This is a genomic window from Acidisoma sp. 7E03 (assembly GCF_054665075.1).
This window is the reverse complement of sequence record NZ_BAAFHE010000005.1, coordinates 280,900-337,158: the sequence shown is the minus strand read 5'-3', so window position 1 is coordinate 337,158 and position 56,259 is coordinate 280,900. Positions and strand designations below refer to the sequence as shown.

Below are 56,259 nucleotides of genomic sequence, written 5' to 3'. Positions count from 1 at the left end.
GTGGTGGTCGTGGAAATGACGCTGCCACTGCCGTTCAAAAGCTGCACTGTCACGCCAGACAGACCGGTATCGGCGTTGTTTTCCAGTCCGTCATCGTTGCTGTCGGCGAAGACCGTGCCGCTGAAGGATGCCGGGACATAGACGCCCGCATCCTGGTTCACCACGGAGGTAGCGGCACCGAGCACGATGGGCGATGCACTCATGCCATTGGTGCCGATCGTCGTATTCGTGAGGCTGGCCGAGGAACCAACGGGCGAGAAGGCCGTGCCCTTCGGCGCAGCCACGCCGACGGCATAAGTGCCCGCCGGCAGGTTGGAGAAGCTGTAGCTGCCACTTGCTGTCGTGGTCGCGGTCAGCTGGGTGGGAACGTAGACCTTGGTGGCCGGAACATAGGAGTAGAGCGTCACGACCACGCCCGAAAGGAAGGTGTCTCCCGTGCCGATGCTGCCATCGCCGTTCTGGTCGAGGAAGATGTTACCGCTGATCGATCCGGACATTGCCTGCCACCCCTATGACGGAGAGTGTGGTCCCGCTCCGTCCCGCGATGCTCTGTATCTCCACCCTTTGGCGACCGTTAGCCGCGTTTGGGGCGGTTCAAATCCATTTCCCTCGAACTTAAGGCGTAGCCAGGAAGAAGCGGCACGCTTCATATTGGAAGCGGTGAAACAAATCCGTGAGCGAAAGCCCGGAAACGGGCGGATTTCCTAAGAAAGATCCATCTCGATCCGCCGATCCCTCCCCTCCTGACCATAAGATAGCGTCGCTGCAGGTCAGGCTTGCGGAGGACGCGGGCGACGGTGTCACTCCCATCACGGGCGGGTGCCTGTTCGCGCCGCGTGGCCAGAGGGAGGGCAGCGGTAGTCCGCACAGGCCTCGCCTTGATCAGCACTTCGTTCCGCTTCAAGACTTGAGGGAGGTGCGCGGGCCAGGACGTCCCGGCCATATCGGCTCCAGCTCAAAGCCAAGGAACCCAGCCTTGAACATCGACATGGCACGAAGCCTGGAGCCGCCTCTCGCGAGCTTGGTGCTTGCAACCCTGGTTCTAGTGGTTGCAGCGACCGTCGCCCGGCTGAGGCCGCGCTGGCCCCTCTGGTTTCAGATGATCTGGCGCCTCGCGATCTTCGCCGCCCTCACCTTTCTTGTGCAACGGCTGCTCGGCTCCCCGCTGCATCCCCGGTTCAATCTGCCCCCGACCGGCACTACCTTCTGGGAGCATGTCATTGAAGGCGGGTGGTGGCTGCTCGCCGCGGGCGTCGCCATCAGCCTCGTGCGCCTTCTCGTCGTGTTGGAGCACAGGCCGCGCGAGACGCAGATCATGTCCGATCTCATCGCCGGCGCCATTCTCATCGCCACGCTTCTCGCGATCGTCAATTTCGTGCTCGGCGTGCCCATTGCCGGGCTGCTGGCGACCTCCGGCGTCATCGCCATCGTTCTCGGCCTCGCCTCGCAGAACACGCTTGCCGATGTTTTCTCCGGCATCGCCGTCGGCATCGAGCGGCCTTACAAGGCGGGCGACCTGCTCTGGATCGAGGGCGATATCGAGGGTCACGTCACGCAGGTCACCTGGCGCTCCACCCATATCGCCACCGGCCACGGCAACATTGCAATTGTCCCGAACAGCGTCGTAGCCAAGGCGCGATTGGTGAACCGCAGCCTCCCGGTTCCGACACGGAGCGACGCCGTCGAGGTCAAGCTGGACCCCGCCGTCTCGCCCGAGCGCTGCATGGAGGTGCTGTTGACCGCAGCGCGCTCCGCTCAACTGCCGTTGGCGGACCCCGCGCCCGCCGTTCTCTGCACGGGTCTCGCGGGAGATGGGGTGGGATACAGCGTGCGATACGCCGTCGCTTCGAGCGACGTTCTGGGTCATGCCCGCACCGAAATGCTGACGCAGATCCATCGCCACCTGCGCTATGCCGCCATATCGCTCGCAGTGCCACCCGGAACCGCGGCCCCAACCAACGCGCGCGTGCCGTCGCCTGCGGATATTCTCGCCCAGTCCGATCTCTTCGGCACCCTGCCCGAGGAGGGCCGCAACTGCCTCGCCGCGCAGTTCCATCCGGCCTGGCTCGACGCACAGCAGACGCTGTTCGAAGAAGGCGGGACACCCCAATATCTGTTTCTCATCGCGAGCGGCGTGGTCGAAATTTCCCGCGAGACGCCGCGTGGGCGCCACGTCGTCCGGCGCATGAGCCCGGGCGAAAGTCTCGGCGCCATCGGCCTCATCACCCAGACGCCCTATGCCGCCTCGGCAACCGCTCTGACACCCGTCAAGGTCTTCCGGTTGGATCGCGGCGCCATCGTCGCGGCGATCGCGACCGTGCCGGATCTCGCCGTGGGGCTAGAGGAACTCGCGCATCGTAGCCAGGTCGCACTCGCGCGGGATGCTGCCGCGGATGCCTTCGTCGAGCCAGAGCATCCGGATGAATTGCGAACCCGGCTTCGCAACGTGCTGCGCCTCTTGTCCCGGTAGTGTTTCGTTCTCACCCCCAAGGCCACGGGGCGGCGGCGCGGATGCAATCCGGCGCGCCGCCAGATGGGACCAAGCGTCGCCGATCAGACCTTGCGCAGGTCGAGGTCGGCCGTTTCCATGTCATGCGCAAGGCCGAGCAACGTCTGCGGCATGCGGTATTTCAACACGACGAACCACGCGACGCCCACCAGCATGTAGACCGCGAAGGCATAGGGGAAATAATTGTAGGGCGCTGCCGGGACGGGATAGACGCTGCCGATCAGCGACAGGATCATGAGAAGCGTCCCAAGCGCCCCCATGACATAGTCGGAAGGCTTGGCCTCGCCCAGCTTCTTCAGAAGAGCCGGGGCCGCCACCGAACATGCCATATAGACCAGGATGAAGCCGAAGCTCGCGATCGTGCCGAAGAAGCCGAGCAGATCCGTGTAGCTGTGGGCGGAGAAGATGGCGCAGACGACGAAGTTCAGCGCGCATCCCAGCGTGACGGCGATGTGCGGCGTCCTGTGGCTGTCATGGACCAGGCCCATGCTCCGATGCACGAGCTGATAGCGCCCGAGCGAGTAGAGCATACGGCTGAAGGCGTTGATCGAGGCGAGCGCACAGGCGAAGCAGGAAATGGCGGCGCCGACATAGATCACGAAGGTCAGCACCGCGCTTTTGCCGGAGACGAGGTCGTTCATCGGGCCGGAACTCGCGCCGAGCTTCGCCGTATTGTCCCCGAAACCCTGGGTGATGACGTAGGTCGTGATGATGAAGAAAATGCCCGCGATGATCGGGGTCAGGATCACGGCGCGGGGAATGATGCGATGGGGGTTGCGCGTCTCTTTACCGAGGGTCGCCGCGCTTTCGAAGCCGACATAGGAGAAGATGCCGAAGACGATGGCCTGTGCGACCGAACCGAAGGACGCGCCCGCCAGCGTATTCTGCTTCACGTCCATCGAAAATCCATGCGCTTGCCAGGAGATGAAGCAGACGACGAGGATGATCGTCATCGAAATGGCTTCGATGGTGAGGCCGATACGGGAGGAAATCCGGATGTCGCGGACTGCGAGCAGCCATACGCCGAGGGAGATGACGGCGAAGAGCACGGCGCGCGGCAGGGTCGCGATGCCGAACGCCGTCAAAAGATCCTGCAGGAAGAGTGCGGTGGCCGCCGTTAGCGCCATGGCGGTGAAGAGATAGGCCGCCAGCATCGCCCATCCGGACAGGATGCCCCAGGAGGGACCGAGCCCCCGCGACACATAGAGGAAAAAGGACCCTGCGGCCGAGATCTTGCTGGCGAGCTTGCCGATGTTCACTCCAATGATGACGAGCGAGATGGTTGCCAGCACATAGACGAGCCAGGACGCGGACCCAGCAATCCCTGCCACGACCGCGACGGCGATGGCCGGTGTCAGCGTGGGGGAGACATTGGCCACCGACTGACCGAGGGCTTCGAAAAACGAAAGGCTATCCTTGCGCAGTTCTGACATGGACCCCGATTCCGCAAATGGAACACCGGCGCATCGCGGGCCGGCTTTCCTGTAAGGTAACTATTTTTCCTCAAGCGGACAATTTGAAATGCTCGCCGACCGGGCAAAAAGCATCAAGCGCAGGCGGTTTTTGCCTGCGCTTTGGTCGATGACCATGGCGATTGCTTATCTTTGCAGCACGCAGCGGCCTCCCGCACGCACCCTCGGCTAGCGGAGCAGCTCCGCCGTCTCCACGCAGCGCACGAGGGGCGCTGCCCCTGCGAGAACGCCGAGCGTCTGGGCATGGGCTTCGGGCGTACCCCCCGCGCAGGCATCCACGACCAGCCGTACCGACCGCCCGTCGTCGACAGCGGCAAGCACGGTCGCAAGCACGCAGCACTCGGTGGCAACTCCGCAGATCGCCAGCGAGGCGCTCGGCCCCACTCGTGCCGCCATCGCCGCATCCCACTTGCCGAAGGTCGGCCGGCTTTCCACGATGGCGCCCTCCGGGACCGGCAGCTTGAGGTCCCAAGCCGGATCATGCGCGGGCAGCAGCAGGCTGGGCCAGGTCTCGAAATATCCCACCCAGGCGCCTGTGGGGGGCATTGGCGCCACATAGCGCGTGAGGATGACGCGCCGGCCATAAGCTGCGACCAGCCGTTCCACCTGCGGCAGCGCGCGATAGAAATCGGCGGACGCCCAGGGGCTGGGCGGGTCGGCAAAGGCCCGCTGCATATCGATCACCAGCAGCCATTCGGTCTCCGGCACCATGGACTAGTCCTCCCCCAGATCACGGAGCGCCGGCAGGCGCGCCTGCCCCTCCTCCACCATGCGCATCGCGGGGATCAGTCCGCCCCATGTGTAGAAACGGTCGGCATCCACACTGTCATCTCCAGCCGCATCGGCGCGATGATAGTTTTCACGGCAGATGCGCGACGTTTCCCAGGCTGGTGCAAAGAGCGCCCAGGCGCGGGCGGCGATCTCCGACGCAAGCGCATCCAAGCCCTGGCGTCTTAGACCTTCCCATACGAGAAAGAGATGCGGGGGCCAGATACGCCCGCGCCAATAGACATTGTCCGCACTCGCCGGATCGTCATGCGCGGAGGAGGGCAGCGGCCGGGCGCCCCCGAACTTGGCGGGATCTTGAAAATATGTGTCGATGAGGGCTTGCACCTGTTCGGGCGAAGCCGCCCCCGCAAGGAGCGGATAGAAGCAGGTGACAGAGAGCGAGGGCGCGAAAGCGCCGGATGAATGACGCCCGGCAAAGACACGACGCTGCGGGTCCCACAACCGCTCGGCTATCCGGGCGTTCAGCCTGCGCGCCGTCTGCCGCAACTCTGCTGCCGCCCTATCATCACCCAAGACCTGCATGATCCGGGCAAGACATTGCGCATCGAGCGAAACCAGGGCGTTCAATCCTGGCTCCGCCAGGTCAAGCCTATGCGTTGCGGGGTCGAAGGCCGCGTCATCGAAGATCGGCGCATTGTCCATGAAGCTCTCGTCCATCGCCGCTTGCTTGGTATGGACGAAGGCGCCAGTGCCGGTCGGGCTGCTGCCGTAGGCGAACAGCCCGTCGCCGGTTCCGCGTGCCGCGTGCCACCAACGATGCGCGCGCAGCAGCGTCGCGGCGTGTTCGGTGAGCAAGGACCGGTCACCCGTCATCTCGTACAGCCGCCACAGAACATAGGCGCCGATCGGCGATTGCGATCGGTCGATCCATTCCTCATTCGTCGTGCGCAGGCAGGCGAGGTTGCCCTCTGGCGTCTGGTACTCGAGCGCAGCTTCAAGATTGGCGCGGGCAGTTGCAAAGTCTCCGGCGAGGCCGGCCAGCAGGGCATGAAAGAACATGTCGTTCAGCCACACGCCCCAGCCGGCGAACTTGCCGGTCAGCCAGTTCCGCGTGAGCACCGTCGTCGGCCGATGGTGCGCCACATCCCAGACCGTGTTCCAACCCACGATGTCCCGCACCGCGGCGGCGGCCGCAGTCAGCCGCTCAGGCTCCGGCTCGGGCCAGTGGGCCAGCAGGTCGGCGCTTCGCTCCAGGGCCATGGCCGCATCCGTCCCGAGGGCGACGGCCACGCGGATCTCGGGATTCATCTGCGCGTTGAAGCGCAACACACCCCAACGCGCATCAGCCTCCTGGCGCGGCGGAGCATAATAGCCGCGAGCGTTCAGATCTTCGGCGAAGCTGTCGATGGACCCATAGGCGCCGCCATAGACGGCCGGTTCGGCGGACTGGACCGAGGCGAACAGCGAGCGGTGTCGTGCCAACAGCCTCGGCACCGCCGTCGGTGGCATGGGCTCGGCATGCTCCGCTTGGACCCAGGGTTCTCCCGGGCGCCATGGCGCAGGGCCGCCCTCGAGGGGCTGGAAGCCCACTTCCAGTCCCGCCCAGAAACGCAGGCCCCATTCGCCGAGGGAGAGAAAGCGAAGCGTGACCGCAACGCGGTGCGGATCGGGCTTGCGGTAACTGAGCTCCATCCGGCTTCCGGCGTGGGCGATATGGGCCCGGATGAAGCAACCGTCAGAGGCGTGCTCCAGCAGCGTAATGCCCTCACCCTGCCCGGCAAGCCGGTAGCGGCCCTCGGCGCTGCTGAACAGCGAGACGCGCAGCGAAAGCCCCGTCGGCAGATGGACGAGGCAAAGCGGGTCGCGCGCATCCCAGCTGTTCCACTGGCGCGCCACGGAGACCGTCATGCCCGGCTCTCGCCCACCGGCAGCAACTGTCCGGCACGGAAACGGAGCCACAGCGGCTGGCCGGGCTCTGTCAAACCGGCCGCGAGAATATCCGGCGACAGCGCCAGAACCTGCACCTGTTCCCCGCCGAGAGCTGCGTGCAGGGTCACGACCGGCCCCCCGAAGTCGCAGGCGGTGAGCCGCGCCTCGAGCGCATCCGCGGGCCGCACCCCTTGGGCAGACTGCACGGCGATTTCCTCCGGGCGCACCGCGAGATGGAACGCCCCGGTACTCGGCAAGGCAAGGCCGGGCGGCGCCGGGATGACGTCGCGGCCCAACCGTAGGGCTCCCGCCTCGACCGTGACAGGCAGCAGGTTGACGGCGCCCAGGAAGCCCGCGACAAATTCATCGATAGGCTGACGATAGATGGCCGCGGGCGGGCCTTCCTGGCGGATCACCCCACCTTCCAGCACCACCACGCGATCGGCGAGGTAAAGCGCCTCTTCCTGGTCATGCGTCACCATCACCGTCGTCACCTGCGTCTCGGCCTGGATGCGCTTGAGCTCCTCGCGCACCTCCTGCCGCACTTTGCGGTCCAGCGCCGAGAGCGGCTCGTCCAGCAACAGCAGCGCGGGCCGGATGACGAGGGCGCGGGCCAAAGCCACACGCTGTTGCTGGCCGCCGGACAGCGCTGCGGGCTTGCGCTGCTCGAAGCCCTGCATGCGTACCAGCCGCAGCACCTCGGCCACCCGTGCCGCGCGTTCGGGCTGCGCCACTCCGCGCATCTTCAGGCCGAAGGCGATGTTCTGCACCACCGTCATATGCGGAAACAGCGCGTAGTTCTGGAAGACCACGCCGATGTTGCGGTGCTCCGGCGCCATCATGGTGATGTCACGGCCGCCGAGCAGAACACGCCCACGGTCGCAGGCGGTAAAGCCGGCGACGAGCTTGAGCAGCGTCGTCTTGCCCGAGCCCGAGGGTCCGAGAAGGGTGTGAAAGGCCCCACCCGGCACGGCAAGGCTCACATCTCGCAGCACCGTCGTTGGCCCATAGGCCTTGCCGACCGCCTCGATGGTGAGGCTCACAGCGCGCCCCCGCCCGGCAGGCCGGCATTGCGCAAACCAAGACGGTGCAAGGCCAGGATGAGCAGGCAAGTAATGCCGACGATGAGGGTCGCCAGCGCATTGAGATCCGGCAGATAGCCGACACGGATCAGCGTGTAGATCTTGAGCGGAAGGGTCTGAACGCCGAAGGGCGCCAGGAAATACTGGATGAGGAAATTGTTGAAGGAAACCATGAAGGCCATCAGGATTCCGCTAAGGATGGACGGCAGGATCAGCGGCACGCTGATCCTCATGAAGCTTTCGATTGGGCTGGCACCGAGCGATCGCGCCGCGAGATCGAGATCGCGGTCGAGCGCATGGAGCCGCGCGGCGACGATGAAGACGACATAAGGCAAGGTCGTCGCGAGCAGGCCGAGATAGATCGAGAAGAGGCTGCGCCCGAGGCCGATCGCGTTGACGACGAGCAGCATGGCGAGTCCCAGGATGAGCCAGGGCACCGTGATCGCGGCGAGGAGTGCGAGCCGCAGGAGCGCGCTGCCGAGGCGCGAGGCGCGCCGATCGAGCCAGATCGCGGCCATGGTGCCGAAAACGCCGGCCGAGAGCGCAACCGCGGCAGAAAGCTCGACGGAGAGCCAGGCGGGTCCGAGCAGCCCGGAATCGCTGAACAGCGCCGCGTACCATTTCAGCGTACCGGAAAAGGGAAAAGTGCCGTAGGACGAGGTGTTGAAGGACAGCAGAATGATGATCGCGAGCGGCAAAAAGAGGATGGCGAGCACCAGCCACAGCGTGCCGCGCATGAAGGGGGAAAGAGAGTCCGCATCCCGCAGCCGACGCTCAGACATGGCCGCGTCTCCCGATCCACGCGGCCGCCGGACGCAGACCGGCAAGGATCCCCGTCACCACCAGCATGCCGGCGAGCAGCAGCAGTGACAATGCGGCCCCGAAGGACGGATCATCCGCGCGGGTCATCTGATCGGCAATGACATTACCGAGCAACAGGCCATGCGGGCCGCCGAGGATTTGGCTTTCCACGAAGGCGCCGCCCATGGGCACGAAGACCATGATGAGGCCGGTGACGAGCGCGGGATAGGCGAGCGGGAAGACGATGTGCAGCATGCGCCGCATCCGCCCCGCGCCGAGCGAACCCGCGGCCGCCAGCAATGAGCCGTCCACACGCTGCATGCCGGAGAAAAGAACGAAGATCATCAGGGGCAAGTTTTCGTAGACGAGCATCACGACGGTTGCCGCCTGGGTATAGAGGATGGAGGCGCCTGGAGACGCGAGCCCGATGACCCGCGCCAGCATCATCAGCGGACTGCCGGAGCCGAGGACGACGAAGATGCTGTAGATCAGCAAGAGGTAGGACGTGAGATAGGGGATGATGATCGCGAGCAGCACGAGGGTGCGTGTCCGCGCCGGCAGGCGGGAGAGCACCCAGGCCGGCCCCCAGGCGAGGGCGGCGGTGATGAGGGCGGCAATCCCTGCGGTCCATAGCGTCTTCAGCGCGAGACGAGCGTACAGCGGGCTCGTCACCATGCGGCCGTAGCTGTCGAGCGAAAGCGGTGCCCCGGCCCCGTCCGGCGCCAGGCTGAACCAGACGAGGACGAGGAGCGGGATCACCACCATCAAGGCGAGCACCAGCGCCGCCGGCAAAAGGAGCAGCGGAGAAGCGAGGCGCCCGATGATCCGCTGCCCGTGCACCTCAGGCAGCCTTCACGTCTTCCCAAAGCTGCGTCCACTTCTTCAGGGCCTTGGGGCTGATGCCGGTCTGAAGCGCAACCTTGCCCTGATAATTGAGGAGCGGACCCGCCATCAGCTTATCCGCCGCCGCCTGCGGCAGGGCCTTCACCGCGGCCATGTTCACCGGCACCGCCAGTTCCTGGTTCGGACCGGGATGCGTGATCCACTGCACAAAGTAGTCCGGGCTGGTCAGGAAGTTGATCCATGCATAGGCCAGGGCTTCGTTCGGCGTGTTCTTCACGATCGCCCAGGTGTCACCCCAGACGACGGTGCCATCATCAGGCAGAATGAAATCGAGCGGGTGGCCGTTCGTCTTCATCGTCCCGGCAAGGCCCGACCATAGGTTGCCCATGGTGATCTCGCCGGTGAGGTAGGCCTTGGTCCAGTCGTCGCCCGAAGACCAGAAGAGCTTCACGTTCTTCTTGAGGTCGAGAAGCGCGCCGCGCACCTTGGCCAGATCGGGATTTTGCGGGTCTTTCTCACCGAGATAGAGCGCGGCCGTCATCACCGCCGTCGTGGGGTCATCGAAGAAGCCAACCTTGCCTTTGTTCGCAGGATCCCACAGCACCGACCAGCTCTTGGGCGTCGTCTTCACCGCGGCGGGGTTCACGGCGAGCGAGGTCGCACCCTGCACCCACGGCACCGCATAGACCTTGCCATCCATGCGGATGGAGGGGTCGCTCGCAAAGCGCGGTTCAAGCGCGGACCAGCTAGTGACTTTGGCGGTATCCACTGGCTGGAAGAGATTCTGCTCGGCCCCGGGCATGACGTATTCGAGGTTCGGCAGCACCACGTCGATCTTGCCGACGCCACCCTGACGCAGCATCTGCAGCAGATCATCCTCGGACGTGAAGTAGACGTGCTTGACCGTCGCGCCGGTCATGTCCTGAAACATCTTGATCGTTGCTGGGTCGTCCGAGCCGTAGTTCTGCCAGGAGGCGACGGTCAGCGTCTGCCCGGTGAAAGCCGGACTGGCGGCGCGGGCGAAGGCAGGCAGCGCAGCGAAGGCGCTGGCCGCCAGCACGGAACGGCGTGTGATCGACATGCTCAGGCTTCCTCTCTGATGGTGCTTGCAAGAAATCGGTGGAGCGTCGCGCGGTCGGGCGCGGTGGCGGGGCCTGGGCGGGTGACAGAAAAGGCCGCGGCCGCATTGGCACGCGCCACGGCCTCCGCCGGCGGCAGGCCCTCGGCGAGCGCCGCGATGAGCACGCCTGCATGCGTGTCGCCGGCACCCGTCGAATCGATCATGTGAACGGCGGGCGCGGGCACGTGGCGAAGCGCGGCACCCCTGCGGTCAGAAAGCCATGCGCCCGCCACGCCATCCCGCAGGATGAGCAGTGCCGTGTCGTGCAATGCCGGGCGCAGGCGCGCAAGAGCGAGAGCAGGCTCGTCCGTGCCCGTCAGCAGCCCCGCCTCCCGGCGATTCATCGTCCATAGATCAACGCGCGGCAGCACGAGGTGACGCACTGCCTCGGGAATGTCGGCGACCAACGGCCCAGCATCGGCCACGAAGCGAATGCCGGGCGGCATCTCCGCCATCCAGGTGGCGATGGCGGCGCCGAGATCAGGGTAGGCGAGATCATAGCCGGAGGCGAAAACGGTATCCCCCGCCCGAAGGTCGAGATCCGCGAGGCGTCGGCCTCCGAGTTCGGCCTCCACCCCGGGGCTGGAGATGAAGCTCCGCTCGCCGTCCGGCTCCACCATCACGAGGCAGAAGCCGCTGTCGCGGTCGGGCACCGGTGGAAGTAGGGCGGCAATTCCTTCCTGCGCCAGGGCCGCACGGATCGCGGCCCCATAGGGACCGGTACCATGGCGGCCCGCGAAGACACAGGCCATGCCCTGCCGGGCCGCAGCCGCCAGGATGTTGAAGCCGCCGCCCGCGGAGATGCGTGCGCCGGAGCCGATGACATCACCGCCGCGCGCGGGCAGATGCGGCACGCTCAGCACGATGTCGGCAACGATGCTGCCGACGGTGAAGAGGCGTGCCCTCGGTGCCATCAGGGCGAGGCCTCCCTGCGCAAGGCCAGAAGATCGGCGGCGAGACCTTGGAGGGCGAGATCCGGATTGGCCTCCTGCAAGCAGGCAACCGCCCGCGCCGGAAAGGCGGAGGCGCCATGACAGGCGCCCATGATGGCGCCCGCCATCGCCGCCACCGTATCGCAGTCCCCACCCAGGCTCGCGGCAAGGCAGGCGACGCGCCAGGGGTCGGCGGGCAGGAGGCTGCAGACGGCCAGCGCCGCGGGCACGGCCTCGTTCGTGGCGACGCCCGTGCCGACGAGGCGATAGATGAGGTCGATCGCTTCCGTTTCGCTCTTCCCGCGCACCAGGTCCAAAGCCCATCGGCTGCGCGCCGCGACGTCGCCTCCCGCAAAATAGAAACCACGCGTCGCCCCAACCTCTGCCCCCGCGATGCCAAGCGTCAGGGCCTCCTCGACCGTTGCCCCGGCAACGCCGGCGCTGACCGCCGCCGCGATGGCCGCCGCGCCGGCGAGCGCGATCGTCGTGTTGTGGGTGACATGCGCCGACTGGAAAACGGCATCCACCAGCCCTTCCAGCGGTTCAGGCGGGAAGGCGATGCCAACAGGGGCGACGCGCATCGCGGCCCCATTGGTCGAGCCTGTCCGGCCGGTGAGTTTCGTCGACATGCCCTTGGCAACAAGGCTGAGCGCCTGACGGGTCGAAGGACCCAGCAGATCCTGCGAGCCAATCTCGATCATCCGCGTTTCCCAGGCCAGCAGAGCCCGGGCGAAGGCCTCGGGGTCGACATGCCCCCGCCCCTCCACCAGCATCCGTCCCAGGATGACCGCCTGATCGGTATCATCCGTCACGCGACCCGCCGCCATGCCGCGGCTGATGAAATTGTCGGGCGGTCCAGGCTGAAACCAGTCGAGGATGCCGTAGCGTTCGGCGATCAGGCTGCGCGGCGTATATTGCGTCGGCATGCCGAGGGCATCGCCAAGAGCCAGGCCCAGCAACGCGCCATGGGCCCGATCCTCCATGCTCATGCCGGCCCCTCCCCAAAATTCAATTGCAGGGTGAAGTGACCCGGATGCAGCAGGCTCCGGACATGTTCGATGATGCCGCCCGCACGGTCATGCACGATGCGCGTGGTCCCGAGAAACGGCGCGCCTTCCTTCTGGTTCAGCGCCTGCGCCTCTTCCGCGGAGAGATGCGCGAGTTCCACCGCCTCACTGCCACCCACCGGGCGAATGCCAAGCTGCTCCAACGTGCGGCTGAGAGAGCCGTCAACCAATCCATCGGCCAAGATCGGCTCGAAAACCGCGCGCCATGGCAGGCGACTGCGCTCAAAGGAAATCGGCTTGCCTCCGTCCGTGCGCCGCACTCGGTCGAGCGCCAGAAAATCCGGCGCCGGCAGCGCGAGGTCTGCCGCAAGGTCCGGGTCCGCGATCCGCTCGAAGCGGAGAAGCCGCGGCTCTGACGCCACGCCGTGGCGGGCCAGCGCGCGGGACCAGCCGAGCGCATCGTCGATCCGCGCGCCATCATAGCAGACGAAGGAACCGGCGCCGCTCCAGGTTTCGATCAGGCCCGCTTCCTGGAGATTCGACAGCGCCTGGCGGATGGTACTGCGACTGACCGCGAAGCTGCGCGCGAGGTCCAGCTCGCCCGGCAGGCGTTCACCCGGCCGGAAGGTGCCGGCGGCAATGTCGCGGCTCAGAAGCTCGGCTACGCGTTGATATTTCGCCGCCACGTGTTCGGACCTGTCCGTTCCTGTCCGATGCTATGCGGCCAATCACGGCGAGGGCAAGAAAATTCAGAGGCGGAGGCGCGCGAACGAACGGTGGTCGCCTCCCAGCAACGGCCTCCAGCCTAGTCGGCCTTCTTTGCTTCCGCCGCCTTGTGCGCGAGAAGCGCCATCAACCGCCGGTCGCGCCACGCCTGCCGGTCCGCATGCCCCTCCATCGGCAAGCAGCCCCGTTGATCCGCCTGCAGCCGACCGATCAGATCCTCACTCCACGAGGGGGTCTCGCTGCCCGCCATCATGCTGCGAAACGGCGCGCCATAGCGGGCCGCGTAATCGGCGAGGCCGCCCGGCGCGTTGAGATCGATCGTCTCGAAGGGGCCCATGAAGGACCAGCGAAGACCGAGACCATCCTTCACCGTCGCGTCGATGTCCGCGGGATCGGCGTAGCCCTGCTCGACGAGAAACAGAGCTTCCGTCAGCAGCGCCGCCTGCAATCGGTTGAGCAGGAAACCTTCGATCTCACGCTTGACGATCGCGACGACCATCCCGGCCGATTCCATCAGTCTTCGCGCGCCGTCCAGCACGGCGGGATCGGTCCATGGGGCCGGGCCCAATTCCACCAGCGGAATGAGATAGGGCGGGTTGACCGGATGCGCGACGAGGCAGCGCGACCGGCTGCGCAAACCCTCACTGAACAGGCTCGCTTGGATCGTGCTCGTGGAACTGCCCAGAATGGTCTCGGGGCCGGCCAGCGCGTCCATTCTCTCGAAGAGCGCGCGCTTGTCGTCCAGCCGCTCCGGCCCGTTCTCCTGCACATAAAGGGCGCCGTCCAGCGCCTCGGCCAGCGTCTCGGCCGGCCGCAGGCGTGCCAGAACCGCATCCGGCGTCTCCCCGCGCAGCAGACCAGCAGCGGCGAGTTCGGGCAACCGCTCGGCAATGAAGGCGCGCGCCGCCGGCACTGCCGACGGGTGCGGGTCCCACAGCGAAACGTCATGCCCTGCCCGGGCGAAGACGATCGACCAAGACCGGCCGATGAGGCCGGCACCGACGATTGCGACTTTTGCCATCTTTCCCTCCCGCCGATTGTCTCGATCAGCCCGGCTCGATGCGCACATGGTCGCGGTAGCGCTTCCAGTTGCGCACGTAAGCCTCCGTTCCCGCCCGCATGCGCAGTGCCTGCTCGTCCGACACCTCGCCCACCACTTTTCCAGGAATCCCCTTTACCAGCGCATTGTCCGGAATGACCTTCCCCTCGCCGACGAAGGCCATGGCGCCGATCAGGCAATTGCGACCGATCCGCGCACCATTGAGGATGACGGCGCCGATGCCGATCAGGGAGTTCTCACCGATCGTGCAGCCATGGAGCATCGCTTGATGGCCGACCGTCACATGTGCGCCGATGTCGAGCGGAAAGCCGGGATCGGTGTGCAGAACCGCATTGTCCTGCACGTTGCTGCCCCGCCCCAGCGTGATGCGCTCGTTGTCGCCACGGAGAACGGCGCCCCACCAGACGGAGGCATCCGAGGCCAGCCTCACGCGGCCGATCACCGTCGCCGTCGGTGCGATCCAATAGTCTTCATCCTCGGTCTCGACCGCGATGCCATCGAGGGTGACGCGCATGACCCCACCTCAGCCGAGAAAGCGGCGTTCTGGGATCCCGCGCACGCCGAGGCCGTGAATGGCGAAAAGATGACCTGCCATCGGCCCATCCTCCGGAAAACGCGGGAGCGGCGGCCGCGCCATGGAGGTGACATAGAGGACATCGAGGTCGGGCCCGCCGAACATCACGCTCGTCACTTTCAGCACCGGTGTCTTGATGATCCGGTCAACCCGGCCATCCGGCGCGAAGCGGATGATCTGGCCAGAATACACTGCCGCGCTCCAGACATAGCCTTCGGCGTCCACGGTCGCCCCATCCGGCGCACCGCCCAGGGTCTTGAAAGAGGCGAAACACCGCTTGTTGGAGGGTGTTCCCGTGGCCGTATCGTAGTCGTAGGCCGAAATCTCCTCGGACCAGGTATCGGTGAAGTAGAAGGTCTTTCCATCCGGGCTCCAGCAAGGCCCATTCGAGCAGATGATGTTCCCTTCGAGCTTGTGCAGCGAAAGATCGGGATCGAGCCGGTAAAGCGCGCCGTTGGGCCCCGCCTCGTTCATGTCCATCGATCCGGCGATGAAGCGACCCTGGCGATCGACCTTCCCGTCATTCAAACGGGTAGACGGCACATCCGCCTCGGGATCGTGGATCGGCGTGGTGTCCCCTGTCTTGAAATCGAGGAAGTGAAATCCGGTTTGCAGGGAGATGACCGCGCCTCCCTTCTCGCGCAGCGCCATCGACCCGATCTTGGCGGGAACGGGCCATTCCGCGACCTCGGTTCCCTCGGCCGTGCATCGAAACACCTTGTTGCCAAAGCTGTCGATCCAATAGAGGCGCTGCTCGTTCACATCCCATAGCGGCCCTTCGCCCAGGATGTTCTTGCAATCCACCAGCACGCGAATGTCGGCGTCGTCCGCCATTGTCTTCTCCCCCCTACCGATACAGGTTCACCCTGCACCGCGTTAGAATGCGACCTGGGTACCGCCTTTGAGTCCGAGGATCTGCCGCGCCTCGTCCGGCGTCGCCACCTCAAGCCCCAGGCCGTGCACGATCGCGGCTGCCCGCGCCACCTGCTCGGCATTGCTCTTCGCGAGTTCTCCGGGCCCGATCCACAGGCTGTCTTCGAGACCCACACGGATATTGCCGCCCATGCCGGCGGCCATGGCCGCGATCGGCATCTGCATCCGGCCGGACCCCAGGACCGACCAGCGATAATCATCGCCGAACAGCCGATCCGCCGTGCGCTTCATATGCATCACATCCTCAGGATGCGTGCCGATGCCCCCCAGAATGCCGAAGACGGTCTGCACGAAGAAGGGCGGCTTGACCAAGCCGCGCTCGGCGAAATGCGCCAGATTGTAGAGATGGCCGATATCGTAGCACTCGAACTCGAACCGCGTTCCGTTGCCGGCGCAGGCCTCGAGCGCATATTCGATATCCTTGAAGGTGTTCCGAAAGATGAGATCGACGCTGTTCTCCAGATGCGCGCGCTCCCATTCATGGGTAAACTCCTTGTATCGCTTCAACATCGGAAAGAGCCCGAAATTGAGGGACCCCATGTTGAGAGAGGCGACCTCCGGCTTATGCGCCATGGCCGGCCCGATCCGCTCGTCGATCTTCATGTAAGGCGCGCCGCCACTGGTCAGGTTGATGACCACATCGCTCGCCGCCTTGATTCGCTTGAGGAAAGGCAGGAAGGCCTCGGGACTCTGGTCAGGCTTGCCGGTCTGCGGATTGCGTGCATGCAAGTGCACGATGGCCGCACCCGCCGCCGCCGCCCCGATGGCGGCATCGGCGATCTCATCCGGCGTCACCGGCAGATAGGGAGACATCGACGGCGTGTGGATCGCGCCCGTCACGGCGCAGGTGATGATGACTTTGCGTTTCTCGGCCATGGAATTCTGCCCCGCCTCTCTTTCTACAAGCTCTCGACATTGCCGCAGACCGGAATCGACTGCCCCGAGATCATCCACCCCGCCCGGCTGCACAGGAAGATGACGGCCGATGCAATGTCATCGGGCGTCACCATCTGGCGCAGCGAGATGCGGTTCAGATACTCGCGCTCCATCACCTCATAGGATACGCTGGTCTGCTCGGCGCGGGCACGGATCACCCCTTCCATCCGGGGGCCTTTCACGATGCCCGGGAGAATGGCGTTGACCCGGATTCCCTCTGGCCCCAGCTCCTTGGCCAGGCTTTGCGTATAGCCGATGATCGCCCATTTCGAGGCGGAATAGGGCGTGCGATAGGCATAGCCGAACCGCCCCGCGGCCGAGGACATGTTGATGATCGCCGCCTCGCCTGCGGCCCGTAGATGCGGCACCGCGTGATGCGCACAGTAGAACTGGCCGTTGAGATTGACGTCGATCGTCTGCCGCCAGTCATCCCCGGCGATGGCATCCACCGTGCCGGTCGGGCCGGCAATCCCCGCATTGTTGATCAGGACGTCGAGCCCACCAAGAGCCTCCACCGCCTCGCTCACCATGCGCGCCACCGCCTCCTCCCGCGCGATATCGCAGAGCGTCGTCGAAACGCCGACGCTCGCCGCACATTCGGCGAGTGCGGCGGCATTGACGTCGCACACATGGACCCGTGCACCATCTTCCACGAAGGCCTCCGCGATGGCGCGGCCGATGCCGGCAGCACCGGCGGTCACGAGCACGCGCAGGCCCGGTTTGACATGGCGATTGTGCATCTTGGATGTCCTTGTTCTCAGCCCGGCGCCCGCTCGCGCAGGGCCACCACGGCCGCGAGCACGACGGCGCCGTATAGAATTTCTCGGATCGCGGGCGGGGTCGTAGTCCCCGCCAGAAGCGTCTGCAAGGCAGTGAGCAACAACACGCCGCCCACCATCCCCAGATAGTGGCCGCGGCCACCCGTGATCAAGGTGCCGCCAATGACGACCACGGCGATCGACGGCAGAAGGTAGTCGTCGCCCATGCCGAGGCTCGCCTGGCCGCTGAAGCCCGCCAGCATCATGCCGACGAGCGCCGAGCACACCCCGCTCAGGACGTAAACCCCGATCGTCGTGCGCCCGACATTGACGCCGGACAGACGGGCGACGCGCGGATTGTTGCCGATGGCGTAGATGCGGCGGCCAAAGCCCGTGCGGGACAGCAGCAAGGTCGCGGCGAGAATGAAGAGCAGCACGAACCAGATCACGGGCGGCGCGCCCAGGAGGTTGCCTGTCATCAGCCAACGCAAGGCGGGCGGTGCAAAACCGGACGGCGTGCCGCCGCTGTAGAGCAAAGCCGCTCCTTGCAGAATGCCGTTCATCCCGAGCGTCACCACGATGGGCGGCAGGCCGAAGAGCACGACGCCCGCACCGTTGAGGGCGCCAATCCCCGCGCCCACGATCAGGACGAGCGGCACCGTCCAGATCGCTGCGTCGGCGCTGCCTTGGGCCAGCCCTGCCATCAGAATGCCTGCGATCCCGATCGTCCAGGGAAGGGACAAGTCAAGTCCCCCCGTTAGGATCACCGCCCCCTGGCCGAGGGCGAGCACGATGAGGAAGGAGGACAGCACGGCGAGCACCGCGAGATAGTGGAAGCCGAAGTCTCCGAAGAGAAGGCCCGTCACGATGAGGACGATGACGAAGCAGAGATAGGCCGGCAGGCTGTAGCGCAGCGTCTCGGCGTGGCGGCGGCGCCACGGCACCGCGTGACTGGAAGCCTCGTCGCGAGGCACCTCGGCGCGGGGGAGGCGAGCGGCCTGCATGCGGCTGAGACGCGGAAGATGCGGCGCCGCGAGCCAACGGGCGACCGGCAGCCGGCGATGGGCGACGCCGCTGAAGGCCGCGAGAATGAGGATCAGCCCCTCCACCACCGTGCCGTAATAGGCGGGCACGTTGAGCACGAGGAGGATGTTGACGATGAGCATCAGCGCATAGGCGCCGAAGACGGAACCGACCGCACCGCCCCGCCCTCCGCCCAGAACCGTGCCGCCGATCACGACCGCAGCGAAGATCTGCAGCAACAGCGGGTCGCCAACCAGCGGGTCTCCCGTGCTGGTTTGCGCCGTCACCATCACCCCTGCCAGACCGTAGGCCGCCCCCGCCAGCGCGTAGGTGAGGAAGATGGTCCGCATCACCTTGATGCCGATGAAGCGCGCCGCATCAGGGTCGCTGCCGATGGCGTAGAGGGCCGTGCCGAAACGCGTATGCTTGATCAGACCCCAGACGAGCAGGACGGCGACAATCAGGATCAAAGGTGCGGGCAATAGGCCGGGAATGGCGCTTCCGGTAAAGAAGGCGGAGAACTCCGCGGGCACGTTGCCACCCGGCTTGTCCAGGACAAGCAGCGTCAGGCCTTGGACCACGAACATCATCGCCAGCGTGACGACGATGGGCTGCAGCCTGAAGGTCGCGACGAAGAAGCCGTTGACCGCACCGACGCAGGCGCCCACGCCGATGCCGAGGATCGCCCAGAGAATCTCGCCGCCGGGGGATGCGCCCAGATGGGAGGCGAGAAGGACGTTGACGAGCGAGATTACGGCACCCGCACTGAGATCGAAGCCGCCCGTCAGGATCACGAGGGTTTGGCCGATGGCGGCAAGGGCCAAGGGCGCACCACCGGCCGACATGTAGGAGACGTCGAAATATCCCATGGGCGCCGCCGAGAGGAGATTGACGGCGACGAGGAGGATGAGGAAGACGAGGACGGCGGTGATGAGGCCGCGCCGCCGGAGAAGATCCGGCATCATGCCTGTCGCCAAAGCGGCACTCATGCGAAGACTCCCACGGCAGGCTGCCCCGGCGCAGCATCGGCCTCATGCGCATGGGTATGGCCGAGGGCCGCGCTCATGATGGCGGCTTCCGAAATGGCATCCCCCGCGACCTCCCCGGCGATCCGCCCGCGATAGACGATCATCACGCGATGGCTGAGGCCGATCACCTCGGCAATCTCCGTGGAATAAAGCAACACGGCGCCCCCGAATTGCGCGAAATCGGCGATGAGTTGATAGATCTGATGCTTGGTGCCGACATCGACGCCACGCGTCGGATCGAAGAGCAGCAGGATACGACTGCCCGCGACCAGCGAGCGCGCAAGGACGATTTTCTGCTGGTTTCCACCACTGAAGGAGCGGGCAGGCATGTAGAGCGCGCGCTCGTCGACCTGCATCCGCTCCAAAGCGACGGAGACGGCGCGCCGTTCCGCAGCGCCATCAATCAACCCGTGGCGGATGAACCGCTCGATGACGGGTAAGGTCGTGTTCGCGCGGCCATCGAGCTTGAGGAAGAGCCCTTCCGTCTTGCGCTCCTCCGGCACCAGGTTGATGCCGATCCGGGCGTCGATCGCATCGCGTGGCGAGCGCAGCAGCACAGCCTCTCCGCCGACGCGAATTTCACCCTGGCGTGCCTCGATGTCGCCGAAGAGCGTCAGAAAGAGGTCCCGCTGTCCCATCCCCTGCAGGCCCGCAACGCCCAGAATTTCACCGGCATGCAGCGCGAAGCTCGCCTCCCGCATGGCCCCGCCCGCCAAGTCCTTGGCTTCCAGCACAACAGGTGCCTGCGCTGGCACTGGCTGCTTTGCCGGAAAGGTTGCCGCGATGGAGCGGCCGATGATGCGCTCCACCACCTCCGCGTCGCTGACGGCTGACACCGCGAAGGTCCCGACGTCCTGGCCGTTGCGGAGGATCGTGAGGGAATCACAGAAGTCGCGCACCTCCGGCATGCGGTGGGAGATGAAGACGATGGTGGTGCCGGCCGCCTTCTGCCGCGCGATGATGTCGCCCAGCCACCGGATGTCGTCGCCCGAGAGAGCCGAAGTCGGCTCGTCGAGCAGCAAAATGCGCGGCTGGCGCAACAGGGCGCGGGCGATCTCGATCTTCTGGCGAAGCGCGAGATCGAGGCCGCGGATCTCCGCGCGCGGCGACACGGCGCCGAGGCCGAGGCTTTCCAGGTGAGCGGCGACGCGCGCCTGTCCTGCGCGCCGCTGCAAGAGGCCGAGCGGACCGACGGGCTGATAAGGCAACAGCATGTTCTCCCAGACGGTAAGATCCGGGATCTGTGTCAGCTCTTGAAAGGCGGTTTGCACACCCGCCCGATGCGCGTCCCGCGGGCTCGCGAAGCGCACGCCTTGCCCGAAGATCGCGATCTCGCCCTTGTCCGGCTGAACGAGACCGCTCAACATCTTGACCATGGTCGATTTCCCTGCCCCGTTCTCGCCCAGAAGAGCGTGAACGCTGCCGGTCGCCGCCGCGAAACTCGCGTCCGACAGAGCAACGGTGGGGCCATAGGCCTTGCGGATATGACTCACCGCGATTGCGGGTTCAGCAACCATGGTCATGACGAGATCATCCCTCGGCAAGCGCACCCGGGGCGCGTCAGTTTTCCGGCGTGCCGTGCAGCGCCGCTTGCAGTCCGAGTTCGGGCGTATCCTTGGAATAGATCGCGGCGAACCAGCCAGGATTGCTGATGATGGCCGGTTGGAACACGTTGCAGCCGTTGCTCATGTCCTGCCAAGAGCCCGTCTTGCACATCTGGACGGTCTCATTCTTCACGAGTGGAAGCGGCAGAATGATGTCGTGAGGCATCGTCTTGCCTTCCAGCATCTGCACCGCACGCTTGAAGGCAAGGCCGCCGGAATAGGGCGGCGAAGCATAGGAAATGCTGGGAAGACCCATCGGCCGGTAGCTGCCCTGAGCGCCATCCACCTTGGTGTCGGCCGCGAGCATCTGCACGCGGTGGCCGTTTGAGCCCTCGCCAGCGCAGGGCTTCAACGCAGTATCGGCGGCACCCGCTTCTTTCTGCATCGTGGTCGCGGTCAGGCAGCCGACCTGCATCCAGAGCCCGTCGATCTGGCTCCAGGGGTGCGTCGCGACGATCTTGGAGAGTTCGGTGCGCGCCACGGCCTGGCTCCACATGCCGACGCCTTCCGCGATGATGTGGATATCGGGATATTTCGCGAAGATCGCCTTGGCCGCCGCCGTCCGGTCGGTGTCGACGGAGGTGCCGGGCACACCGGTCATCAGCACGATATTGCCCTTGCCGCCGAGCTTGTCCGCGAGCCATTGCGCGGTCACCGTGCCTGCTTCCCGTTGGTCGATATGAACGTTGTAGGCGCAGGGTTCGGTCACCTGCGCATCATAGGCGATGACGACGACATGGCGCGCACAGGCCGCGCGGATGACGGGGTTGAGCGCCGTCGGAGAGATTGGATAGACGACGATCGCCTGCGCACCGGCCTGCACCATGGCGTTGATCTGCTGGATCTGGCGCTGCGCATTCGGGCCCGACACCTGAACTTCCAGCTTCACCTTGTCCTTGAACTCTTTCGAGGCAGCCATGGCTTTCACCATGTTTTCCGCTTCCGCCTGCCAGTCGTTCCCGATGTAGCTCATGCTCAGGTAAACCTTGAACGGCTTGGCCTGGGCGGCGGCCATGCCGCCCACCAGCAAAGCGGCGCCCGCCGCGCAGCCAGCAGCCCATCGTGCGAATCGTTTCATCGTCTTCCCCCATTTTCTGCGCCTTGGTGGCGCTTGTTTTTGCAGCCGATACGCTGGTCTATTCAGCAGAACCCCGGAGCTTCACGGAAAACGGCAGAAGCGTCTCGGAATACGCGGCACCCTCGTCCCACATGTGGAAGAGCCCTTCCGTCACTGCGGTGCCGAAAGCGTCATAGGGAATGTGGATCGTGCTCAACCAGGGCGCGACCCAATCATTCAAGGGATTGTCGTCAAAGCCGAAGATTGCGATGTCCTCCGGTACGCGCAGCGACCGTTCGCGGCAGCGGCGGAAAAGACCGTAGGCAACCAGGTCATTGGCGCAGAAGATGGCGCGCGGATGCATCCCGCCGTCGAGCAGCTGATGCGCCGCAGCATAGCCGCTCTCGATGGACAAGCCGCCATGCACGACATGCTGCGGCAGCAGCGGCCGCCCTGCCTCGGTCATTCGCGTCGCGAAGCCTTCCCAACGCTCGCGGCTGGCGGAGGAATGGAGCGGTCCGTGGATCACGGCAGAGCTATCGAAGCCCTGGGCAAGAAAATGCTCGGCGACCGCGCGTCCCGCCTCATGATTGTCGATGCCGACAAAAACGCCGCCACCCCCTGGCGGCTTGCGGTTAACGAAGGCGATCGGCAAACCGCCTGCGAGTGCGCGCCGAAGACCAGGGCTTTCGACCGCTCCGAGCAGAGCTACGCCGCGCACGTGATAGGCCTGCATCTCCTGCAGATAGAAATCCTGCAGGTCCGGATCTTCGCTGGTGTTGCAAAGGATCATCGTATGATCGCGGCGGCGCAGCGCGCGCTCGATGGAATGGGCGATGGTCGCGTAGAAGGCGTTGGAGATGTCCGGGATCAACAGCGCGACGAGCTGCGTCTGTCGCAGGCGGAGCGCTCTGCCGGCATGGGCCGGGCGATAGCCGAGCGCTTCCGCAGCCGCACGCACGCGCGCACGCGTCTCTTCGTTCGCCTTGGTGTTGATGCCGTTGAGCACGCGGGACACGGTCGCGATCGAGACGCCGGCATGCGCCGCCACCGCCTGAATGCCGGGCGATTTATGGCTGGGGTGCATGGACCTCGCCCCCCTCTCCTCCGTTTCGCGCGCCAATTTGGCCACGGCTACCACGCTTGCTGCGTTGTTAGGGTAAACGTTTACCCTTTATGCCGGCAGTCGACCGCATTTCAGTATGGCTTGTCAAGAAGAAAGGCAGAGACCGTGCGGAGCGTGCTTCGGGGAACGATTCGATGCGCGGCTGCGGGTGGCGCACGCGGCCACCTCGGTCAGCCGCGCGCGGCGTCCTGCAATGTTTCGAACCGTCGGAACCGCTCGGCATGCAGATCGGCGATCGCGCCGCCGATAGGCTCATGCAGATGCGCCATCGCGGACATCGCCGCCATCGCCGCGTCGAGATCGGCGCAATGACCGGACGCCACCGCGCCGAGCATGGCGGAGCCAAGCAGAACCGGCTCCTCGGTCTGCGGCACGGCCACGGGCAGACCGGTCGCATCCGCGAGCATCTGCCGCACCAAAGCCGAGCGCCCGGCCCCGCCGCTGATGGCAATGGCCGCAGCGCGCGCGCCCACCGCTTCCTGCGCCGCCAGGATCTGCCGCAGCCCGTAGCCCAGGCCTGCGACACCGGCGACATAAAGGGCGACCAGACTATCTCGATCTGCCTCCATCCCGAGCCCGGCGATGACCGCGCGTGCATGCGGATCGGCATGCGGCGCCCGGTTGCCCAGGAACTCGGGCACCACATGCAGGCCGGCCGCGCGGCGAATGACGTCGGAGGGCGCCTGTCCCGCCGCTGCGAGCGCCAACTGAGCGAGATGATCGGGTAGGCTGAGACCCGCTGCCCGCGCTTCGGCGGCTACCTGGTCATGGCAAGGATGATAGCGCAACAACTCGGCGATGGCAGCGCCCGCCGCCGATTGCCCGCCTTCCAGCAGCCAGGCGCCGGGCACCATCGCGGCGTAATAAGGCCCCCAGATGCCGGGCGCGAACACCTGCGCACGGGTGGTGGTCATGGTGCAGGACGAGGTGCCCATGACATAGGCCATCACCGCCTCCGCCCCGCCGCCACCCGGCAAGCGTGCATCCCGTGCGCCGACGGTGCCGATGCCGCCGGCATGGGCGTCGATCAGCCCGGCACCCACGGGCGTGCCGGGTGCGAGGCCGAGATCGGCGGCGGCCGCCGCCGTCAGCCCTTGGCCGAGCGCCGTGCCCGGCGCCACGATCTCCGTGCCGATGCGGACAAAACCCTCCTCGGCCAGCGCGCCGAGGCCGACGGCCCTGAAATAGCCCGCGTCCCAACGGTTTTCATGGGCCAGATAGGTCCATTTGCAGGTGACGGTGCAGGTCGAACGGGCGCGGCTGCCGGTCGCCCGGAAGGTGAGAAAATCCGCAAGGTCGAAGAAATCGGCGGCAGCGGCAAAGATCTGCGGCCGGTGCTCGGCCAGCCAGAGCAGTTTCGGCGTCTCCATCTCGGGCGAAATGCGGCCACCCACGAAATCCAGCACTGCATGGCCACCGGCATTGATGCGCTCCGCCTGCTCCACGGCGCGATGATCCATCCAGAGGATGACGTCGCGCGCAGGGTCATCCGACGGGCCCACAGGCAGGCCGCGGCCCGCCGCATCGAGGACGACGAGGGAGCAGGTCGCATCGAAGCCGATGCCGGCAACGGCCTCGGCGGGCACCCCCGCGGCCGCGCGGGCTTCACGCACACTCTCCGCCACGGCCTGCCAGATCTGTGCCGAGGATTGCTCGGCCATGGCACCGGGGCCTCGGAAGATCAGCAGATCCCGCTTCGCGCTGGCCAGCAATTGGCCGGACGCCGTGAAGACGCCGGCACGCGCGCTGCCGGTGCCGACGTCGATGCCGATGAAAACGGGACTCTCTGCGGTCATGGCGTCAGACATCGGTGCCGTTCGACGTGATCATGGGGTGCAGGCTGGCCGAGAGGCTGGACAGCGTCAAGCCGGCCGGGGGGGGGGGGGAGAGCGGACGATGCCTTACGGCAAGCCCACGCCCTTTGCGCCGGCCCGGCGTTGCTGAATGACGACCGCAACGACAAGCAGGGCACCTTGCGCAATGTCCTGCCAGAAGCTGTTGACGTTGAGGATGATCAACCCGTTCTCCAGCACGCCGAGGAGGATCACGGCCAGAATGGTGCCGACGATGGTGCCGCGCCCGCCCTGCAAGGCCACGCCCCCAAGCGCCGCCGCGGTGATCGATTGCAGCTCGAGACCCTGGCTGCCCGAGGTCGGCTGCCCCGATCCCGTGCGCGCCGTCAGCAACACGCCGGCCAGTGCCGCGACCAGGCCCACCAGCATGTAGCAGCCGATGATGTAGCGATTGAGCGGAATGCCCGCGAGGCGCGCCGCCGTCGCATTGCCGCCCACGGCGTAGATGTTCCGGCCGACATCGGTAAAATGCAGCATCAACTGCACCAGGGCGGCGACGATCAGCAGCACCCAAATGAGCACGGGAATGCCAATGATGTCGCCGCGTGCCAGGAAGACGAAGAGGTGGTTCATGCCGGTATAGCCTTGGGCCCGGCCATCGGAGATGAGATTGGCCGCGCCGCGGAACGCCGCGAAGGTGGCGAGCGTCGCGATCACGGCATTGACCCGGCCATAGATGATGACGACCCCGTTGAGCAGGCCAAGACAGAGGCCGAGGACCAGGGCGCAGGCGATGCCAGCCGGCGCGCTGCCCGTCGCCGTGAAGACCATGGCCGAGACGACCGAGGTGAGGCCCGCTTGGCTGCCGACCGAAATGTCCAGCCCGCCCAGCAGCATCACCACCGTCTGCACCACCGCCAGGACACCGACGATGGCGATAGTCGTGCCGATGGTCGCGATATTGCTCGCATAGAAGAAATTGCTGTTCTGCACGCCGATGAAAGCCACGAGGATGACGAGGGCCAGAAGCAGGCTGACGTTCTGCACACCCACCGCCGCCAGCACGCGCCGCGCCCAATCCCGTTGCTGCGCCACCGGCACCTTGGCCGGGTCTTGCACGGACGTCGTCATGCTGCATCCTCCAGGATCGCCAGTCTCAAGATCGCCTCTTCGGTTGCATCGTCACGCGGCAATTCGCCGCGGATGCGGCCGCCCTGCATCACGAGAATACGGTCAGCGAGGCCCAGAACCTCCGGCAGTTCGGAGGAAATGACGAGGATGGCGCTGCCTTGGGCCGCGAGCCTGTCGATGATGGCATAGATGTCGGCCTTGGCGCCCACGTCCACGCCGCGCGTCGGCTCGTCAAGGATGAGCAGCTTGGCGTCGCGCGCCAGCCAGCGGGCCAGCACGGTCTTCTGCTGGTTGCCACCGGAGAGGGTCGCCACCTCCTGCTCGATGCTCGGCGTGCGCACGCGCAGTTCCTGCACGTATCGGCGCGCGATGCGGCCTTCTTCCGCGCGGCTGACGACCCGCCACTTCTGCAACCGGCCGAGAATCGCGAGGCAGACATTGTCTCGTACCGAGCGTTTCATCAGCAAGGCCTGCTGCTTGCGTTCCTCGGGTGCCAGAGCAAGCCCCGCCTTCACGGCATCCCGGGGCGATCGCAGGGCAAGCGGCTTACCCTCCACCGAGACGGTGCCGGACAGGATCGGCGTATCGCCGATGATGGCGTGGGCGAGTTCGGTGCGGCCGGCGCCGACAAGGCCGGCGAGCGCCACCACTTCGCCGGCACGCACCTCGAAGCTCACCCTCGAGACATCGGCGGTCGTGACCGAAGCGAGGCTCAACACCGTCTCCCCGATCCGCCGCGGGCTGCGCGGGAAGAGCGCCGAGAGATCGCGCCCCACCATCATGCGCACCAGTTCAGGTTCACTGGTCTCCGCCGCCAATCTCTCCCCGACGGACGCTCCGTCGCGCAGCACGAGAATGCGGTCGGAGATCTGAAAAATCTCCTTCATGCGGTGGGAGACGTAGATGATGGCAATGCCTTCCGCGCGCAGTTGCGCGATCATCCGGAACAGGCTCTGCACCTCGTGATCGGAGAGGGAAGAGGTCGGCTCATCGAAGGCGATGACGCGGGCGCCCCCGGTGAGCGCACGTAGAATTTCGATGATCTGCCGTTGCGCCGGCGACAGGCTGCGGCCTGGCTGGTCCGCGCGCATGACGCCGGCGAAGCCATAGCGCGCCAGATCACGCTCGAACTGCAATCGCAGGGCCGCGCGGTCGAAAAAGCGGCCGCGGCGCGGCAAGGCGCCGGCATAGACGTTTTCGGCCACCGAGACGTCCGGGATGATCTCGGGCTCCTGCACCACCACCCGCACGCCAGCCGCTCGGGCGGCATGGGGTGTGGCAAAGACAACCGGCGCGCCATCCAGCACAAGATGGCCGTCATCGGGCTGATGCACGCCGCTCATCAAGCGCAGGAGGGTGGATTTGCCCGCGCCATTCTCACCCATCAGGGCCAAAACCTCTCCGGCGCGGGCCGTCAGCGAAACGCCGCGCAGGGCCTGCACCGGGCCGAAGCGCTTGGTGACATCATCCATCTGCAGAACAACAGAACCGCTCATGCCGCCTCGCGCGTCTTCATCTCGATCCTCGCCCGCGCGGCCGGAGAGCGCGGCGGCTCTCCGGCCTTCGCTGCTAGCTGCAGCTTCCCATCACGCTCTTCCAGGTCTCCGGGGTGACGATCGTGGTCTTGGCAATCGTCTTCGCCGGCAGCGGCGTATGGTTGCGGATGCTGTCCACCAGCACCTTCACCGCCGCGCTGCCCACGTCATGCCCACTGATGAAGAGCGCCGCCTTGTTGCCGGAAGGCTGGCCCGCCTGCCAATCCTTGCAGGTGAGATAGGCCCCGAGCCCGACGCCGATGATGTTGTCGGGCGTCATGCCGGCATTGGCGAGCGCCGTCACCGCACCCGTCTCGCTCTCGTCGTTGCAGCCCCAGACCACCCAGTGCTTGATCTGCGGATTGGCGGTGACGACGGCGCCCGTGCGGTTCTGGGCATCAACCACGGAGTTGTCGGTGCCGATCTTGATGACGGTCGGCAGGTCACCACCGGCCGCCGCCTTGAAGCCATCTTCCTCGCCGCGCTGCCGGTCCTGGCAGACGGAGAGCTGTTGCTCGAAAGCCGCCGCGATCCGCGTGCTCTTCGGCTCCCAGCCGGCCTTCTTGTAAAGCTCCCCGGCGGCCTGGCCGACCTTGTAGCCCATCTGATAGCCGTCGAAGCCGACGAAGGGCGCGAAGGTGCCGGTGCCGCTCTTGATCGGATCATCGGAGGAGACGAGCGGGATCTTGGCTTGCGTCGCCATGTCGATCACCTGCGGGCCGATCTGCTGATCAGGCACCACGATGGCGATGCCGCTCACCTTCTGCCCGACCATGACGTTCATCGCGCTGATCGCGGCGTTCGCATCCATCTGAACGTTGACGACGTTGACCTTGACGTTGCCGAGCGCTTTCGCCTCGTCACGGGCGCCCTGCGCCTCGTCGACGAAATACTGCTGGTCTCCCTGCTTCTGGATATAGGCGATGGTCAGGGGGTCGTTCTGGGCCTGCGCCACGGCCGAGCCGCCCGCGCCCATCGCGCCGAGACAGACCAAAACCGAAGCGAACCTCGTGGCAAACCGATGCATAAACCGCTCCTCCATGTTTTCTTGTTCGATCGCGGGCGCTGGCAAGAGCGGATGGCCTCGCTCTTCTCAAAGCGGAATGATCAAAACATCCGACTATTCCCTTCGTCAAGTCGGGTTAATGTTTCGTCACGCGACATTCGTTCCCGGCCGTCGGAGATCACGACGCTTGCCGGGAAGGAGGCTCCATCACCTGTAGGTCCTTGGCGGCGACCGTCAGCAGCCGGCGCATCGCCCGGTCGGCGCGCGGCTCGTTCCTCAGGCGGATCGCTTCGAGCACTTCGGCATGAACGCTGAAGGCCTCGTCATCCGAGGGCGCCGTTTGCGTGGAAATGCGGAAGGCGGCGAGCAGAACGGAGGAGATGGTGCTTCCCCACTGTTCGAGAAAGATGTTTCCACTGGCAGAAAGGACCGAGACGTGAAAGTCGAGATCCGCCTGCACCCGGTCCGCGAGAGTCGTCGCCGCCTTCATGCGCCAGAAGGCGTTTTCGATCATGGCGAGCTGGGCCGCATTGGCGTGGGCGGCCGCCAGGGCTGCGGCGCCCGGTTCGATGAGCTGGCGGCATTTGAGCAGGCTTTCCAGAAGATGGCGGTCCAGGTCCGGGCCGCACCATGAGAGCACCTCCGGGTCCATCAGGTTCCAGCTCGCGCGCGGCCGCACGCGCGTGCCGGTGCGCGGCTTCACCTCCACCATGCCTTTCGCGCCGAGAACTTTGATGGCCTCGCGCATGGCGGAACGGCTCACGCCCAGCTCCTCCCCCAGCTCCTGCATGCTGGGCAGCACGCCGCCGGCCGGAATCGCGCCTGACAGGATGCGCCGCGCCAGCTCAGCGACGACGGTCTGATGGACTCTCGGCCGTGGCTGATTTGCGCTTTGCATTCTCCATTCATCCGACTAGTGTCTTGATCTCATCATACCTGATCCCGCCGAGAGGGGAACAAAAAAGCGGGACGGCGGAGGAATAACGATGCGGATCACCAAAGGGCTGCCGCCTGAAGCGGCGCGGGCCGGCCAGGCCGGAGGCCGGGCCGCTCGGACGTCTGCGTGATGACGGAGACTGTGATCTCCCTGCGGCAGGGAGCGCTCGCCCTCACGCTCGACCGGCGCGGCGGTGTGATCACCCGGTTCACGTGGGATGATCCGCAGGGCATGCGTCGTCCGCTGATGCGGACTGCGCGTGACGCCGCGGGCGATCCCTTGAAGGCGGCGTGCTTTCCCCTCCTGCCCTTCGGCAGCCGTGTCGCCGGCAACCGCTTCAGCGTCGGAGCCGAGACCTACACGCTCGCCCCCAACCACCCGGGGGATCGTCACTATCTGCATGGGGATGGCTGGCTGGGCCTCTGGATCGTCGATAAGATCCTCGCGAATGCCGTAACACTGGCTTTTCGCCATGAAGCGCAAGCTGGCCAACCCTATGACTACGAGGCGCGGATGAGCTATCATCTGAGCACCGATGCAACCCTCGCCGTGCAGATGGAGATCCGCAATCGAGGAGACCGCGCGCTCCCCTTCGGAATCGGCCTGCATCCCTACTTCCCGCTGACGCCCCAGACGACGCTGTTTGCACCGGCGGCCAGCTTCTTCCCCGAGGCGGCCGATTTCCTACCCGGTCCGCGCAGCGCTGTTCCCCCCGCACTCGACTTTGCGCAGCCGCGGCGGCTGCCTCACCGCTGGATCAACAATGGCTTCGCCGGCTGGACGGGGGAGGCGCGCATCACCTGGCCCGAGGCAGGGCTCGCCCTTCGCATCATCGCCGACGCAGGCTTCCGCCACTATGTCCTTTTCAGGCCGGATGGCGCCTTCGATCCCACCTTTGCGGGCGACTATGTCTGCTTCGAGCCGATGACCCATCAGCCGAACGGCCATCACGCCGCGGATTTCGGTGGCCTCACCCTGCTCGCCCCGGGCGCGGTCTTGCAGGGCAGCATCCTCTTCACACCCGAGGCCATCACGTCATGAAGATCACCGGCATCCGCACCGTCGTCGTCAATGCCGAGATGCGCAACTGGATCTTCGTGCGTGTCGACACCGATCAGCCCGGCCTCTATGGCTGGGGCGAGGCGACGCTGGAATGGAAGACGCGGGCAGTGACGGGCGCCGTCGAGGATCTGGCACCCCTCATCATCGGCCGTGACCCGCGGGACATCGAAAACCTCGTGCGCATCATGCACAAGCATGGCTTCTGGCGCATCGGCGTCATCGGCAGCAGCGCCATCGCCGGCATCGAGGTCGCCTTGTGGGACATTCTCGGGAAGAGCGTCGGTCTGCCCGTCTGGCGCCTGCTCGGCGGCAAGATGCGGGATCGCGTGGCCGTCTATACACATCTTGGCCTCGGCAAGGTGGATGCCGTCTATCACAGCATGTCGGCCACGCCCCTGATCGAGCGCGCGCATGCGGTGCTGGAGCGTGGCTACCATGCCATGAAGCTCGTCTTCATCCCCTACACCCATTACACCGCGCCCACCCGCGCGATCGACGAGGTCGCCAGGATGATGCAGGATCTGCGCGCGGCCGTGGGGGAGGACGTGGCGCTGATGGTCGATTTTCATGGCCGCTGCGCCTCGGCAGGTGCGGCCCTACACTACATCGATGCGCTCGCACCCGGCCGGCCGTTGTTCGTGGAAGAACCTCTACCGCCGCAGGATATCGCGGGACTCAAGACCATCGCCGCGCGCAGCCACGTGCCCCTCGCAGCCGGAGAACGTCTCGTGGACCGCTGGGAGTTCGAGCCCTTCTTCCAGTCCCGCGTCATCGACATCGCCCAGCCCGATCTCTGCCATGTCGGCGGCTTCACCGAAGCGCGCAAGATTGCGGCCATGGCGGAGCTTGCCGGCGCCGGCATCGCGCCGCACAACCCACTCGGCCCGCTCGCTGGCGTGGCCGCCCTGCACTTCGACATCGCAACCCCGAACTTCGTGATTCAGGAGGAGATGGTGGGCGCCGTTCCCTGGTATGAAGAGGTTCTGCAAGGGCCGATCCGCATGGTGGATGGGCATTGGCAGATCCCCGAGGCGCCGGGGCTCGGCATCGAGATCGACGAGGCGGTGGCGGCGAAGCATCCCTTCGAGCAGGAAATCATGACGGCAACGGAAGCGGTGCTCGCCGATGGCACCGTTGTGGATTGGTGAGCCCCATGGCCGGACGTTTGCAGGACAAGGTTGCCATCGTCACGGGGGCAGGTCGCGGCATTGGCGCCGCCACCGCCTTGGCCTTCGCCCGCGAAGGGGCCGCGGTCGTCGTCGCGGAACTGGATTTGGCCACCGGCACTGCCATGGCCGAAGCCCTGGCTGGGCAGGGGGCTTCGAGCCTCTTCGTGCAGACGGACGTCGCCCGGCCGGCCGCGGCGGAGGAAGCCGTGCGCCAGACCCTCGCGGCCTTCGGACGGCTGGATGTGCTGGTCAACAATGCCGGCATCAACGTCTTTCATGAGCCGTTGGAGACGACCGAGGCCGAATGGCGCCGCTGCTTCGCGGTGGATCTCGAAGGCGTCTGGCACATGTGCAAGGCCGCCCTGCCCGCCATGCTGGAGGCAGGCACGGGCAGCATCGTCAACATCGCCTCCAGCCATTCCAGCACCATCATTCCGAATACCTTTCCCTATCCGGTCGCCAAGCACGGGCTCCTTGGCCTCACCCGGGCGCTCGGCATTCAATATGCGGCCCGCGGCGTGCGGGTGAACGCGATTGCGCCCGGCTATATCGAGACAGATATCGCGCGCGAATACTGGGCGACCTTTCCCGACCCGGAGGCCGAGCGGCAGAAGGCTTATGACCTGCACCCGCCCCGCCGCATCGGGCGGCCGGAGGAAGTGGCCATGACGGCGGTCTTCCTCGCCTCGGACGAAGCGCCTTTCATCAACGCCGCCAGCATCGCGATCGACGGCGGCCGCTCGGTGCTCTACCACGACTGAGGCGGGGCACCCGTCCCCGCACTGTCACTGCTCCGTATTCAAGGTCAGGCGCAGTTCCGCCGCACGCCGATGCCCCTCCAGCCCTTCCGCCGCGCTCTGCCGCACGGCCGGCGGCGCCACCAGCGCCACGCCCTCGCGCGTCAGCCATTGATGGGTGCAAATCTTGAGATAGGAGCCGACCCAAAGGCCACCCGTATAGCGCCCGGCGCCCATCGTTGGCAGCGTATGGTTCGTCCCGCAGCACTTGTCGGAATAGACGACGCTCGCGAGCGTGCCGAGGAAGAGCGACCCATAATTGTGCAGGCCACGGGCCGTCGCTTGCGGATCGGCCGTGTGAACCTGAAGATGTTCGGCCGCGACCTGATTGGCATAGGCGAGCATCGACGCCTCGTCGTCGCAGAGCACGATTTCCCCGGCGTCCCGCCAGGCCTGCCCGGCGACGGCGGCGGTCGGGAGATCGAGGAGCTGGCGATCAACCTCGGCCAGCACCGCCTCGGCGAGCGCGGTATCGGTCGTGACCAGGCCGACCCGGGTGCGTGGGTCATGCTCCGCCTGGGCCAGAAGATCCGTCGCGATCATGCGGGCATCCCCGGTGTGATCGGCGACGACGTAGATTTCACTCGGTCCCGCGAGCTGGTCGATGCCCACCGTGCCGAAGACCTGCCGCTTCGCTTCATTCACATAGGCATTCCCCGGCCCCACGATCTTGTCCACGGGCGGCACCGTTTCCGTGCCGAAGGCCATGGCGGCGATGGCTTGGGCACCGCCGATGCGAAAGATGCGGTCAGCCCCGGCGAGGTGGCATCCGGCGATCATGGCCGCATGGGCCGTGGGTGGCAGACAGGCGATGACCTCCTGGCAGCCGGCCACCTTGGCCGGCACGATCGTCATCACCGGCGCGGACAGAAGCGGATAGCGGCCACCAGGGACATAGGCGCCGATCCGCGCGATCGGGATCACCCGATGGCCGAGATGCAGACCCGGATGCAGTTCGATCTCGAGCGGCAGGATGGTTTTGAGCTGCGCCTCGGCGAAGGTGCGCACATTGGCGATGGCAAATTCCGTATCGGCCCGGGTTTGCGGCGCGAGGGCGGCCACGGCCTCGGCCCGCTCGGCGGCCGTCACTTCCAGCGCCTCGGGGCGCACGCCGTCAAAACGCTCGGAGAAGGCGCGGACCGCAGCGTCACCCTGCGTGCGAACGGCGTCCAAAATCGGCTGCACGGTGGCCGCCAAGCCTTCGGCCGCTTGGGCTTCGGCCGGTCTCGGGGCTTTGAGGAAGCGGGTACCCGCCGGCAGCACGAGAGCGGTCATGGGCCATCCTTGCGAAGGGGTGATCGGCGCAGCCTAAAACAAAGGACTTTCGGCACAATCGCGGGCGGCGATAGTGTCTAGTTTTCTCACCATCAGGAATGACCATGCCCCAGGTCGGCCAGAAAATCCGTGAACTGCGCGCCCGCCGCAGCTTGAGCGTGCGGGAACTCGCCCTGCGGTCCGGCGTTTCGCATTCGGCAATTTCCCTGATCGAGCGCAACCGCATGAGCCCTTCGGTCGAGACGCTCAGCGCCATTCTGGATGCCCTCGGCACGACTCTGACTGGTTTCTTCTCCGAGTTGCAGTCGCAAGCCCGCTACAGCCCTTTCTACCGGAAGGACGAGTTCGTCGAAATCGGCCAAGCAAAGGCGATTTCCTACCGCATGCTGGGTATCAATCATCCCAACCGGCAGATCCTCATGCTCCACGAAAGCTATGCGCCGGGGGCCGATACCGCGACCGCGCTCTCCCACTCCGCGCAGGAAGCCGGCATGGTTCTCAGCGGTCAGGTGGAGCTGACGGTCGGCACCGAGGTTCAGAGTCTGGGGCCGGGGGACGGCTACTACTTCGACAGCCGGCAGCCGCACCGGTTCCGGAACGTCGCCGCCGGAAAATCCGAGATCCTCAGCGCGGTAACACCGCCCACCTACTGAACTGGTGAGTATTCTGTCCGGAGCCGGCTGAGCCCTCGGAAAGCCGCGCGAAGATCAAGGATTTGTGTTTCTGTTTGGTGTCAGTCGCCACCCAAGAGCGGCAGCCACAACCACGCAGTAAACGAGAAGGATCGGGAATGTCCATCAGACGGCAGGATCATCGTCTGCACCGTAACGCTCTAGGCTTGCCGCAGATCGTTGCCTCCACGCTCGCGAACATCGCCCCCGCCGTGAGCTTCTATTTCGGCTTCGGCGTCATCGTGGGCGGTGCCGGTGTTGCGGCACCCTTGACCATCATCGTCGCGATGCTGTGCATCCTGTTCCTCAGCAACACGCTGGCGGAATTTTCGAAGTACCGCCCCAGTACGGGGTCTTTCGTCACCTTCATCGGCATGGCCTTCGGCCCGGTCGCCGGGGCCGCTGCCTCCCTCTTCACCGTCGTCGGTTATGCGGTGGCCGCCGCCGCGATCGTCGCGATTTCCGGCGGCTGGCTGCAAGATACGCTCAAGCTCTTTCTCGGCATCAACATTCCCTGGCAGATCCTGGCGACAGCCGCGACCTTGATCTGCGGTTGGTTGGTCACCCGAGGGGTTCAGATCTCCACCCGGTGGGCCGCCGTCTTCTTCTACTTCGAGCTGGCCCTGCTGCTCATCGGTGCGACGATCATGCTCATCGTCAACGCCGATCATCTGAGCTTCGCGCCCTTCCTGCCGTCCCATCTTTCGGGGGGCTTGGCCGGCATCGGCCTCGGCTTCCCCTTGGCCGTCTACTCCTTCGTCGGCTGGGAGAATTCGGCGACCCTCGCGGAAGAGACGGAAAATCCCCGGCGCAACATTCCACGCGCTCTGGTGATCGGCACCATCGCCATCGGTCTCGTCTATGTCTATCTTGCCTATGCGACCGAGACGGCCTTCCACAACGATGCGCATGCCATCAGTAACTCGGCCCTGCCCTTCATCGACGCCTTGAAGAAATCAGCCGGGGGCCTGCTCTTCATCGCCTATCTGGCCGGCGTGACGAGCGTCTTCTCTTGCCTGCTCGGCCTCACCAATTCGCAGGCGCGCATTCTCTTCAGCGCCGGCCGCGAAAGCCTGCTGCCCGTGTTCTTCGGCAAGATCCACCCGGCCCACAAGACGCCGCACGTCGCCATGTGGATCTACGTGCTGACGGCGCTGGTGATCACCCTCGCCTGCTGGAACCTGAGCCCCCTCGACATCTTCGCGGATACCGGAACGCTCGGCACCATCCCCATCATCATCGTCTATCTGGTCACCAACATCGCGCTGCCGGTCTATATGCTGCGCTTCCATCGCAACGAGTTCAGCGCGCTGCGGCACGCCGTCATTCCACTGCTGGGCCTTGTGCTGACCCTCTTCCCGCTCTGGGGCTTGGTGCAGCCCGGGCAGCCTGCGCCGTTCAATCTCTTCCCGACGCTGGCCGGACTGCTGCTCCTCGTCTCGATCATCTATGGCATCGTGCTGGCGCGTCGCCTGCCCGATCTCGTGCACCGCATCGGCTCCTACGTCGCCGATGAGGAATACTGACCGCAGTTTGTCCGTTTGCGCCGTGGCGCCTTCGGCCGGTTGTGAGACCGGCCGAAGCTAACGGCGCCCAGGCTCCGCTCTAGACGCGCGCGAGGGCGACCGCGATGCCCTGACCCACGCCGATGCACATGGTGGCGAGCGCAAGACTGCCGCCCTTCAGGCTGAGTTCCAGAGCCGCCGTGCCCGCGATGCGGGCGCCAGACATGCCGAGCGGATGGCCAAGGGCGATGGCCCCGCCATTCGGATTCACCCGCGCATCGTCATCGCCAATCCCGAGCAGGCGCAAGGAGGCAAGGCCCTGCGCCGCAAAGGCCTCGTTCAGCTCAATATGGTCGAACTGCGCGAGTGAAAGGCCGAGACGCGCCAGCAGCTTCTGCGTCGCCGGCACGGGCCCGATGCCCATGACGCGCGGCGGCACGCCGGCAGTCGCGCCGCCCAGGATGCGCGCGATCGGCCGCAGCCCGTATTTCGCGGCCGCCGCCTCGCTCGCCACGATCAGGGCCGCCGCCCCATCGTTCACGCCCGAGGCATTGCCCGCCGTCACCGTCGCACCGTCGCGCCGGTTCACCGGCTTCAGCCGCGCCAGCGTCTCCAGCGTCGTCGCGCGCGGATGCTCGTCCTGGCTCACGATCACGGGCTCGCCCTTGGGCTTCGGCACGGTGACGGGCGTGATCTCGCGCGCGAGCCTTCCCTGGGCCTGGGCGGCCGCCGCCTTCTCCTGGCTGCGCAGCGCAAAGAGATCCTGATCCGCGCGGGAGACCTCATAGTCGACCGCGACGTTGTCGGCGGTCTCCGGCATCGAATCGACGCCATATTGCGCGCGCATCAGCGGATTGACGAAACGCCAGCCGATCGTCGTGTCCTCCAGTGCCATCTGGCGCGAAAAGGCCGTCTCCGCCTTGCCCATGACGAAGGGCGCACGGCTCATGCTCTCCACGCCGCCGGCGATGATGACTTCGGCCTCGCCCGCGCGGATGGCGCGGGCCGCCGTCGCCAGCGCATCCATCCCCGAACCGCAAAGGCGGTTCATCGTCGTGCCCGGAACGGAGACGGGCAGCCCGGCCAGAAGCAAGGCCATGCGCGCGACGTTGCGGTTGTCTTCGCCGGCCTGGTTGGCACAGCCGAAGATCACCTCGTCCACCGCCGCCCAGTCGAGCTTCGAATGGTTCGCGACCAGGGCCTTGAGCGGCACAGCGCCGAGATCATCCGCGCGCACCGAAGCAAGCGCGCCGCCGAAGCGGCCAATCGGGGTGCGAATGAAGTCGCAAATGAAAGCGTCTGCCATGATCCGCTCCTATACCCCGGGCACGATGAGATCGGTGGCCGGGCCGTCCGTCAGCAGCGGCGCGCCGGTGATCGCCTGCAGGGCCGCAAGCGTGATGGAGGGGATTTTCTCGCGCAGCACGAAACGGCCGTCCTGGACGTCGATCACCGCGTGGCTGGTGAAGATGCGCGTCACGCAGGCCTCGCCGGTCAGCGGAAAGCTGCAACGCTCCACCAGCTTGGGTTCGCCCGTCTTGGTGCAGTGCTCGGTCACCACGAAAACCTGCTTCGCCCCATGGACCAGATCCATGGCCCCGCCCACTGCCGGCACGCCCTTGCTGCCGACCCGCCAATTGGCGAGGTCGCCGCGCTCAGAGACCTGATAGGCACCCAGCACGGCGATATCGAGGTGCCCACCACGCACCATGGCGAAGCTCGTCGCATGGTCGAAGAAGCAGGCGCCGGGCTTCAGCGTCACCGCCTTCTTGCCGGCATTGATCAGATCCCAATCCTCGTCGCCCGCTGCTGGGGATTCCCCGAAATTGAGGATGCCGTTCTCGGTGTGGAAGATCACCTCCCGCCCCGCCGGCTGAAAGCGCGCGATCAGCTCGGGAAAGCCGATGCCGAGGTTGACATAGGCGCCGTCGGGAATGTCCTGCGCGGCCCGCCAGGCGATCTGGCTGTTGCTCAGGCGGCCGTCGGTCTCCGCTTGTGCTGTCATGGATAGGCCGCTCCGGCACGAATGAGGATTTCTTCCTGCTGTGGCTCCGGCACTGCGACGACACGGTCGACGAAGATGCCGGGTGTCACCACGGCTTCGGGATCGATGTCGCCGGCCGGCAGCAGGCGGGAGACTTGCGCGATGGTGCGGGTGGCCGCCATGCACATCAGCGGGCTGAAATTGCGCGCGGCCTTGCGAAAGGTAAGGTTGCCGTGGGTATCCCCGAGTTCGGCCTTTACCAGGGCCACGTCCGCCTTCAGCCAGCGTTCCTGCACGTAGCGCCGGCCGTCGAATTCGGCGACCGGCTTGCCTTCGGCGAGTTCGGTGCCAACCGAAGTCGGCGTGTAGAAGGCCGGAATGCCGGCGCCGCCGGCGCGGATGCGCTCGGCGAGCGTTCCTTGCGGCACCAATTCCAGCGCGATCTCTCCCGCCAGGTAGCGCTCGGTGAAGGCGCGCGGATCGGAGGAGCGCGGAAAGGAGCAGATCATTTTCGCCACCATGCCGGCGTCGATCATCGCCGCGATGCCGATCCGGCCGTTGCCGGCATTGTTGTTGATCACGGTGAGATTGCGCGGCCGATGATCGATCAAGGCGTGGATCAGTTCCATCGGCGCACCCGCGCCGCCGAAACCGCCGATCATGATCACGGCGCCGTCGCCGATGTCGGACACGGCCTCCGCCAGGCTGCCGATCGTCTTGTCCATTCTGCCTCCCCTCGGATTTGCTCGCCGAGCGCCCCGCATGGCGATAGGCCCGCCCCCTCTCGACAGCAAGTAGAATGTGCGATATGCGATATTTGTTCGATTATCGCACATTAGGATGGCCATGAAGCAGACGGATGTGATGGGCGGCCTCGCCAAGGGCCTTCGCGTCATCGAGGCCTTCGAGGCAGCGCGGCCCAAGATGGCCATCGCCGACATCGCGGCCGTAACCGGGCTCGATCGCGCGACTGCCCGGCGCTGCCTGCTCACCCTCGTCTCGCTCGGCTATGCCACCTATGACGGCAAGTATTTCGAGCTGACGGCGAAGGTGTTGCGCCTCGGCTCCGCCTATCTTTCGGCCACACCCCTGCCCCGCCTGCTGCAGCCCGTGCTCGATCGTGTGTCCAACGAAGTGGGGCAGAGTGCATCGGCCAGCGTTCTGGAAGGCACCGAAATCGTCTATATCGCGCGGGCCGCCGTGCGGCGGGTGATGTCCGTCACCCTCATGCCGGGCTCGCGCCTGCCGGCCTGGTGCGCCTCCATGGGCCGCGTGCTGCTCGCCGCCCTTCCCGAGCCGGAGCGGCTGGCCCTGCTCGCGCAATCGGATCTCCGGCCCCTGACGCCGCTGACGAAGATCAACCCGACGGCGCTACAACTGGAACTGATGCAGGTACGGGCTCAGGGCTTCGCGGTGATCAATCAGGAGTTGGAGATGGGCCTGTGCTCCATCGCCGTCCCGGTCATCGATGGCCGCGGCCGCACGGTGGCGGCGCTGAACATCGGCGCCTCCGCCGCCCTCGTCTCCGTCATTGAGATGCAGGCGCGGTTCCTGCCCGTCCTGCTGCAGGCTCAGGCCGAGCTACGCACACTGCTCGGCTAGCGCGTACCGTCCTCAAGCGCGGCGATCACGCGCGCGGCCTCTGCAAAGCCCGTATTGGCCGCCGGCACACCGGCATAGATCGCCGTCTGCATCAGCACCTCCTTCAACTCCTCCTGCGTGAAGCCGCCCTGGCTCAGGCCGGCCCGCACATGCAGGGCGAATTCCTCCCATCGGCTAAGGCTCGCGGTGATGGCGATCACGAGCAGCCGGCGCGTGCGGTCGTCCAGCCCCGGACGTCCCCAGATTTCATGCCAGGCGATGCGGGTGATCATCGCCTGGAAGTCGCCATTGAAGGGCGTGCGCTTGGCGAGCGACTGATCCACCCAGGCATCGCCCAGCACCCGCCTGCGGTTGCGCAAGCCGGCCTCGAACAGCGTCTCCGCGGCCGCCGCTACGGCAGGCGCCGGCACGAGAAAGCCGCGCAGCGCGGCTGCGAGCGCCGCGGGTGCTTCGATCGGCGGCAGATGCGCGGAGGCGAGCGCCGCGTGGCGTGCCCCGGGAATGGCTGTGAGCAGCCGGTCCCCATGCCCCTCGAGCGGGGTCGAGATATCCCGCTCTCCGGTCACCACCAGGGTCGGCACGGCGATCGACGGAACCCGATCCATCAGAGCCATGTCGCGGATAGCAGCCCCGGCGCCGGCATAGCCGGCGTCGGATTGTGCGCCGATGCCGCGCATCAGGCTGTCCGCGATCTCGGGGTGCTGAGCCCGGAAGTCAGGGCTCAAAAACCTTCCCACCGCCATCTCGGCGATCGCCGCCGTACCTTGGCTGGCCACCGTCTCGATGCGCGTCTGCCAGGCCGCGCGGTCCATGGCGGGGGAGGTGCAGATGAGGGCGAGCGCCGAGACGCGCGCCGGATGGCGCAAGGCCAGCTCCATCGCCATCATGCCGCCGAGGGAGACACCGGCGACGGCCGCGCGCTCCAGGCCGGCATCCGCCATGATGGCCGCGACATCTTCGGCGAGTTCCGCGAGGCTGTACTCCCCGGCCGGCGCATCGGAGGCGCCATGGCCGCGCGTGTCGATGCGCAGCAGGCGGAAGGCGGTTCTCAGGGACGGCAGGGTCGCGTCCCACAAGCCCATGTCGGTGCCGATGGAATTGAGCAGCACCAGGGGCGGAAGGCCGTCCGCCCCTTCCAGCTTCCAGTAGAGCCGGCAGGCGTCACGGGTCGTGAAGGGCATGATCAGCTCTTTCCCAGGGAAGCCAGAAGCTCTGCGGTGAGTGCCGCGCTTTCGCCGATATCCGCCCCCAGGCCGGCTGCTTTGAGATTGCGGGCGATGGCGGCCTCGTCCACCTCCAGCCCCTCGGTGACAATGGCGAGGGCCGCCGCACTGCCGGAGGCAAGCAGGAAGAGATCGGCAAGCACGGGGCCTTCCGCCTGCCAGCCGCCCAGGCCCCGCTCCCATTCCTGCGGCAGGCCGGAGAGCAGGCTGGCGACGAGGCCCGGCGCGCGCAGCGCGGCGGAGAGCGCCACCTGGCAGCCCGTGGGATTGCGCTTATGCGCCATGGCGGACGATCCGCCGCGGCCGGGGATACGCGGCTCCTGCGCCTCGCCCACCCCGTTCTGCGCCAGAAGCGCGATATCCCGCGCGCATTTGCCCAAAGCACCGATGACGAGGCCGAGGCTCGTGCCGATCGCCGCCGGCCCCACCCGTCGCGCATGCCATGGTGCGGCATCGCCAAGGCCAAGAGCGGCCGCGAGACGGGCGGCCACCGCGGCACCACGGCCATCCAAGCCAGCCCGCGTGCCGGCGGCGCCGCCGAATTGCAGCCGGGCATGGGTCTGCACATCGGCCGCAAGCCGCGCCCTTGCCTCCTCAATGCCCAGGGCCGCTTGCGCAAGGCGCAGGCCGAAGCTGATGGGCAGTGCATCCTGCAGCAGGGTGCGGCCAATCGCGGGCGTTTCCGCATAGCGGGCCGCAAGATGGCCGAGCGCCCGGACGATGCGGCCGAGATCGATCTGCAGCAGCGCCTCCGCCGCCTGCACCTGCCGCATCAGCACGCAATCGGCGAGATCCTGGCTGGTCGCGCCCCGATGCAGCGCCGGCGCGTCCTCAGGCGGCAGCGTGGCGCGCAGGCTTTGCACCAGAGGGATCGCAAGCGTGCCCGCCTGCGCCGCCCGCGCGGCGAGATCCCGCGTATCCAGCGCCTGCGCTGCGGCGCAGGCATGGGAGATCGCATCCGCGGCCGCCGCTGAGATCAGCCCCTCCGCCGCCTCGGCCGCGGCAAGCGCCATCTCGAAGGCGAGCGCATGGCCGAGCACCGCCGCGTCATCGAAGATCGCCAGCATGGCCGGCGTCGCGGCCGGCAGATCTCGCAGATGATGAGTCACAGCGCGAAGAACACCGTCTCATTCTCTCCCTGCAGCAGGATGTCCAGCCACCAGCTGCCCTCCGCCTGGCGCGCGGCAATCAGGGTGCGCCGCCGCTCGGGCGGCACCAGCGCCAGGATCGGGTCGTCCTCGTTCCCCTCACCGTCGGCGAAGTAGAGGCGGGTTGCAAGGCGCTTGAGCAGGCCGCGGCCGAAGACCGAGAGCAGGATATGCGGCGCCTGCAGAGAATTCCCCGGCCCCGGCACACGGCCGGGATAGATGGTGCGGAAGCGCCAGACACCCTCGGCGCTGGTTGCGGCCCGGCCGAAGCCGATGAAGCCAGGGTCGAGCGGCACCTCCGCCCGGCTGTCCGCCGGGCTCGCATAGCGGCCGGCGGCATTGGCCTGCCAGAGTTCCACCATGGCATCGGGCACGGGCTCGCCGGCCGCATCCAGCACGCGCCCGGCGATCTCGATCATCTGGCCCTGCGGTGTCTCCTGCGCTGTCGGCGCCTTCAGCAGGTAATGCTCTGGCGGCATGAGATCGGGGCGCGCGCCCATCTCCGAGGTGCCTACCAGATCGGCGCCACCCTTCCAGGGCAGGCCGTAATGGAAGAAGGGGCCGACCGTCTGCGAGGGCGTCTGCCCGAAGAGCTGCGGGTCGCGATTGTCCTGCCGTGGCGCAGGCGCGCGGCTTTCGAGGCTCTGCAGATCAGTGCTCATGGTTCGGATCCTCGAAGGGGGTCTCGTCCGGCCCTTTCAGCACGATGTCGAAGAGATAGCCGAGGCCCCAGTTCGGCACCGTCGTCGTCATGTCGAACCGGCTGACCAGGCGCTGGCGGTACGGCATCGGCACGGCATTGGCGATGGGGTCGATCTCGATCAGCGGATCATCGGGGAAATAGAGCTGCGTGATCAAGCGGGTGGCGAAGGCCGGACCGAGCAGCGAAAAATGGATATGGGCCGGCCGCCAGGCGTTCTTGTGGTTGCCCCAAGGATAGGCACCGGGGCGGATGGTGATGAAGCGGTACCGGCCCTCGGCATCGGTGATGACACGCCCGGCCCCGGTGAAATTCGGATCAAGCGGCGCATCCCATTGATCCTTGACGTGAATGTAGCGGCCGGCGGCATTGGCCTGCCAGACCTCCACCACCGTGTTCGGCACCGGCCGCCCGCGCTCGTCCAGCACCCGGCCACTGACGATGATGCGCTGGCCCAGGGGCGGCGCCTTGTGCTGGGTGGTGAGGTCTTCCACCGCCGCGCCCATCAGCCGCTCCCAGCAATCGGCCGGCCCCGTCACCTCGCTCAAGGTCTGCGGAATCGAAATGAGCGGCTGGCCTGGGCTGCGCGCCACGGTCGACCGGTAATCCGGAAAGAGCGACGGCGGTGCCCCGCCATCCTCCGGTGCATAGGGCGTGAGCTGCAAGGACATCCGTAACCTCCCGGGGCTTCAGGCCGCCTGCGGCAGCGGCAGCCCGACATAGTTTTCCGCGAGCACCGTCTGCGCTGCCAGGGAACCCGCGAGATACTCGAACTCCGCCCGCTGAATCCGGCGGTCGAACTCATCCATCGTAGGCAGCGCATGCGTCAGCATCGTGAACCACCAGGAAAAACGCTCAGCCTTCCAGACCCGGGCGAGCGCGCGGGCGGAATAGCCGTCGATCCCGGCGGTGCGGCCGTCACGATAGAATTCGGTCAGCGCTTCGGCCAGCAGGATGACGTCGGAGACCGCGAGGTTCAGCCCCTTGGCACCCGTCGGCGGCACGATATGCGCGGCATCACCGGCGAGGAACAGGCGTTGCCAGCGCATCGGTTCGGAGACGAAGGAGCGCAGCGGCGCGATGCTCTTCTCGAAGGATGGCCCCCGCGTGACCTGCGGCGCGACCTCGGGGCCGAGACGCAGGCACACCTCGTCCCAAAAGCGCTCATCGGGCCAGTCGGCGAGCGTCTCTTCCAGACCGCATTGAATGTAGTAGCGGCTGCGATGGGGTGACCGCATGGAGGCCAGCGCGAAGCCGCGCGGGTGATTGGCATAGATCAGCTCGTGCCGCGCCGGGGGTACTTCGGCGAGAATGCCGAGCCAACCGAAGGGATAGACGCGCTCGAACGTGCGCAGCACATCGGTAGGGATGGAGCGGCGGCTGACGCCGTGAAACCCGTCGCAGCCGACGACGAAGTTACAATCCAGCCGCTGCGAGATGCCGCTCTCCCGCCAGGTGACGAAGGGATGGTCACTCGCGAGATCATGCAGCGCAACATCCTCGGCGTTCCAGCGAATGGCGAGGCCCCGCGCCCCGGCTCCGTCGAACAGGTCCCGCATCACCTCCTGCTGGCCATAGACCGTGACCGCAGCACCGCCCGCGAGAGCCGCCATGTCGATATGCAGAAGCCGGCCGTCGAAGGCGATGTTGGTACCCTGGTGAATCTGCCCTTCCCGCTCCAGCCGTTCGGCGAGGCCCAGCCTGCGCATGAGATCGACCGTGATCTGCTCCAGCACACCGGCCCTCACCCGCCCTTCGACATAGGCGCGGTCGCGCCGTTCCAGCACGACGCAGGCTATGCCTTGCTTGTGCAGGAGATGAGCCAGAAACAGCCCGGCGGGGCCGGCCCCGATGATGGCGACGTCTGTCCGCACGCGTGTGGTTTCCTCTCGCGACGCCTTTGCGTTCTTGCCCCGAGTTTAGCCGGCCGGCGGCGCGCGGGAATGGACAGAGGGATGAAAAACTTGGATGATCCGAAGCATTCTTCTCCCTGCTGAGACACCTATGCCATGGCTGCCTCGCCCGCGCTGCCGATCTTCTACCTCTATGGCGAGCCCCATCAGGCTGTCGAAGACGCCTTCGTACATCTTGAAGCTTTGGACGATCGCTCGCGGCCGAGCGAATGGACGATCCGCCGCCACCTGCACGTCGAACTCAACCACCTCTTCGTGCTCACCGCCGGTGGCGGCCAGCTTCTCTTGGATGATTCCGAGATCGCTCTTGCCGCACCCTGTCTTCTCCTGGTGCCGGCGGGGGTGGCGCATGGCTTTCGCTGGGAGGAGCAATCCGCCGGCTATGTCATCACGCTCGCCTCAAGCCATCTGGAGACGCTGACCAACGCCTATCCCGAGCTGCGTGCCCTGTTCCGCCACGCCATGGCCATGCCGCTCGCGGAGGTCGAGATTACCGCGGTCCGCAGCCGGATCGCCGACATGACGCGCGAATACAGTTGGAGCGCACCCGGCCGCCGCGCGGCCATCGATGCGGCTTTGCTCGGCCTCTGCGTGACGGCGCTCCGCGGGATCGGCCCGGCGAACAGCAGCCAGGAGCCGGCGGCAGGCCGCCAGGCGGGGCTCGTCGCCCGGCTGCGGCAGAGGATCGAGGAACGCTACCGACTGCATGAGCCCATTTCGGCCTATGCCGAGGCGTTGGGCGTGACGCCCTTTCAGCTGCGCGCCGCCTGTCGCGCGGTCGCCCGCCTGTCGCCGTCCGAGATGATCGAGCAGCGGCTGATGCTGGAGGCCAAGCGGTCGCTGCGCTACTCCACCCTCTCGATCTCGGATGTCGCGCTCTCCCTCGGCTTCGAGGATCTCGCCTATTTCTCCCGCTTCTTCCGCCGTCACGGCGGCTGTTCGCCCCGCGCCTTCCGTGGCGGCCGCCGCCTGGTGGGGTGAGGCGGCTACAGCTCGCTCTCGTCCACCGGCTGCCCGTCATCCTGCCAGATGCGCGGCAGGCAGCGCAGCAGATCCTGCCGTTCCTTGGGCGAAAACAGCTTGATGAAGCGCGCTTCGTGCGCAGCAATGGCGGCCCGGCACCGCTGGACCAGGTCTTCTCCCTCCAGCGTCAACCGCAAGGACTGCGCCCGGCCGCGGGTCTCCCCTCGGGAGATGAGCGCGCGGCGTTCCAGCTGGGTGACCAAGGGCACCATATTGGCGCGCTGAATGCCGAGCACCCGCCCGATGTCGCTCTGTGTAATGTCGGGATTGGCCTGAATCACCATCAGGACCGACATCTCCGTGATCCGCAGGTCGAGCTTGCCGATTCCGGCCGACAGGTCGGATAGCATCGCGAAAGAGGCACGGCGCAGCTGATAGCCCAGCAACTGGTCCAAGGGGTTGTCCCAGCTGGCAGAAAGGGATGGCCGCGGGGCCCGTTTGGCGGAGGAGCGCATGTGCCGACTATGCAACATCCGCTTGTCAGGCGCAAAACCCTCATGCTATGTGATATAACAACAAGACAAGAAGAGTGATGGGAGAGACCGAGGGCGCCTGATGGCTCGCGCCGCTCCGGCCAAGACGCTTTTTACATCAGCGAAGGCTTGATCGATGTCCGACGAGAATTCACCGGTAGCCGTGACCGTGGAGGACCGCATTGCCTGGGTCCGCTTCAACCGGCCCGACAAACGGAACTGCATGAGTCCCCGGCTCAACCGGGCGATGATGGCGGCACTGGACGAACTCGAATTCCATCCGGATGTCGGGGTGCTCATCCTTAGCGGCGAAGGCACCGCCTGGTCCGCCGGCATGGACCTGAAGGAGTATTTCCGGGAGACGGAGGCGCGGGGCCTGGGCGCGACGCGGCAGGCGCAGCGCGAGGCCTATGGCTGGTGGCGTCGCCTGCGCTGGTTCCAGAAGCCCACCATCGCCATGGTCAATGGCTGGTGCTTCGGTGGCGGCTACGCCCCGCTCTTCGCCTGCGATCTGGCTTTCGCCGCCGAGGAAGCGACCTTCGGCCTCTCCGAGATCAATTGGGGCATCCTGCCTGGCGGAGGCGCCTCCAAGGTGGCGACGGAGCTGTTGAGCTTCCGCCGGGCCATGTATCATGCGCTGACGGGGGAGACGGTGAATGGCCGGCAGGCAGCCGAATGGGGCTTGGTCAACGAAGCCGTACCTCTCGACCAGCTGAAGGATCGGGTCTGGAACGTGGCGCGGGTATTGCTCAAAAAAAACCCGGTCGCGCTCAAGGCCACGAAGGACGCCATCCGTCGCGTACGCGAAATGACCTATGACAATGCCGAGGACTACCTCGTGCGCGCGCAGGAAGCCTCCAACTTCTACGACGGCCACGGCTACAAAGAGGGCATCGCCCAGTTCATCGACGAGAAGACCTACAAACCCGGTCTCGGCGCCTACAAAATCAAGCCGTAAGGCGCAGCGCCACCTAAAGGGAGGAACCATGGCGCGGATTGTGGATGATCCGGGAATGCAGGCGCGCCTGCACCCCGGGCGGCTGGCCGTGCATGAGCTTGCAACCGGCCGATCCTGGACCTATGCCGAATGGGACAAAGCGATCGCGCAGACCGTGACGCTGCTGCGCGATGCACATGGGATCGCGGTGGGGGATCGCGTCGCCGCCATCGGACGCAACTGCGCGGAACACCTTCTGCTGCATCTCGCCTGTGCGCGCCTCGGCGCGATCTACGTGCCGCTCAACTGGCGGCTGGCCCCGGCCGAAGCGGATCGTCTGATCGCCGATGCCGAACCCGCGCTTCTCGTCGGTGATCCAGATTTTCTGACACCGCTGGCCGACCACAGCCGGATACGCGACTTCGCCGCCCTCCGCGCAGACATCGGGCAGCAGGCGCCGGCCGCTGGCGCCCTCATCGACCGCACGCTGCCGAGCCTGATCCTCTATACCTCCGGCACCTCGGGCACGCCGAAAGGGGCCATGCTCACGGAAAAGGCGATCAGCCAGACGGCGATCAACTTCGGCACGCTCGCCGCGGTGACGCGGGACAGCATGTTCCTGGCCGAGACGCCGATGTTCCACGTCATTGGCATCATCACCAATGTCCGGCCCGCGCTGATGCGCGGCGGCGCGGTGTTGATCAGCGACGGCTTCGAGCCGACGCGCACGCTGCAGCGCCTGGCGGACCCGGCCTGGCCCGTCACCCACTACTTCTGCGTGCCGCAGATGGCGAAGATGCTGCGAACGGCGCCGAACTTCGACGCGCGCCGCCTCGGGCGCCTGACGGCCGTCTTCTCCGGCGGTGCACCGCATCCCATGGCCGATATCTGTGCCTGGCTGGATGACGGCATCGCGATCGCCGATGGCTTCGGCATGAGCGAGGCGGGGACCGTCTCCTGCATGCCGCTCGACCAGGACTTGATCCGCGCAAAGGCTGGCTCCGTCGGCATCGTGCCGCCGGCCATCGAGACACGCATCGTCGACCGTGAGGGGCGGGACCTGCCGGCAGGAACCCCGGGCGATTTGCTGCTCAAGGGCGAAAACCTCTTCTGCGGCTACTGGCGTCAGCCGGAACTCACGCGCCAGGCATTCACGGCGGATGGCTGGTTTCGCACCGGCGACATCGCGCGGCAGGATGAGGACGGGTTTCTCTATCTCGTCGACCGCTCGAAGGACATGTTCATATCCGGTGGCGAGAACGTCTATCCCGCCGAAATCGAAGCCGCCCTCGCCGCCATGCCTGGCCTGAAGGAATGCGCGGTCGTCGGCGTGGCAGACGAGACATGGGGGGAGGTCGGCCATCTTTTCGCCGTTCCGACCGGCCCCGCCATCGACCTCACGATGATCCGCAGCTTTCTCGAAGGCTGCATCGCCCGGTACAAGATTCCGAAACACGTCACGGTGGTCGATCATCTGCCGCGCACCGCGTCCGGAAAGCTGCTCAAGGCCGAGTTGAAGCGCCTGTCGCGGCTCACCCTGGAAAATGCCTGAACCGTCCGGACCCAAAGGAGGCATCGCATGTTCGTCAAGAACGCCTGGTACGTCGCGGCCATGCCGGAGGAGATCGCCGACCGGCCGTTGGGCCGGCAGATCTGCGGCGAAAGGATCGTCTTCTATCGCGGACCAGGCGGAAAGGTCGCGGCGGTCGAGGATTTCTGCCCGCATCGCGGGGCGCCTCTCTCGCTCGGCTATGTCGAGGATGGCAAGCTCGTCTGCGGCTATCATGGCCTCGCCATGGGCTGTGACGGCCGCGCGGTGGAGATGCCGGCGCAACGCGTGCGCGGCTTTCCCGCCATCAAATCCTTCGCCGTGGAGGAGCGCTACGGCTTCATCTGGGTCTGGCCCGGAGAGCGGGAGCGTGCGGACCCCGCCACCATCCACCACCTGGTCTGGGCCGAAAGCCCAGACTGGGCCTATGGCGGCGGATTGTACCACATCAAATGCGATTATCGCCTGATGATCGACAACCTCATGGATCTGACGCACGAGACCTACGTCCATGCCGGCAGCATCGGGCAGAAGGAGATCGACGAAGCGCCGGTGACGACACGCAGCGAGGGGGACCACGTCGTCACCAGCCGCTTCATGCCGGACATCCACGCGCCACCCTTCTGGCAGGCCGCCTTGCGCATGAACGGGCTTCCAGAGAATGAAAAGGTGGATCGCTGGCAGATCTGTCATTTCCATCCACCGAGCCACGTTCTGATCGAAGTCGGCGTCGCCCTGGCCGGCCACGGCGGGTATGAGGCACCCGCCGCGGTCAAGGCGTCCAGCATCGTCGTCGATTTCATTACGCCCGAGACGGAGACGACCCATTGGTATTTCTGGGGCATGGCCCGCAACTTCAAGCCGGATGATCCCGCTCTGACGGCGAAGATCCGCGAAGGACAAGGCAAGATCTTCGAAGAAGACCGGGAGATGCTGGAGCGCCAGCAGCAGAACCTGCTGCACTGGCCGGCGCGCTCCTTGCTCAAGCTCAACATCGATGCCGGGGGCGTCCAGTCCCGCCGTATCATCGAACGGCATCTCGGCCAGGAAGCCGCGGCGTGACCAGCGTGCAGGAGGTGACGGTCAGCCAAATCACCGAGGAGGCGGAGGGCATCCGCAGCTTCGTCCTCACGCCTGTCGCAGGCGCATTGCTACCCTTTACCGCGGGCGCGCATATAGACGTGCATCTGCCGAACGGTCTGGTCCGGCAATATTCGCTGCTCAACGATCCTGGCAGAAGGGAAACCTACACGATCGCCGTTCTGCGTGAGCCTGCGTCACGCGGCGGGTCACTTGCCATGCATGCGCTGAAGCCGGGGGACCGTTTGCGGATCAGCGCGCCGCGCAACCTCTTCCCGCTCGTGGAAGAGGCCACACGGACGCTGTTGCTCGCGGGCGGCATCGGCATCACGCCGATCCTGGCGATGGCCTGGCGGCTCCATGCGCTCGGCCGCCCTTTCACGCTGCATGCCTGTGCGCGCACGGCCGCGCGCGCCCCCTTCCACGATTTTTTGCGGACGGCGCCCTTTGCCCAGTCGGTCAGCCTGCATTTCGATGATGGACCGGCCGAGCAGCGCTTCGATACGGCCTCCACCCTCGCGGACCCAGGCGAGGGCGGGCATCTCTATGTCTGCGGGCCAGGCGGCTTCATGGAGCACGTGCTGTCCACCGCCCGCGCCGCCGGCTGGCATGAGACGCAACTCCACCGCGAGTATTTCACGGCCGCGGCACCTGACGCCGCGGGCGATCAACCCTTCGACCTTGAAATCGCGAGCACGGGCGCGGTCATCGCCGTACCGCCCGGGCGCACTGCGCTCGAATGCCTCCTCGCGCATGGGGTGGACGTGCCGATGTCCTGCGAACAAGGCATCTGCGGCACCTGCTTGGTGTCGGTGCTGGACGGCATTCCGGAGCACCGCGACAGCTATATGACGGAGGAGGAGCACGCCGCGAACACGCAGTTCACGCCTTGCTGCTCGCGTGCCAAGACCGCGCGCCTGGTGCTGGATCTGTAGCGCAGGTACGGGGGCGGCCGATGACCGCTCCCGTCTCCCCGAGAGTCCGTCTCAGGTGAATGAACACTCGCCATGAACGGAGAGCGCCATTCCAACCCTGCTCTCCCCCTAAAACCGCAGAACGGCTTTCACGCAGGCACCGCTTTCCGAATCATGCACCGCCTGATTGATGTCGGCGAAATCGTAGAACCGCATCATGCGCTCGGCCGGAAAACGGCCTTGCGCGTGCAAGGCCATCAGTGTCGGCAGAAACAGGGCCGGCTCCGCATCCCCCTCGACGATGCCACGCACGTGCTTGCCTGAGGTCAGGAGATCGATCACAGGCACGGGCAGAACCTCATCGGGGCGGGAGGCGCCGATGATGCCGAGCGTGCCGCGCGGGCTGAGTGCCGCCAGCGCCTGGGAGAGAACGGCGATGATCGCCGTCGTGTCGATCGCATAGGCGACGCCGCTGCCGGTGATCGCCTGGATCGCGGCAACCGGTTCGGCTTCGGCTGCGTTGACGACATGAGTCGCGCCGAGGGACTGCGCGAGCGCGAGACGCGCCGGGTTGCGGTCGATCGCGATGATGGTGGTCACACCCACGACCGCCGCCGCCATGATGGCGGACAGACCCACGGAGCCGGTGCCGAAGACCGCGAGGCTTGACCCGGGCGGCACCTTGAGCGCGTTCATCACCGCCCCTGCCCCAGTCTGAATGCCGCAGCCGAAGGGCGCGAGCACCGCGAGGTCCGCATCGGCGGCAACCTTCACGACATTGCTGTGATGGGCGACGACCTGGCTGGCGAAGGCGGATTGGCCAAAGAAGTGGCTATGCACAGGCCCGCTCTCGCAGCGGAGCGCGCTGCTGCCATCGGCGCGGGCACCGGCAAAGTTGAGCGGAAAGAAGCTATGGCAATAGCTCGGCGCATGGGCAGCGCAAGACGGGCAGTGCCCACAGGCGCGATAGCTCATCACCACGTGGTCGCCCGCCTTCAGCCCAGGCACCGCCGCCCCCACCTCCTCGATGACGCCGGCCCCCTCATGCCCCAGCACGATCGGCTGTGGCACGGGAAAGACCTGATCGCGCATCGCGAGATCCGTGTGGCAAATGCCCACGGCCGTGATGCGCACGCGCACCTCGTCAGCGCGGGGTGATTCGAGACTGAGCGTCTCCAGGTGAAAAGCGCCGCCCTTCTCTCGCGTGACGGCTGCTTGAATCCGCATGATCGCGTCTCCTCAGAAGGGCTTCATCGGTGCTTCTGCCTGCACCGTCATCCACTGCCACATGGAAAACTCCTCCCAATTCGCGGGGCCGCCCACCGCGGTGCCGTTGCCCGAGGCGCCGCGGCCGCCGAAGGGATTCACCACGTCATCGGCGACGCTCTGATCGTTGATATGGATCAGGCCCGTCTTGATCTGGCGGGCGATCTTCATGGCCCGCCCGATATCCCGTCCGATGATGCCGGCAGAGAGGCCGTATTCCGTCGCGTTCGCCATGGCGATCGCGTCCTCATCCGTATCGAAGGGAATGATGTTGACGACGGGTCCGAAAATCTCCTCCTCGAAGCAGGGCATGCCCGGCCGTACATCGGTCAGGACCGTCGGCTTGTAGAAGAGCGCGTCGTAGCTGCCACCGGCCGCGAGCGTGGCACCGGCCGCCACCGTCTCCGTTACCAGCTTGTGCACCCGGTCGCGCTGGCGGGCGTTGATCAGGGGGCCGAGCGCCACCTGCCCGCTGGCCGGGTTCCCCACCGGCAGGTGGTTCGCCTTTTCCACCAGCGCCGCCGTCAGGGCCGGCACAAGGGACCGCTCAACCAGAACGCGGCCGGAGGCCATGCAGATCTGGCCTTGATGGAACCAGGCACCAAAGGCCACATTGGAGGCGGCGGTTGCGACATCGGCATCACCCAGCACGATGACCGAGTTCTTGCCGCCGAGTTCGAGCGAGACCTTCTTGAGGTGTCGGCCGCACAGCTCTCCCACCTTGCGGCCAGCTGGCGTGGAACCGGTGAAGGCCACCATCTGGATGTTGGGGTCGGTGCAGACTGCCTCACCGGCATCGACGCGGCCGGGCACCACGTGCAGCACGCCCTTGGGCAGCCCCGTCATCTCGAAGATGCGAGCGATGATGATGCCGCCCGTCACCACCGTCTGCGGATCGGGCTTCAGCACCACCGCATTGCCGATGGCAAGCGCCGGGGCCACGGCGCGCAGGCCCAGAATGAGCGGAAAGTTGAAGGGCGAAATCACGCCGACGACGCCGAGCGGCACGCGCCGCGCGATGGAGAGACGTTCGGGGGTGGAGGGCAGCGTCCGGCTCGGGATGTCGTGCAGCATCGCGGCCGCGGCGCGGCAGATTTCAACAGCTTCCCGCACCTCGTGCTGTCCCTTGGGGATGATCGCGCCGGTCTCCCGCGCAATCCACAGCGCCAGCTCCTCGGCATTCTGCTCAAAGAGGTCGGCCGCCTTCAGCAGGATCGCCGCGCGCTGCCGCTCATGCATGGCATACCAGCCGGGCTGCGCGGCGGCGGCGGCGGCGGCGGCGGCGGCCACTTCGGCCGGCCCGACGAGGGCGGTTTGCGTCAGCACCTCGCCGGTCGCGGGCTCCACCACATCCGCGGTCGCCGGCGCGTCTCGCCAGCTACCGTCGAACAGGCGCCCAGCCCAACCGGTGCCAAGAAAGCCGTTCGTATCCAGGGAATCGGGCATGGTTTCCTCCTTCGATCAGGATTGTTCTGTGGTTGACAGCGCAGGGGCCACGGCGGCGCGAGAGGCGGTGCGGGGCATATCCTCGGCCCGGATCCTCAGCCAGTAGCCCACGGGCAGCAGACGCAGCGCGTAGCGCTGCTCGAGCCAGCCCCAAAGCCCTTTCGGCAGCAGCAGAGCCACCAGAATGGCGGTCACGCCGACACCGATGAGATACCATACGCCGTCTGCATCGAAACCCGTCTCGATACCAAAATAGATCAACGCGCCGAGGATCGGTCCCTCGAAGGTGCCGATGCCGCCGACCAGCGTCATGAAAATCATCGCCGCCGTCCACTGCACGCCGAAATAGGTATTGGGCTGGAAGGAGACCGATGCGGAGAGCCAGACACACCCGGCGAGCCCCGCACCAAAGGCCGAGAGCACGAACAGAATGACCTTCGAACGATGCACCTGTACGCCGACCGACCGGGCGGCACTCTCGTCGTCGCGGATGGCCTGAACGGCAACACCGAAGCGCGATCGGAGCAGAAGAAAGAGGGCGAGTGCCAGCCCGGACATGGCCACCAGCCCGAACCAATAAGCATTCATCCGCTGCGCCGACGGCGAGAAGGCATTGAGGGCGAGCAGCGAGGTTCCGGTGCTGCCCTGGACGATGGGATCGAGGCTGACCAGCCGCTGTGTCAGCGCCGCCAGCACCCACATGCCAATCGCGAACTCCCCGCCGCGGAGCCGCAGCATCAGCCCGGACACTGCGAAGGCGAGAATGGCGCTCGCAACGCCCCCCAAGGCAAGCGCGGCGTAAACCGGCAGGCCGGTGCCCGAGAGGCGGATCGCCGCGTAGGCACCGACGCCGAAGAACATCTGCTGGCCGACCGAGACGAGACCACCATAGCCCGCCAGTGCGTTCCAGGTGATGGCGAGCAGCGCATAGACGAAGAAGGTCGTCAGATGATCGAGCACATTGGCCGAGAAGAGGGCCGGTCCCGCCAGCAGCAGAAGCTGCAGGCCGCCGACGGCCGCGGTGCAGAGGATGGAGCGGCGGGTCCAGCGCTGGACGTGATAGGGCAGGCTCATGCCGTCCTCGCGGTCAGGAAGTGGAGAGAGCGGCGCAGCCCGCCGCCCGGGCGAAGCCGGGCTGCGAGCACCGCCAGAAACACGGCATGGCCCGCCAGCAGCGTGAGATGCGTGTCGATGGCACCGCCGAGGCTCTGCGCCACACCCAGCACGACGCCGCCGAGCAGCGTGCCCCAGAGCGAGCCGCTGCCGCCGATCACCACCGCCTCGAAGGCATAGAGCAGCTGCGGCCCTCCGGCATAGGGATCGAAGCTCGCGCGCGCCCCCATGGCGAAGCCGGCGAGCCCGGCCATCATCATGGCGATGGCCGTGACGGCGAGACGCACCCGCCGGGTATTGACGCCCGTCAGCCGTGCCGCGTCCTCATCCTCCGCCGTCGCGCGGATGGCACGGCCAAGCTGCGTGTAGGACAGCAGCAGCTGCGTGCCGCCCAGAACCACCAGAGCGGTCAAGAAAATCAGGCAATCGAGCTGGCTGAAGGAAAGCGCCCCGATGCTCCAGCTGTCATAGGAGAGGTCGCCGATGTCTCCGGCGAAGGACTGCGTATCTGCACCGAAGGCCGAGAAGAGCAGATTGTCGCAGACGAGCGCGAGGCCGAAGGTCGCCAGCAGCGGCACCAAGGCGCCTCCCTTCAGGCTCGGCTCGATGATCACCCGTTGCAAGACGAAGCCGACCACGGCCATCGCCGGCAGCATCAACAGAAGGCCCAGGAAAGGGGAGATGTCGAGCGCGTGCTCGATCATCAGCAGAAGGAAGGCGCCGAGGACGACGAGCGATCCATGGGCGAGGTTGACGACGCGCATGACACCGAAGAGGAAGGAAAGACCGGCCGCGAGCAGCGCGTAGCTGCCGCCGAGGAGCACGCCTTGCAGGATTTGGTTGAGCCAGAACATCGCGCCCCGCTTCAGTGCTGCGGCCGGTTGAGGCCGAAATAGGCATCCATGACCTGCGCCCGCGTCAGCACCTCCGCCCGGCCGGAGAGGGCCACGCGCCCCTCGAGCATGCAGACGACGTCGCTCGCCGCGGACAGGGCACGCCGCAGATCCTGCTCCACGAGAATGATGGTGGTGCCGGCGGCCTTCAGCTTCGGAAACACCTCGTAGGCCCCGTCTACCGCGACGGGCGAGAGACCCAGGGAAAACTCGTCGAGCAGAAGAAGAGAGGGGTTGGTCATCAAGGCGCGAGCGATCGCCACCGCCTGCTGCTGCCCGCCCGAGAGTTGCCCGGCCGGACGGCCGAGATGGGGTTTGAGCTGCGGGAGAGCGTCCAGCACGCTGTCGTAGGTCCAGATGCCGGGGCGGCCGCGCGCCAGCAGCAGCGTGTCCCTCACGGTCATGCTGGGGAAGAGCCGCCGGCCTTCCGGCACCAGAGCGATGCCCTGGCGCACGCGGCGATGCGCTGCCGTGGTGGTGATGTCATCGCCTCGGTAGAGGATGCGCCCGCCGGCAGGACGATGCGTGCCGGCGATGCTGCGCAACAGCGTCGTCTTCCCGGCGCCGTTCGCGCCGACGATGGCGAGCACCGCGCCCGTCTCGAGCGACAGGGACAGCTGATGCACTGCGACCAGCAGGCCGTGGCAGGCGCGCAAATCCTCGATCGCAAGCAGACTCATACGACCTCCGACCCCAGATAGGCGCTGATCACCACCGGATCACGCAGCACCGCCTGCGGCTCGCCTTCGGCGATGATGCTGCCCGCATCCATGCACACGAGCCGGCTGACGACGCGCACCAGGATGTGCACGATGTGTTCGATCCAGATGATGGCGATGCCGCGCCCGCGCAACGCCAGTATGAC

General features: G+C 66.3%; 53 protein-coding genes (2 of these 53 cut by a window edge). 12 read left to right on the top strand and 41 right to left on the bottom strand.

Annotated elements, in window-relative coordinates; genetic code table 11:
* Positions 1-497 carry part of the coding region annotated (locus ACYQ6W_RS10470; protein WP_459675187.1) for a beta strand repeat-containing protein on the bottom strand (this coding region is incomplete at its 3' end). 1,640 nt of the annotated region lie to the left of the window's left edge, so 497 of the 2,137 annotated nt are shown.
* A gap of 479 nt (positions 498-976) precedes the next feature.
* Here ACYQ6W_RS10470 and ACYQ6W_RS10465 point away from each other — a divergent pair.
* Positions 977-2,470: a cyclic nucleotide-binding domain-containing protein gene (locus tag ACYQ6W_RS10465; RefSeq protein WP_459675186.1), complete on the top strand. Its 1,494-nt coding sequence runs from the start codon at positions 977-979 to the stop codon at positions 2,468-2,470.
* An 83-nt stretch (positions 2,471-2,553) separates the two neighbouring features.
* On the opposite strand, the gene ACYQ6W_RS10460 is transcribed toward ACYQ6W_RS10465, so the two are convergent.
* From ACYQ6W_RS10460 to ACYQ6W_RS10345, 24 genes are all read right to left on the bottom strand, one after another.
* Positions 2,554-3,942: an APC family permease gene (locus tag ACYQ6W_RS10460; RefSeq protein ID WP_459675185.1), complete on the bottom strand. Its 1,389-nt coding sequence runs from the start codon at positions 3,940-3,942 to the stop codon at positions 2,554-2,556.
* A gap of 207 nt (positions 3,943-4,149) precedes the next feature.
* On the bottom strand, positions 4,150-4,692 hold the full coding sequence (locus tag ACYQ6W_RS10455; protein ID WP_459675184.1) for a cysteine hydrolase family protein: 543 nt from the start codon (positions 4,690-4,692) through the stop codon (positions 4,150-4,152).
* Positions 4,693-4,695: 3 nt separating this feature from the next.
* The gene (locus ACYQ6W_RS10450) at positions 4,696-6,618 is read right to left on the bottom strand and encodes an MGH1-like glycoside hydrolase domain-containing protein (protein ID WP_459675183.1); all 1,923 of its coding nucleotides are present in this window, start codon (positions 6,616-6,618) and stop codon (positions 4,696-4,698) included.
* Positions 6,615-7,682 carry an ABC transporter ATP-binding protein gene (locus tag ACYQ6W_RS10445; protein ID WP_459675182.1) on the bottom strand — a complete coding sequence of 356 codons (1,068 nt, stop codon included), beginning with the start codon at positions 7,680-7,682 and terminating at the stop codon, positions 6,615-6,617. The genes ACYQ6W_RS10450 and ACYQ6W_RS10445 overlap by 4 nt, the downstream gene beginning before the upstream one ends.
* Entirely contained in the window at positions 7,679-8,503 is an 825-nt protein-coding gene (locus ACYQ6W_RS10440) for an ABC transporter permease (RefSeq protein ID WP_459675181.1), read from the bottom strand. The genes ACYQ6W_RS10445 and ACYQ6W_RS10440 overlap by 4 nt, the downstream gene beginning before the upstream one ends.
* A complete protein-coding gene (locus tag ACYQ6W_RS10435) occupies positions 8,496-9,362 on the bottom strand; it encodes an ABC transporter permease (protein WP_459675180.1) in 867 nt (288 codons plus the stop codon). Before ACYQ6W_RS10435 ends, ACYQ6W_RS10440 begins: the two co-directional genes overlap by 8 nt.
* A gap of 1 nt (position 9,363) precedes the next feature.
* Positions 9,364-10,446, bottom strand: a complete 1,083-nt coding sequence (locus tag ACYQ6W_RS10430) for an ABC transporter substrate-binding protein (RefSeq protein ID WP_459675179.1) — start codon at positions 10,444-10,446, stop codon at positions 9,364-9,366.
* A 2-nt stretch (positions 10,447-10,448) separates the two neighbouring features.
* Complete coding sequence (locus ACYQ6W_RS10425; protein WP_459675178.1) at positions 10,449-11,399, bottom strand: PfkB family carbohydrate kinase; 951 nt, start codon at positions 11,397-11,399, stop codon at positions 10,449-10,451.
* Complete coding sequence (locus ACYQ6W_RS10420) at positions 11,399-12,406, bottom strand: ADP-ribosylglycohydrolase family protein (protein ID WP_459675177.1); 1,008 nt, start codon at positions 12,404-12,406, stop codon at positions 11,399-11,401. Before ACYQ6W_RS10420 ends, ACYQ6W_RS10425 begins: the two co-directional genes overlap by 1 nt.
* Positions 12,403-13,110 carry a GntR family transcriptional regulator gene (locus ACYQ6W_RS10415; protein WP_459675176.1) on the bottom strand — a complete coding sequence of 236 codons (708 nt, stop codon included), beginning with the start codon at positions 13,108-13,110 and terminating at the stop codon, positions 12,403-12,405. Before ACYQ6W_RS10415 ends, ACYQ6W_RS10420 begins: the two co-directional genes overlap by 4 nt.
* 119 nt (positions 13,111-13,229) lie before the next feature.
* Complete coding sequence (locus tag ACYQ6W_RS10410) at positions 13,230-14,171, bottom strand: 3-hydroxyacyl-CoA dehydrogenase (RefSeq protein ID WP_459675175.1); 942 nt, start codon at positions 14,169-14,171, stop codon at positions 13,230-13,232.
* Positions 14,172-14,196: 25 nt separating this feature from the next.
* Positions 14,197-14,724 carry a gamma carbonic anhydrase family protein gene (locus ACYQ6W_RS10405; RefSeq protein WP_459675174.1) on the bottom strand — a complete coding sequence of 176 codons (528 nt, stop codon included), beginning with the start codon at positions 14,722-14,724 and terminating at the stop codon, positions 14,197-14,199.
* Between the two features lie 9 nt (positions 14,725-14,733).
* The gene (locus ACYQ6W_RS10400; protein ID WP_459675173.1) at positions 14,734-15,618 is read right to left on the bottom strand and encodes an SMP-30/gluconolactonase/LRE family protein; all 885 of its coding nucleotides are present in this window, start codon (positions 15,616-15,618) and stop codon (positions 14,734-14,736) included.
* A 42-nt stretch (positions 15,619-15,660) separates the two neighbouring features.
* Entirely contained in the window at positions 15,661-16,593 is a 933-nt protein-coding gene (locus ACYQ6W_RS10395; RefSeq protein WP_459675172.1) for a beta-keto acid cleavage family enzyme, read from the bottom strand.
* A 23-nt stretch (positions 16,594-16,616) separates the two neighbouring features.
* A complete protein-coding gene (locus ACYQ6W_RS10390; RefSeq protein ID WP_459675171.1) occupies positions 16,617-17,393 on the bottom strand; it encodes an SDR family oxidoreductase in 777 nt (258 codons plus the stop codon).
* A 17-nt stretch (positions 17,394-17,410) separates the two neighbouring features.
* On the bottom strand, positions 17,411-19,423 hold the full coding sequence (locus tag ACYQ6W_RS10385) for an ABC transporter permease (RefSeq protein ID WP_459675170.1): 2,013 nt from the start codon (positions 19,421-19,423) through the stop codon (positions 17,411-17,413).
* Positions 19,420-20,985 (bottom strand): sugar ABC transporter ATP-binding protein, encoded by a 1,566-nt coding sequence (locus ACYQ6W_RS10380; RefSeq protein WP_459675169.1) that lies wholly within the window; start codon positions 20,983-20,985, stop codon positions 19,420-19,422. Before ACYQ6W_RS10380 ends, ACYQ6W_RS10385 begins: the two co-directional genes overlap by 4 nt.
* Positions 20,986-21,022: 37 nt before the next feature.
* Complete coding sequence (locus ACYQ6W_RS10375) at positions 21,023-22,144, bottom strand: sugar ABC transporter substrate-binding protein (protein WP_459675168.1); 1,122 nt, start codon at positions 22,142-22,144, stop codon at positions 21,023-21,025.
* Positions 22,145-22,202: 58 nt separating this feature from the next.
* Positions 22,203-23,210, bottom strand: a complete 1,008-nt coding sequence (locus ACYQ6W_RS10370; RefSeq protein WP_459675167.1) for a LacI family DNA-binding transcriptional regulator — start codon at positions 23,208-23,210, stop codon at positions 22,203-22,205.
* Positions 23,211-23,419: 209 nt separating this feature from the next.
* The gene (locus ACYQ6W_RS10365; protein WP_459675166.1) at positions 23,420-25,045 is read right to left on the bottom strand and encodes an FGGY-family carbohydrate kinase; all 1,626 of its coding nucleotides are present in this window, start codon (positions 25,043-25,045) and stop codon (positions 23,420-23,422) included.
* 105 nt (positions 25,046-25,150) lie between these two features.
* Positions 25,151-26,173, bottom strand: a complete 1,023-nt coding sequence (locus ACYQ6W_RS10360) for an ABC transporter permease (protein ID WP_459675165.1) — start codon at positions 26,171-26,173, stop codon at positions 25,151-25,153.
* Positions 26,170-27,669: a sugar ABC transporter ATP-binding protein gene (locus tag ACYQ6W_RS10355; protein ID WP_459675164.1), complete on the bottom strand. Its 1,500-nt coding sequence runs from the start codon at positions 27,667-27,669 to the stop codon at positions 26,170-26,172. Before ACYQ6W_RS10355 ends, ACYQ6W_RS10360 begins: the two co-directional genes overlap by 4 nt.
* 73 nt (positions 27,670-27,742) lie before the next feature.
* The gene (locus ACYQ6W_RS10350) at positions 27,743-28,735 is read right to left on the bottom strand and encodes a substrate-binding domain-containing protein (RefSeq protein WP_459675163.1); all 993 of its coding nucleotides are present in this window, start codon (positions 28,733-28,735) and stop codon (positions 27,743-27,745) included.
* 157 nt (positions 28,736-28,892) lie between these two features.
* A complete protein-coding gene (locus ACYQ6W_RS10345) occupies positions 28,893-29,612 on the bottom strand; it encodes a FadR/GntR family transcriptional regulator (protein WP_459675162.1) in 720 nt (239 codons plus the stop codon).
* Positions 29,613-29,780: 168 nt separating this feature from the next.
* On the opposite strand from ACYQ6W_RS10345, the gene ACYQ6W_RS10340 reads away from it, so the two are divergent.
* The 3 genes from ACYQ6W_RS10340 to ACYQ6W_RS10330 are packed head-to-tail and all read left to right on the top strand — an operon-like array spanning position 29,781 to position 32,643.
* The gene (locus ACYQ6W_RS10340; protein ID WP_459675161.1) at positions 29,781-30,692 is read left to right on the top strand and encodes an aldose 1-epimerase; all 912 of its coding nucleotides are present in this window, start codon (positions 29,781-29,783) and stop codon (positions 30,690-30,692) included.
* Entirely contained in the window at positions 30,689-31,861 is a 1,173-nt protein-coding gene (dgoD, locus tag ACYQ6W_RS10335) for a galactonate dehydratase (RefSeq protein ID WP_459675160.1), read from the top strand. Before ACYQ6W_RS10340 ends, dgoD begins: the two co-directional genes overlap by 4 nt.
* Before the next feature lie 5 nt (positions 31,862-31,866).
* Entirely contained in the window at positions 31,867-32,643 is a 777-nt protein-coding gene (locus tag ACYQ6W_RS10330; RefSeq protein WP_459675159.1) for an SDR family oxidoreductase, read from the top strand.
* 24 nt (positions 32,644-32,667) lie between these two features.
* On the opposite strand, the gene hisD is transcribed toward ACYQ6W_RS10330, so the two are convergent.
* Complete coding sequence (gene hisD, locus ACYQ6W_RS10325; protein WP_459675158.1) at positions 32,668-33,954, bottom strand: histidinol dehydrogenase; 1,287 nt, start codon at positions 33,952-33,954, stop codon at positions 32,668-32,670.
* 104 nt (positions 33,955-34,058) lie between these two features.
* Between hisD and ACYQ6W_RS10320 the strand changes: the two genes are divergently transcribed.
* Positions 34,059-34,607 (top strand): cupin domain-containing protein, encoded by a 549-nt coding sequence (locus tag ACYQ6W_RS10320; protein ID WP_459675157.1) that lies wholly within the window; start codon positions 34,059-34,061, stop codon positions 34,605-34,607.
* Positions 34,608-34,744: 137 nt separating this feature from the next.
* Complete coding sequence (locus ACYQ6W_RS10315; protein ID WP_459675156.1) at positions 34,745-36,151, top strand: APC family permease; 1,407 nt, start codon at positions 34,745-34,747, stop codon at positions 36,149-36,151.
* A gap of 79 nt (positions 36,152-36,230) precedes the next feature.
* Here ACYQ6W_RS10315 and pcaF read toward each other — a convergent pair whose 3' ends face one another.
* Genes pcaF through ACYQ6W_RS10300 form a run of 3 tightly spaced genes read right to left on the bottom strand, consistent with a single transcriptional unit; the run spans position 36,231 to position 38,839 of the window.
* The gene (gene pcaF, locus ACYQ6W_RS10310) at positions 36,231-37,436 is read right to left on the bottom strand and encodes a 3-oxoadipyl-CoA thiolase (RefSeq protein ID WP_459675155.1); all 1,206 of its coding nucleotides are present in this window, start codon (positions 37,434-37,436) and stop codon (positions 36,231-36,233) included.
* A 9-nt stretch (positions 37,437-37,445) separates the two neighbouring features.
* Positions 37,446-38,135: a 3-oxoacid CoA-transferase subunit B gene (locus tag ACYQ6W_RS10305; RefSeq protein ID WP_459675154.1), complete on the bottom strand. Its 690-nt coding sequence runs from the start codon at positions 38,133-38,135 to the stop codon at positions 37,446-37,448.
* The gene (locus ACYQ6W_RS10300) at positions 38,132-38,839 is read right to left on the bottom strand and encodes a 3-oxoacid CoA-transferase subunit A (RefSeq protein WP_459675153.1); all 708 of its coding nucleotides are present in this window, start codon (positions 38,837-38,839) and stop codon (positions 38,132-38,134) included. Before ACYQ6W_RS10300 ends, ACYQ6W_RS10305 begins: the two co-directional genes overlap by 4 nt.
* A gap of 121 nt (positions 38,840-38,960) precedes the next feature.
* Here ACYQ6W_RS10300 and ACYQ6W_RS10295 point away from each other — a divergent pair, with 121 nt between their 5' ends.
* The gene (locus ACYQ6W_RS10295) at positions 38,961-39,716 is read left to right on the top strand and encodes an IclR family transcriptional regulator domain-containing protein (protein WP_459675152.1); all 756 of its coding nucleotides are present in this window, start codon (positions 38,961-38,963) and stop codon (positions 39,714-39,716) included.
* Here the strand turns inward: ACYQ6W_RS10295 and pcaDC are convergent.
* The 5 genes from pcaDC to pobA are packed head-to-tail and all read right to left on the bottom strand — an operon-like array spanning position 39,713 to position 44,661.
* Positions 39,713-40,897 carry a bifunctional 3-oxoadipate enol-lactonase/4-carboxymuconolactone decarboxylase PcaDC gene (gene pcaDC / locus ACYQ6W_RS10290; RefSeq protein ID WP_459675151.1) on the bottom strand — a complete coding sequence of 395 codons (1,185 nt, stop codon included), beginning with the start codon at positions 40,895-40,897 and terminating at the stop codon, positions 39,713-39,715. The two genes, ACYQ6W_RS10295 and pcaDC, sit on opposite strands and share 4 nt — an antisense overlap.
* 2 nt (positions 40,898-40,899) lie before the next feature.
* Positions 40,900-42,048, bottom strand: coding sequence for a lyase family protein (locus ACYQ6W_RS10285; protein ID WP_459675150.1), 1,149 nt, complete (start codon positions 42,046-42,048; stop codon positions 40,900-40,902).
* Complete coding sequence (gene pcaG, locus ACYQ6W_RS10280; protein WP_459675149.1) at positions 42,045-42,749, bottom strand: protocatechuate 3,4-dioxygenase subunit alpha; 705 nt, start codon at positions 42,747-42,749, stop codon at positions 42,045-42,047. The genes ACYQ6W_RS10285 and pcaG overlap by 4 nt, the downstream gene beginning before the upstream one ends.
* Positions 42,739-43,458 (bottom strand): protocatechuate 3,4-dioxygenase subunit beta, encoded by a 720-nt coding sequence (gene pcaH / locus ACYQ6W_RS10275; protein WP_459675148.1) that lies wholly within the window; start codon positions 43,456-43,458, stop codon positions 42,739-42,741. Before pcaH ends, pcaG begins: the two co-directional genes overlap by 11 nt.
* An 18-nt stretch (positions 43,459-43,476) precedes the next feature.
* Positions 43,477-44,661, bottom strand: coding sequence for a 4-hydroxybenzoate 3-monooxygenase (pobA, locus tag ACYQ6W_RS10270; protein ID WP_459675147.1), 1,185 nt, complete (start codon positions 44,659-44,661; stop codon positions 43,477-43,479).
* Positions 44,662-44,796: 135 nt separating this feature from the next.
* Here pobA and ACYQ6W_RS10265 point away from each other — a divergent pair, with 135 nt between their 5' ends.
* Positions 44,797-45,681 carry a helix-turn-helix domain-containing protein gene (locus tag ACYQ6W_RS10265; RefSeq protein ID WP_459675146.1) on the top strand — a complete coding sequence of 295 codons (885 nt, stop codon included), beginning with the start codon at positions 44,797-44,799 and terminating at the stop codon, positions 45,679-45,681.
* Positions 45,682-45,686: 5 nt separating this feature from the next.
* Here the strand turns inward: ACYQ6W_RS10265 and ACYQ6W_RS10260 are convergent, their stop codons facing one another.
* Positions 45,687-46,118 (bottom strand): MarR family winged helix-turn-helix transcriptional regulator, encoded by a 432-nt coding sequence (locus tag ACYQ6W_RS10260; RefSeq protein WP_459675145.1) that lies wholly within the window; start codon positions 46,116-46,118, stop codon positions 45,687-45,689.
* Positions 46,119-46,332: 214 nt separating this feature from the next.
* On the opposite strand from ACYQ6W_RS10260, the gene ACYQ6W_RS10255 reads away from it, so the two are divergent.
* From ACYQ6W_RS10255 to ACYQ6W_RS10240, 4 genes are read left to right on the top strand one after another with little or no spacing between them, the layout of a single operon-like run.
* Positions 46,333-47,154, top strand: coding sequence for a p-hydroxycinnamoyl CoA hydratase/lyase (locus ACYQ6W_RS10255; RefSeq protein ID WP_459675144.1), 822 nt, complete (start codon positions 46,333-46,335; stop codon positions 47,152-47,154).
* 28 nt (positions 47,155-47,182) lie between these two features.
* Entirely contained in the window at positions 47,183-48,685 is a 1,503-nt protein-coding gene (locus ACYQ6W_RS10250) for an AMP-binding protein (protein ID WP_459675143.1), read from the top strand.
* A 27-nt stretch (positions 48,686-48,712) separates the two neighbouring features.
* A complete protein-coding gene (locus ACYQ6W_RS10245) occupies positions 48,713-49,744 on the top strand; it encodes an aromatic ring-hydroxylating dioxygenase subunit alpha (protein ID WP_459675142.1) in 1,032 nt (343 codons plus the stop codon).
* The gene (locus ACYQ6W_RS10240; protein ID WP_459675141.1) at positions 49,741-50,697 is read left to right on the top strand and encodes a PDR/VanB family oxidoreductase; all 957 of its coding nucleotides are present in this window, start codon (positions 49,741-49,743) and stop codon (positions 50,695-50,697) included. Before ACYQ6W_RS10245 ends, ACYQ6W_RS10240 begins: the two co-directional genes overlap by 4 nt.
* 108 nt (positions 50,698-50,805) lie before the next feature.
* Here the strand turns inward: ACYQ6W_RS10240 and ACYQ6W_RS10235 are convergent, their stop codons facing one another.
* The 6 genes in view from ACYQ6W_RS10235 to ACYQ6W_RS10210 are tightly spaced (at most 15 nt apart) and all read right to left on the bottom strand, a layout consistent with a single transcriptional unit that may run on beyond the window.
* Complete coding sequence (locus ACYQ6W_RS10235; RefSeq protein ID WP_459675139.1) at positions 50,806-51,903, bottom strand: NAD(P)-dependent alcohol dehydrogenase; 1,098 nt, start codon at positions 51,901-51,903, stop codon at positions 50,806-50,808.
* A gap of 12 nt (positions 51,904-51,915) precedes the next feature.
* Positions 51,916-53,388 (bottom strand): benzaldehyde dehydrogenase, encoded by a 1,473-nt coding sequence (locus ACYQ6W_RS10230; RefSeq protein ID WP_459675137.1) that lies wholly within the window; start codon positions 53,386-53,388, stop codon positions 51,916-51,918.
* Positions 53,389-53,403: 15 nt separating this feature from the next.
* Entirely contained in the window at positions 53,404-54,462 is a 1,059-nt protein-coding gene (locus ACYQ6W_RS10225; RefSeq protein ID WP_459675135.1) for a branched-chain amino acid ABC transporter permease, read from the bottom strand.
* The gene (locus ACYQ6W_RS10220; RefSeq protein ID WP_459675133.1) at positions 54,459-55,355 is read right to left on the bottom strand and encodes a branched-chain amino acid ABC transporter permease; all 897 of its coding nucleotides are present in this window, start codon (positions 55,353-55,355) and stop codon (positions 54,459-54,461) included. Before ACYQ6W_RS10220 ends, ACYQ6W_RS10225 begins: the two co-directional genes overlap by 4 nt.
* 11 nt (positions 55,356-55,366) lie before the next feature.
* Positions 55,367-56,074, bottom strand: a complete 708-nt coding sequence (locus ACYQ6W_RS10215; protein ID WP_459675132.1) for an ABC transporter ATP-binding protein — start codon at positions 56,072-56,074, stop codon at positions 55,367-55,369.
* A protein-coding gene (locus ACYQ6W_RS10210) for an ABC transporter ATP-binding protein (RefSeq protein WP_459675131.1) crosses the window boundary here: on the bottom strand, positions 56,071-56,259 show its 3' portion. 561 nt of this gene lie beyond the right edge of the window; only the last 189 of its 750 coding nucleotides appear in the window; the start codon falls outside the window, past its right edge — the gene reads right to left on this strand; its stop codon occupies positions 56,071-56,073. Before ACYQ6W_RS10210 ends, ACYQ6W_RS10215 begins: the two co-directional genes overlap by 4 nt.

Excerpts from the sequence above, each read along its gene's own strand:
- ACYQ6W_RS10460 (WP_459675185.1), bottom strand. The coding sequence starts at position 3,942 with ATGTCAGAACTGCGCAAGGATAGCCTTTCGTTTTTCGAAGCCCTCGGT.
- ACYQ6W_RS10455 (WP_459675184.1), bottom strand. The coding sequence starts at position 4,692 with ATGGTGCCGGAGACCGAATGGCTGCTGGTGATCGATATGCAGCGGGCC.
- ACYQ6W_RS10450 (WP_459675183.1), bottom strand. The coding sequence starts at position 6,618 with ATGACGGTCTCCGTGGCGCGCCAGTGGAACAGCTGGGATGCGCGCGAC.
- ACYQ6W_RS10440 (WP_459675181.1), bottom strand. The coding sequence starts at position 8,503 with ATGTCTGAGCGTCGGCTGCGGGATGCGGACTCTCTTTCCCCCTTCATG.
- ACYQ6W_RS10430 (WP_459675179.1), bottom strand. The coding sequence starts at position 10,446 with ATGTCGATCACACGCCGTTCCGTGCTGGCGGCCAGCGCCTTCGCTGCG.
- ACYQ6W_RS10425 (WP_459675178.1), bottom strand. The coding sequence starts at position 11,399 with ATGGCACCGAGGGCACGCCTCTTCACCGTCGGCAGCATCGTTGCCGAC.
- ACYQ6W_RS10420 (WP_459675177.1), bottom strand. The coding sequence starts at position 12,406 with ATGAGCATGGAGGATCGGGCCCATGGCGCGTTGCTGGGCCTGGCTCTT.
- ACYQ6W_RS10410 (WP_459675175.1), bottom strand. The coding sequence starts at position 14,171 with ATGGCAAAAGTCGCAATCGTCGGTGCCGGCCTCATCGGCCGGTCTTGG.
- ACYQ6W_RS10405 (WP_459675174.1), bottom strand. The coding sequence starts at position 14,724 with ATGCGCGTCACCCTCGATGGCATCGCGGTCGAGACCGAGGATGAAGAC.
- ACYQ6W_RS10400 (WP_459675173.1), bottom strand. The coding sequence starts at position 15,618 with ATGGCGGACGACGCCGACATTCGCGTGCTGGTGGATTGCAAGAACATC.
- ACYQ6W_RS10395 (WP_459675172.1), bottom strand. The coding sequence starts at position 16,593 with ATGGCCGAGAAACGCAAAGTCATCATCACCTGCGCCGTGACGGGCGCG.
- ACYQ6W_RS10390 (WP_459675171.1), bottom strand. The coding sequence starts at position 17,393 with ATGCACAATCGCCATGTCAAACCGGGCCTGCGCGTGCTCGTGACCGCC.
- ACYQ6W_RS10385 (WP_459675170.1), bottom strand. The coding sequence starts at position 19,423 with ATGAGTGCCGCTTTGGCGACAGGCATGATGCCGGATCTTCTCCGGCGG.
- ACYQ6W_RS10380 (WP_459675169.1), bottom strand. The coding sequence starts at position 20,985 with ATGACCATGGTTGCTGAACCCGCAATCGCGGTGAGTCATATCCGCAAG.
- ACYQ6W_RS10375 (WP_459675168.1), bottom strand. The coding sequence starts at position 22,144 with ATGAAACGATTCGCACGATGGGCTGCTGGCTGCGCGGCGGGCGCCGCT.
- ACYQ6W_RS10370 (WP_459675167.1), bottom strand. The coding sequence starts at position 23,210 with ATGCACCCCAGCCATAAATCGCCCGGCATTCAGGCGGTGGCGGCGCAT.
- ACYQ6W_RS10365 (WP_459675166.1), bottom strand. The coding sequence starts at position 25,045 with ATGACCGCAGAGAGTCCCGTTTTCATCGGCATCGACGTCGGCACCGGC.
- ACYQ6W_RS10360 (WP_459675165.1), bottom strand. The coding sequence starts at position 26,173 with ATGACGACGTCCGTGCAAGACCCGGCCAAGGTGCCGGTGGCGCAGCAA.
- ACYQ6W_RS10355 (WP_459675164.1), bottom strand. The coding sequence starts at position 27,669 with ATGAGCGGTTCTGTTGTTCTGCAGATGGATGATGTCACCAAGCGCTTC.
- ACYQ6W_RS10350 (WP_459675163.1), bottom strand. The coding sequence starts at position 28,735 with ATGCATCGGTTTGCCACGAGGTTCGCTTCGGTTTTGGTCTGTCTCGGC.
- ACYQ6W_RS10345 (WP_459675162.1), bottom strand. The coding sequence starts at position 29,612 with ATGCAAAGCGCAAATCAGCCACGGCCGAGAGTCCATCAGACCGTCGTC.
- ACYQ6W_RS10340 (WP_459675161.1), top strand. The coding sequence starts at position 29,781 with ATGACGGAGACTGTGATCTCCCTGCGGCAGGGAGCGCTCGCCCTCACG.
- dgoD (WP_459675160.1), top strand. The coding sequence starts at position 30,689 with ATGAAGATCACCGGCATCCGCACCGTCGTCGTCAATGCCGAGATGCGC.
- ACYQ6W_RS10330 (WP_459675159.1), top strand. The coding sequence starts at position 31,867 with ATGGCCGGACGTTTGCAGGACAAGGTTGCCATCGTCACGGGGGCAGGT.
- hisD (WP_459675158.1), bottom strand. The coding sequence starts at position 33,954 with ATGACCGCTCTCGTGCTGCCGGCGGGTACCCGCTTCCTCAAAGCCCCG.
- ACYQ6W_RS10320 (WP_459675157.1), top strand. The coding sequence starts at position 34,059 with ATGCCCCAGGTCGGCCAGAAAATCCGTGAACTGCGCGCCCGCCGCAGC.
- ACYQ6W_RS10315 (WP_459675156.1), top strand. The coding sequence starts at position 34,745 with ATGTCCATCAGACGGCAGGATCATCGTCTGCACCGTAACGCTCTAGGC.
- pcaF (WP_459675155.1), bottom strand. The coding sequence starts at position 37,436 with ATGGCAGACGCTTTCATTTGCGACTTCATTCGCACCCCGATTGGCCGC.
- ACYQ6W_RS10305 (WP_459675154.1), bottom strand. The coding sequence starts at position 38,135 with ATGACAGCACAAGCGGAGACCGACGGCCGCCTGAGCAACAGCCAGATC.
- ACYQ6W_RS10300 (WP_459675153.1), bottom strand. The coding sequence starts at position 38,839 with ATGGACAAGACGATCGGCAGCCTGGCGGAGGCCGTGTCCGACATCGGC.
- ACYQ6W_RS10295 (WP_459675152.1), top strand. The coding sequence starts at position 38,961 with ATGAAGCAGACGGATGTGATGGGCGGCCTCGCCAAGGGCCTTCGCGTC.
- pcaDC (WP_459675151.1), bottom strand. The coding sequence starts at position 40,897 with ATGCCCTTCACGACCCGTGACGCCTGCCGGCTCTACTGGAAGCTGGAA.
- pcaG (WP_459675149.1), bottom strand. The coding sequence starts at position 42,749 with ATGAGCACTGATCTGCAGAGCCTCGAAAGCCGCGCGCCTGCGCCACGG.
- pcaH (WP_459675148.1), bottom strand. The coding sequence starts at position 43,458 with ATGTCCTTGCAGCTCACGCCCTATGCACCGGAGGATGGCGGGGCACCG.
- ACYQ6W_RS10265 (WP_459675146.1), top strand. The coding sequence starts at position 44,797 with ATGGCTGCCTCGCCCGCGCTGCCGATCTTCTACCTCTATGGCGAGCCC.
- ACYQ6W_RS10255 (WP_459675144.1), top strand. The coding sequence starts at position 46,333 with ATGTCCGACGAGAATTCACCGGTAGCCGTGACCGTGGAGGACCGCATT.
- ACYQ6W_RS10250 (WP_459675143.1), top strand. The coding sequence starts at position 47,183 with ATGGCGCGGATTGTGGATGATCCGGGAATGCAGGCGCGCCTGCACCCC.
- ACYQ6W_RS10245 (WP_459675142.1), top strand. The coding sequence starts at position 48,713 with ATGTTCGTCAAGAACGCCTGGTACGTCGCGGCCATGCCGGAGGAGATC.
- ACYQ6W_RS10235 (WP_459675139.1), bottom strand. The coding sequence starts at position 51,903 with ATGCGGATTCAAGCAGCCGTCACGCGAGAGAAGGGCGGCGCTTTTCAC.
- ACYQ6W_RS10230 (WP_459675137.1), bottom strand. The coding sequence starts at position 53,388 with ATGCCCGATTCCCTGGATACGAACGGCTTTCTTGGCACCGGTTGGGCT.
- ACYQ6W_RS10225 (WP_459675135.1), bottom strand. The coding sequence starts at position 54,462 with ATGAGCCTGCCCTATCACGTCCAGCGCTGGACCCGCCGCTCCATCCTC.
- ACYQ6W_RS10220 (WP_459675133.1), bottom strand. The coding sequence starts at position 55,355 with ATGTTCTGGCTCAACCAAATCCTGCAAGGCGTGCTCCTCGGCGGCAGC.
- ACYQ6W_RS10215 (WP_459675132.1), bottom strand. The coding sequence starts at position 56,074 with ATGAGTCTGCTTGCGATCGAGGATTTGCGCGCCTGCCACGGCCTGCTG.